The 57671-nt window shown below is 72.2% G+C and carries 51 protein-coding genes and 2 pseudogenes (2 of these 53 cut by a window edge); 26 read left to right on the top strand and 27 right to left on the bottom strand.

The window, feature by feature from the left end:
* The 4 genes in view from OG594_RS20730 to OG594_RS20715 are tightly spaced (at most 14 nt apart) and all read left to right on the top strand, a layout consistent with a single transcriptional unit that may run on beyond the window.
* On the top strand, positions 1-315 hold the final stretch of the coding sequence (locus tag OG594_RS20730) for an iron ABC transporter permease (RefSeq protein WP_266601057.1). The gene continues 735 nt to the left of window position 1, outside the view; the window shows 315 of its 1050 coding nt (coding positions 736-1050); the start codon falls outside the window, past its left edge; its stop codon occupies positions 313-315.
* Positions 316-320: 5 nt separating this feature from the next.
* Positions 321-1433 carry an iron chelate uptake ABC transporter family permease subunit gene (locus OG594_RS20725; protein ID WP_266601055.1) on the top strand — a complete coding sequence of 371 codons (1113 nt, stop codon included), beginning with the start codon at positions 321-323 and terminating at the stop codon, positions 1431-1433.
* The gene (locus OG594_RS20720) at positions 1430-2257 is read left to right on the top strand and encodes an ABC transporter ATP-binding protein (RefSeq protein ID WP_266601053.1); all 828 of its coding nucleotides are present in this window, start codon (positions 1430-1432) and stop codon (positions 2255-2257) included. The genes OG594_RS20725 and OG594_RS20720 overlap by 4 nt, the downstream gene beginning before the upstream one ends.
* Positions 2258-2271: 14 nt before the next feature.
* Positions 2272-3324: an ABC transporter substrate-binding protein gene (locus OG594_RS20715; RefSeq protein WP_266601051.1), complete on the top strand. Its 1053-nt coding sequence runs from the start codon at positions 2272-2274 to the stop codon at positions 3322-3324.
* Between the two features lie 141 nt (positions 3325-3465).
* On the opposite strand, the gene OG594_RS20710 is transcribed toward OG594_RS20715, so the two are convergent.
* The 3 genes from OG594_RS20710 to OG594_RS20700 all read right to left on the bottom strand — a co-directional run bounded on the left by OG594_RS20710 (position 3466) and on the right by OG594_RS20700 (position 4517).
* The gene (locus OG594_RS20710; RefSeq protein WP_266601048.1) at positions 3466-3621 is read right to left on the bottom strand and encodes a hypothetical protein; all 156 of its coding nucleotides are present in this window, start codon (positions 3619-3621) and stop codon (positions 3466-3468) included.
* A 110-nt stretch (positions 3622-3731) separates the two neighbouring features.
* Entirely contained in the window at positions 3732-4190 is a 459-nt protein-coding gene (locus tag OG594_RS20705; protein WP_266603099.1) for a MarR family transcriptional regulator, read from the bottom strand.
* Positions 4191-4247: 57 nt separating this feature from the next.
* Positions 4248-4517, bottom strand: coding sequence for a hypothetical protein (locus OG594_RS20700; RefSeq protein ID WP_266601046.1), 270 nt, complete (start codon positions 4515-4517; stop codon positions 4248-4250).
* 148 nt (positions 4518-4665) lie between these two features.
* On the opposite strand from OG594_RS20700, the gene OG594_RS20695 reads away from it, so the two are divergent.
* Both OG594_RS20695 and OG594_RS20690 read left to right on the top strand, forming a co-directional pair.
* Positions 4666-6510 carry a siderophore-interacting protein gene (locus OG594_RS20695; RefSeq protein ID WP_266601044.1) on the top strand — a complete coding sequence of 615 codons (1845 nt, stop codon included), beginning with the start codon at positions 4666-4668 and terminating at the stop codon, positions 6508-6510.
* Between the two features lie 68 nt (positions 6511-6578).
* Positions 6579-7463 (top strand): hypothetical protein, encoded by an 885-nt coding sequence (locus OG594_RS20690; protein ID WP_266601042.1) that lies wholly within the window; start codon positions 6579-6581, stop codon positions 7461-7463.
* Between the two features lie 19 nt (positions 7464-7482).
* On the opposite strand, the gene OG594_RS20685 is transcribed toward OG594_RS20690, so the two are convergent.
* Together OG594_RS20685 and OG594_RS20680 are read right to left on the bottom strand one after the other, a co-directional pair.
* Complete coding sequence (locus tag OG594_RS20685) at positions 7483-9234, bottom strand: methyltransferase (protein WP_266601040.1); 1752 nt, start codon at positions 9232-9234, stop codon at positions 7483-7485.
* A gap of 115 nt (positions 9235-9349) precedes the next feature.
* Positions 9350-10567: a 4-hydroxybenzoate 3-monooxygenase gene (locus OG594_RS20680; RefSeq protein WP_266601038.1), complete on the bottom strand. Its 1218-nt coding sequence runs from the start codon at positions 10565-10567 to the stop codon at positions 9350-9352.
* 556 nt (positions 10568-11123) lie between these two features.
* On the opposite strand from OG594_RS20680, the pseudogene OG594_RS20675 reads away from it, so the two are divergent.
* Positions 11124-13149: pseudogene (locus OG594_RS20675) on the top strand (ATP-binding domain-containing protein).
* Positions 13150-13168: 19 nt separating this feature from the next.
* Here OG594_RS20675 and OG594_RS20670 read toward each other — a convergent pair.
* On the bottom strand, positions 13169-15931 hold the full coding sequence (locus OG594_RS20670) for a BTAD domain-containing putative transcriptional regulator (protein WP_266603097.1): 2763 nt from the start codon (positions 15929-15931) through the stop codon (positions 13169-13171).
* 272 nt (positions 15932-16203) lie between these two features.
* Between OG594_RS20670 and OG594_RS20665 the strand changes: the two genes are divergently transcribed.
* On the top strand, positions 16204-16629 hold the full coding sequence (locus tag OG594_RS20665; RefSeq protein WP_266601036.1) for a hypothetical protein: 426 nt from the start codon (positions 16204-16206) through the stop codon (positions 16627-16629).
* Between the two features lie 255 nt (positions 16630-16884).
* Here the strand turns inward: OG594_RS20665 and OG594_RS20660 are convergent, their stop codons facing one another.
* Together OG594_RS20660 and OG594_RS20655 are read right to left on the bottom strand one after the other, a co-directional pair.
* Positions 16885-17310, bottom strand: coding sequence for an SSI family serine proteinase inhibitor (locus tag OG594_RS20660; RefSeq protein ID WP_266601034.1), 426 nt, complete (start codon positions 17308-17310; stop codon positions 16885-16887).
* 410 nt (positions 17311-17720) lie between these two features.
* On the bottom strand, positions 17721-19253 hold the full coding sequence (locus OG594_RS20655) for a hypothetical protein (protein ID WP_266601033.1): 1533 nt from the start codon (positions 19251-19253) through the stop codon (positions 17721-17723).
* A gap of 168 nt (positions 19254-19421) precedes the next feature.
* Here OG594_RS20655 and OG594_RS20650 point away from each other — a divergent pair, with 168 nt between their 5' ends.
* Complete coding sequence (locus tag OG594_RS20650) at positions 19422-19958, top strand: hypothetical protein (RefSeq protein WP_266601032.1); 537 nt, start codon at positions 19422-19424, stop codon at positions 19956-19958.
* 56 nt (positions 19959-20014) lie between these two features.
* Here OG594_RS20650 and OG594_RS20645 read toward each other — a convergent pair whose 3' ends face one another.
* From OG594_RS20645 to OG594_RS20635, 3 genes are all read right to left on the bottom strand, one after another.
* Positions 20015-20479 (bottom strand): DUF2199 domain-containing protein, encoded by a 465-nt coding sequence (locus tag OG594_RS20645; protein ID WP_266603095.1) that lies wholly within the window; start codon positions 20477-20479, stop codon positions 20015-20017.
* Positions 20480-20560: 81 nt separating this feature from the next.
* Positions 20561-21451 (bottom strand): hypothetical protein, encoded by an 891-nt coding sequence (locus OG594_RS20640; protein ID WP_266601031.1) that lies wholly within the window; start codon positions 21449-21451, stop codon positions 20561-20563.
* 89 nt (positions 21452-21540) lie between these two features.
* A complete protein-coding gene (locus OG594_RS20635; RefSeq protein WP_266601029.1) occupies positions 21541-23469 on the bottom strand; it encodes an FHA domain-containing protein in 1929 nt (642 codons plus the stop codon).
* A 252-nt stretch (positions 23470-23721) separates the two neighbouring features.
* Here OG594_RS20635 and OG594_RS20630 point away from each other — a divergent pair, with 252 nt between their 5' ends.
* Positions 23722-25068 carry a serine/threonine-protein kinase gene (locus OG594_RS20630; protein ID WP_266603093.1) on the top strand — a complete coding sequence of 449 codons (1347 nt, stop codon included), beginning with the start codon at positions 23722-23724 and terminating at the stop codon, positions 25066-25068.
* 39 nt (positions 25069-25107) lie between these two features.
* Here OG594_RS20630 and OG594_RS20625 read toward each other — a convergent pair whose 3' ends face one another.
* Entirely contained in the window at positions 25108-25608 is a 501-nt protein-coding gene (locus OG594_RS20625; protein WP_266601027.1) for a MarR family winged helix-turn-helix transcriptional regulator, read from the bottom strand.
* Positions 25609-25842: 234 nt separating this feature from the next.
* Here OG594_RS20625 and OG594_RS20620 point away from each other — a divergent pair, with 234 nt between their 5' ends.
* Positions 25843-27111, top strand: a complete 1269-nt coding sequence (locus OG594_RS20620) for a YhgE/Pip domain-containing protein (RefSeq protein WP_266601025.1) — start codon at positions 25843-25845, stop codon at positions 27109-27111.
* Positions 27112-27115: 4 nt separating this feature from the next.
* Here the strand turns inward: OG594_RS20620 and OG594_RS20615 are convergent, their stop codons facing one another.
* Positions 27116-28675, bottom strand: coding sequence for an amidohydrolase (locus tag OG594_RS20615; protein WP_266601023.1), 1560 nt, complete (start codon positions 28673-28675; stop codon positions 27116-27118).
* A 98-nt stretch (positions 28676-28773) separates the two neighbouring features.
* On the bottom strand, positions 28774-30108 hold the full coding sequence (locus OG594_RS20610; RefSeq protein WP_266601021.1) for a lysine N(6)-hydroxylase/L-ornithine N(5)-oxygenase family protein: 1335 nt from the start codon (positions 30106-30108) through the stop codon (positions 28774-28776).
* 252 nt (positions 30109-30360) lie between these two features.
* On the opposite strand from OG594_RS20610, the gene OG594_RS20605 reads away from it, so the two are divergent.
* The 3 genes from OG594_RS20605 to OG594_RS20595 all read left to right on the top strand — a co-directional run bounded on the left by OG594_RS20605 (position 30361) and on the right by OG594_RS20595 (position 32769).
* Complete coding sequence (locus OG594_RS20605) at positions 30361-31305, top strand: methionyl-tRNA formyltransferase (protein WP_266601019.1); 945 nt, start codon at positions 30361-30363, stop codon at positions 31303-31305.
* 215 nt (positions 31306-31520) lie between these two features.
* Entirely contained in the window at positions 31521-31994 is a 474-nt protein-coding gene (gene coaD, locus OG594_RS20600; RefSeq protein WP_266601017.1) for a pantetheine-phosphate adenylyltransferase, read from the top strand.
* A gap of 286 nt (positions 31995-32280) precedes the next feature.
* Positions 32281-32769, top strand: a complete 489-nt coding sequence (locus OG594_RS20595; protein WP_266603091.1) for a hypothetical protein — start codon at positions 32281-32283, stop codon at positions 32767-32769.
* A 25-nt stretch (positions 32770-32794) separates the two neighbouring features.
* On the opposite strand, the gene OG594_RS20590 is transcribed toward OG594_RS20595, so the two are convergent.
* Complete coding sequence (locus OG594_RS20590; RefSeq protein ID WP_266601015.1) at positions 32795-33730, bottom strand: LysR family transcriptional regulator; 936 nt, start codon at positions 33728-33730, stop codon at positions 32795-32797.
* Between the two features lie 144 nt (positions 33731-33874).
* Between OG594_RS20590 and OG594_RS20585 the strand changes: the two genes are divergently transcribed.
* Positions 33875-35083: an MFS transporter gene (locus OG594_RS20585; protein ID WP_266601013.1), complete on the top strand. Its 1209-nt coding sequence runs from the start codon at positions 33875-33877 to the stop codon at positions 35081-35083.
* Positions 35084-35131: 48 nt separating this feature from the next.
* Entirely contained in the window at positions 35132-35932 is an 801-nt protein-coding gene (locus OG594_RS20580; RefSeq protein ID WP_266601011.1) for an arylamine N-acetyltransferase, read from the top strand.
* A gap of 44 nt (positions 35933-35976) precedes the next feature.
* On the opposite strand, the gene OG594_RS20575 is transcribed toward OG594_RS20580, so the two are convergent.
* From OG594_RS20575 to nadE, 3 genes are all read right to left on the bottom strand, one after another.
* Entirely contained in the window at positions 35977-36738 is a 762-nt protein-coding gene (locus OG594_RS20575; protein ID WP_266601009.1) for a GNAT family N-acetyltransferase, read from the bottom strand.
* Positions 36739-36796: 58 nt separating this feature from the next.
* A complete protein-coding gene (locus OG594_RS20570) occupies positions 36797-38020 on the bottom strand; it encodes a PP2C family protein-serine/threonine phosphatase (RefSeq protein WP_266601007.1) in 1224 nt (407 codons plus the stop codon).
* A gap of 129 nt (positions 38021-38149) precedes the next feature.
* Positions 38150-38980, bottom strand: coding sequence for an ammonia-dependent NAD(+) synthetase (nadE, locus tag OG594_RS20565; RefSeq protein ID WP_323185262.1), 831 nt, complete (start codon positions 38978-38980; stop codon positions 38150-38152).
* Positions 38981-39222: 242 nt separating this feature from the next.
* On the opposite strand from nadE, the gene OG594_RS20560 reads away from it, so the two are divergent.
* Positions 39223-44004 (top strand): hypothetical protein, encoded by a 4782-nt coding sequence (locus tag OG594_RS20560; protein WP_266601005.1) that lies wholly within the window; start codon positions 39223-39225, stop codon positions 44002-44004.
* A gap of 40 nt (positions 44005-44044) precedes the next feature.
* Here OG594_RS20560 and OG594_RS20555 read toward each other — a convergent pair whose 3' ends face one another.
* A complete protein-coding gene (locus OG594_RS20555; RefSeq protein WP_266601003.1) occupies positions 44045-44500 on the bottom strand; it encodes a hypothetical protein in 456 nt (151 codons plus the stop codon).
* A gap of 211 nt (positions 44501-44711) precedes the next feature.
* On the opposite strand from OG594_RS20555, the pseudogene OG594_RS20550 reads away from it, so the two are divergent.
* The 5 genes and pseudogenes from OG594_RS20550 to OG594_RS20530 all read left to right on the top strand — a co-directional run.
* Positions 44712-44852: pseudogene (locus OG594_RS20550) on the top strand (IS5/IS1182 family transposase); the annotation flags it as partial.
* A 699-nt stretch (positions 44853-45551) separates the two neighbouring features.
* Positions 45552-45890: a hypothetical protein gene (locus OG594_RS20545; protein WP_266601001.1), complete on the top strand. Its 339-nt coding sequence runs from the start codon at positions 45552-45554 to the stop codon at positions 45888-45890.
* A gap of 2 nt (positions 45891-45892) precedes the next feature.
* Complete coding sequence (locus tag OG594_RS20540) at positions 45893-46636, top strand: 2OG-Fe(II) oxygenase (protein WP_266603076.1); 744 nt, start codon at positions 45893-45895, stop codon at positions 46634-46636.
* A 158-nt stretch (positions 46637-46794) separates the two neighbouring features.
* Positions 46795-47043: a transposase gene (locus OG594_RS20535; protein ID WP_266603070.1), complete on the top strand. Its 249-nt coding sequence runs from the start codon at positions 46795-46797 to the stop codon at positions 47041-47043.
* Positions 47044-47112: 69 nt separating this feature from the next.
* Positions 47113-47850 carry a cyclopropane-fatty-acyl-phospholipid synthase family protein gene (locus OG594_RS20530; protein ID WP_266600999.1) on the top strand — a complete coding sequence of 246 codons (738 nt, stop codon included), beginning with the start codon at positions 47113-47115 and terminating at the stop codon, positions 47848-47850.
* Between the two features lie 361 nt (positions 47851-48211).
* Here the strand turns inward: OG594_RS20530 and OG594_RS20525 are convergent, their stop codons facing one another.
* Positions 48212-48625 (bottom strand): nuclear transport factor 2 family protein, encoded by a 414-nt coding sequence (locus OG594_RS20525; RefSeq protein WP_266600997.1) that lies wholly within the window; start codon positions 48623-48625, stop codon positions 48212-48214.
* Between the two features lie 86 nt (positions 48626-48711).
* Between OG594_RS20525 and OG594_RS20520 the strand changes: the two genes are divergently transcribed.
* The 4 genes from OG594_RS20520 to OG594_RS20505 all read left to right on the top strand — a co-directional run bounded on the left by OG594_RS20520 (position 48712) and on the right by OG594_RS20505 (position 52075).
* Positions 48712-49278, top strand: coding sequence for a PadR family transcriptional regulator (locus OG594_RS20520; RefSeq protein WP_266600995.1), 567 nt, complete (start codon positions 48712-48714; stop codon positions 49276-49278).
* Positions 49265-50059 carry an SGNH/GDSL hydrolase family protein gene (locus tag OG594_RS20515; protein WP_266600993.1) on the top strand — a complete coding sequence of 265 codons (795 nt, stop codon included), beginning with the start codon at positions 49265-49267 and terminating at the stop codon, positions 50057-50059. The genes OG594_RS20520 and OG594_RS20515 overlap by 14 nt, the downstream gene beginning before the upstream one ends.
* Before the next feature lie 380 nt (positions 50060-50439).
* Positions 50440-50865, top strand: coding sequence for a transposase (locus tag OG594_RS47120; protein ID WP_323185309.1), 426 nt, complete (start codon positions 50440-50442; stop codon positions 50863-50865).
* 475 nt (positions 50866-51340) lie between these two features.
* Positions 51341-52075 (top strand): hypothetical protein, encoded by a 735-nt coding sequence (locus OG594_RS20505; RefSeq protein ID WP_266600991.1) that lies wholly within the window; start codon positions 51341-51343, stop codon positions 52073-52075.
* Positions 52076-52123: 48 nt separating this feature from the next.
* Here the strand turns inward: OG594_RS20505 and OG594_RS20500 are convergent, their stop codons facing one another.
* The 7 genes from OG594_RS20500 to OG594_RS20470 form a co-directional block, all read right to left on the bottom strand.
* Complete coding sequence (locus OG594_RS20500) at positions 52124-52711, bottom strand: GNAT family N-acetyltransferase (RefSeq protein WP_266600982.1); 588 nt, start codon at positions 52709-52711, stop codon at positions 52124-52126.
* Between the two features lie 67 nt (positions 52712-52778).
* Positions 52779-54191 (bottom strand): HAMP domain-containing sensor histidine kinase, encoded by a 1413-nt coding sequence (locus OG594_RS20495; protein ID WP_266600980.1) that lies wholly within the window; start codon positions 54189-54191, stop codon positions 52779-52781.
* Entirely contained in the window at positions 54188-54919 is a 732-nt protein-coding gene (locus OG594_RS20490) for a response regulator transcription factor (RefSeq protein WP_266600978.1), read from the bottom strand. The genes OG594_RS20495 and OG594_RS20490 overlap by 4 nt, the downstream gene beginning before the upstream one ends.
* Positions 54920-54953: 34 nt before the next feature.
* Positions 54954-55550 carry a hypothetical protein gene (locus tag OG594_RS20485; RefSeq protein ID WP_266600976.1) on the bottom strand — a complete coding sequence of 199 codons (597 nt, stop codon included), beginning with the start codon at positions 55548-55550 and terminating at the stop codon, positions 54954-54956.
* Between the two features lie 80 nt (positions 55551-55630).
* A complete protein-coding gene (locus OG594_RS20480; protein ID WP_266600974.1) occupies positions 55631-56407 on the bottom strand; it encodes a cytochrome c biogenesis CcdA family protein in 777 nt (258 codons plus the stop codon).
* The gene (locus OG594_RS20475) at positions 56404-57057 is read right to left on the bottom strand and encodes a TlpA disulfide reductase family protein (protein ID WP_266600972.1); all 654 of its coding nucleotides are present in this window, start codon (positions 57055-57057) and stop codon (positions 56404-56406) included. Before OG594_RS20475 ends, OG594_RS20480 begins: the two co-directional genes overlap by 4 nt.
* Positions 57054-57671 carry the 3' portion of a thioredoxin family protein gene (locus tag OG594_RS20470; RefSeq protein ID WP_266600970.1) on the bottom strand. 150 nt of this gene lie beyond the right edge of the window, so 618 of the gene's 768 nt are visible here — the last part of the coding sequence; its start codon lies beyond the right edge, outside the window — the gene reads right to left on this strand; it ends in the stop codon at positions 57054-57056. Before OG594_RS20470 ends, OG594_RS20475 begins: the two co-directional genes overlap by 4 nt.

The following is a 57671-nucleotide window of genomic DNA, read 5'->3' as shown; positions in this document are numbered from 1 at the left end:
ATCCGGGTGGAGCGGGCCCGGCTCGCGAGTGCGGCCGTGGCGGTGCTGCTGTGCGCCGCCGCCACCGCGGCCGTGGGACCGGTGGCCTTCGTCGGACTGGTCGCCGCACACACCGCCCGGATGCTGGTGGGCGCGGACCACCGCTGGTCGCTACCGCTGTCCATGGTGTGCGGAGCCGTCCTGCTCGTCGGCGCCGACACCGCGGGACGCCTGGTGATCGACCACGGCGAGATCCAGGTGTCGGTGATGACCGCCCTCCTCGGCACTCCCTTCTTCGTGTGGCTCGCGCGCCGCCGCGACCTGGTCCGGATGTGAGTGACATGCCACAGACACACGCGCCCCGTACGGACGGGGCCCGGGACCTCGGACAGGCCTCCCGGGACACCGCGGCCGAACTCAAGGCCGCCACCGCGGCCCGGCTGCGCGGTGCCCACCGGGCAGGGGTCCGTCGGGCCCGCCTCGTCGTCTGCGTACTCGTCCTGATGCTGCTCGCGCTGCTCGCCGCCTCGCTGCTGCTCGGCGGGGTCAAGCGGATCCCCGCGGGCGACGTCCTGCCCGCCGCCTTCGGGCTGCGCACCGGACTGGCCGACTACGTGATCTTCCGGATCCGGATGCCGCGCGCACTGGCGGCGCTGCTCGCCGGAGCCCTCTTCGGCCTCTCCGGCGCCCTGTACCAACGGCTCATCCGCAACCCGCTCGCCACCCCGGACATCGTCGGCATCTCGGCGGGCGCCGGGGCCGGTGCCACCACGATGCTGCTGTTCGCCCCGGCGGTTCCCTTCGGGACCTCCCTGGCCGGCCTCGGCGGGGCCTTCGCCCTGGTGGCGACGGTGCTCGCGCTGAGCAGGCGCGGCGGGGGCGTGGACACGTACCGCCTGGTCCTCGTGGGCATCGGCCTGAGCGCCGTGTGCACCGCGTACGTGAACTACCTGTTCACGGTGGCCGGTCAGCACGGGATCGCACAGGTGATGCGCTGGTTGGTCGGCAGCGTCAACGACGCCACTTGGGAGGGGGTGTCCACGCTGGCGGGCGCGCTCGCCGTGTGCGGGCTCTGCGCCGCGCTGCTGGGCCGTTCCCTGGGCGGCATGGCCCTCGGTGACCAGCTCGCCCTCGGGCTCGGCACCCGGGTGGGCGCCGTCCGGATCGCGACCCTGCTCGTCGGGGCCGCGGCCGCCGCGCTCGCCACCAGCGTCACGGGCCCGATCGGATTCGTCTCGCTGATCAGCGGCCCCATCGCGATCCGGCTGGTCGGGGCCGACCGGTCCGTCGCCCTGGCCGTCCCGATCGGCGCCGTCATCGTCCTCGGCGCCGATGTCCTCGCCCAGCACGGCCCCGTGATCAGCCCGGTACCGACGGGCGTCCTCACGGCACTGCTCGGCGCCCCCTACTTCGTCTGGCTGATCCTCCGGCGCAGGCAAGGAGCCACCGCATGAGCGCACGACCCGTACCCGTCTCCCCCGACGCCGGCTTCCGGCTCGAAGCCCGCGGCATCAGCGCCGGGTACGAGCGCAAGCCGATCATCGAGGAGCTGTCCCTCGGGATCGAACCGGGCAAGATCACCGCGCTGGTCGGCCCGAACGCCTGCGGCAAGTCGACCCTGTTGAAGTCCATCGCGCGGCTGCTGCCCGTCGCGGCCGGCTCGGTCCTCCTCGAAGGCCAGGACATCCACGCCCTGTCCACCCGCGAGGTGGCCCGGCGCCTGGGCATCCTGCCGCAGTCGCCGATCGCCCCGGAGTCCATCACCGTCGGCGACCTCGTCTGGCGCGGCCGCCATCCGCACCGCCGGTTCGGACAGCGGCGCACCGCCGCCGACGACGAGGTCATCGCGGACGCCCTGCTGGCGACCGGTACCGCCGAGCTGATCGACCGCCCGGTCGACCAGCTCTCCGGCGGCCAGCGCCAGCGCGTGTGGATCGCCCTCGCGCTCGCCCAGGACACGCCGACGCTGCTCCTGGACGAGCCCACCACCTACTTGGACATCGCCCACCAGATCGAGGTCATGGACCTCCTCGCCGACCTCAACGAGCAGGCCGGCAAGACGATCGTGCTGGTGTCCCACGACCTCAACCAGGCAGCCCTGTACGCCTCGACCATCGTCGCCATGCGCGACGGCCGGATCGTGCGCCAGGGCGCTCCCGAAGAGGTGCTCACCGAGGAGACCGTGGCCGAAGTGTTCGGCCTGGACTGTCTCGTCGTCCCCCATCCCCGCTCAGAGCGGCCCCAGATCTTCCCCCTGGGCCGTCGGATCCCCGCATAGGAGACACCACCATCATGTCCGTTCAGCACAGAACGCGCCGTCGCCCGGTCCGCGCCCTCGCCGCCCTCACCGCGGCCGCCGCCTGCCTCGGCCTGCTCACCGCCTGCGGCGGCGAGGACTCGAAGGCTGCCGAGGACAAGCCGGCCGCCGCCGGAGCCGACGCGTCCGCCGCCTTCCCCGTCGCCCTCACCAACGCGTGGGGCAAGACCGAGGTCAAGAAGAAGCCGGTGAAGGTCGCGACGGTCTCCGACGGCGACACCGCCATCGCGCTGGCCCTCGGCATCGTCCCGGTGATCACCCCGGACGTCGAGGACGGCGCCAAGGTGCCCGAGTACAAGCAGCGCGCCATCGACAAGCTCGGCGCCGGCAAGCTGAAGACCTACGACGACGCCGACGGCACCGCCTACGAGGCCATCGCGGCCGAGGCCCCCGACGTCATCCTCGGCATGAACACCTGGGAGATGGACGCGGACTACGCCAAGCTGCAGCCGATCGCCCCGGTCGTCACCTTCACCGACAAGGCGCAGGCCGACACCATGACCTGGCAGGACCGGCTGAAGACGGCCGCGAAGGCCCTCGGTCTGAGCGCCAAGGCGGACGAGGTCATCGCGGCGAACGAGAAGGCCACCACGGACGCCGCGGCCGCGCACCCCGAGTTCAAGGGCAAGACGTACACCTACACGGTCGTCCACCCCGAGCAGGTCAGCTTCATGTCCTACGCCGACCAGGACCCGGGCGTCTTCGAGAAGCTCGGCTTCACCAAGACCGACAAGGCGAAGAACTACGCGCCGAACAAGAACGCGGTGAGCCTGGAGAACCTGGACCAGCTCGACGCCGACGTCCTCCTCGTCACCTACCCCTTCGGTGACCGCGGTGTGATCAGCGCGACCGAGCTGGAGTCCAACAAGCTGTTCCAGTCGCTGAACGCGGTGAAGACCAAGCACTTCACGGTCATCCCGTCGGACAACTCGCTCTCCTCGGCCATCGCCTACCCGGACGCGCTGAGCGCCCCGTGGGTGGTCGAGCAGCTCACCCCGCTCCTCGCGAAGGCCGTCGCCGGCCAGTGACACCCGCTCTCGCGCGGCCTGCGGGCGGGCCCGGCTCCTCGAGGAGCCGGGCCCGCCGCGGCGGTTCCGGCCGAGCACACCGTCGTGCCGACGGGGTGGACGACGCGCTACCACCGACCACGGGAGACGCGAACGCAGCTCTCAGTGCTCCGTCCCCGGAGCCTCGCGTGCGGCCTGCTGAAGGGCGGCGAGCGGGGCCTGCTTGGCGTCGGCGGCGGACGCGCACCGCGCCCGGTGGTCGTCCACGCGGGAGACGCCGTCCCTGATCGCCGCACGCGCCCAGTCCACGACGATCATTTCGCACCTCCGCATCGCCCGGTGCAGGTCCGCCGCCGTGGCCGACGAGCTCACGGCCGTGCCTCGACTGCCCGACCGCGGAGAGCCCACCACCGGTCAGCCCGCCGGTTTCAGTGGTGCCAGGCGCGGCCTCCGGTGTTGTGGATGAACCGCTGGAGGACCTTGAGCGCGATCACGTACTCCTCGTCCGGGATTCCCCGGTGCCGCTCCTGCCACAGCTCCGCCTGCGTCGCGGCCACCCGGGCGTAGAAGTCCGTTCCCGTGGCGGTGAGTTCGAGGTGTCCGTCCGCGTCCTGCGTGACCCACCCGCGGTCGATGGTGGCGTCGACCTCTTCGTCGAGGTCGTCGATGCCCACGGCTGCGTAGCCGCTCAGCACGCCGGTCACCCCGTCGCGCCTCGGGGGCACCTCGGCCCTCGCGATCTGGTCCAGGATCCATGCCTGCGGCTGGGTGGTGCCGATTCCGGCGAGGACGGCCCTGATGCGGGTGACCACCGCGTCCGAGGCGGCCCAGCTCCAGTAACCGATGGGCTGCCGGACCAGTTCGGCATCGTCGTGCGAGTACTCCATGGCGGATCCGCTCCGTTCACTCACTTCGAGATCGTCTGCGCACGACACCGTAGGAGCTCAAGCACGCTTGAGGTCCAGCCCTCGGTGCCGGGTCGGTGCGGGGAGCCGGACGGCGAGCTCGCCGGCGGGCACCGTGAGGAGCCGGTGGCCTCGGGCGATGGTGTCCGCGCGGTGCGCGATCACGATGAGGGTCCGGTCCGCGGCCGACGGCGTACGGGTGCCCACGCGGGTGCCGAGGCCCTCGGGGAGGGAGCGGATCCGGTCCATGAGGCCCAGCCCGGCCACCGTCTCCTCGATGCGGGCACGGTCCGGGGGTACGGCGGTCATCCCGAGGTTCTCCGCAAGGGGGAACCGGGCGTCCGGATTGCGCGCGGGGTGGCAGTGCCGTGGCCCGCGGGTTGGATGCGGGGCGCGCGCAGCGCCGTAGCGTGGCCGCATGCCGGATCTGCCGGACGGATGTGAAGGAGCAAGTCGGATGTCCACCCGTAGTCCCCGCTCGGTCGTCACCTTCCCCATCGTGCTCAGGGAGCTGACGGTGCTGCGCGTCTCGGACGTCACGCCCGGGATGCGGCGGGTGACCCTGGGCGGGCCGCAGCTGCACGCCTTCGAGCACGCGGGCCTGTCCCTGCCGCCGCTGCGCACGGAGGGCTTCGACGACCACGTGAAGTTCTTCTTCGCGGAAGAGGGCCGGGAGCCGGTGCTGCCCCGGCAGAACGTCAGCAGCCTGGACTGGCCTTCGGACGGCCGGCCAATCTCCAAGGACTACACGCCGGTGCGGTTCGACCCGGTGGCCGGGGAGATCGACTTCGACTTCGTCCGGCACGACGGCGGGATCGCCTCGTCGTGGGCGCAGCAGGCCGTTCCGGGCCAGGCGACCTGGATCGCCGGGCCGAAGATGTCGCACGGCCACCCCGAGGGCGCGGACTGGCTGCTGGTGATCGGCGACGAGACGGCGCTGCCCGCGATCGGCCGCTGGCTCGCCGAGATGCCCGAAGGGACCCGGGCCCGGGTGTTCATCGAGGTCGGCGAGGAGAACCACCGCCAGGAACTGCCCACGCGCGCGGAGGCCGAGGTCACCTGGCTGGTGCGCGGTGGCACGCCGGCCGGGCGCAGCGATCTGCTGGAGCGCGCGGTGCGGGACATGGAGTGGCTGCCGGGCACGGTGTTCGTCTGGGCGGCCGGGGAGGCCGTCACCCTGAAGGGCATCCGGCGGCACCTGTCGGTGGAGCGGGGCGTTCCGCGCGAGCAGACGCACATCACCGGCTACTGGCGGCGGGCCGAGGTCGCGCCCGGCCTCGCCGTGCCCGCCGACCCCGATGTCCTGGAGGGCGAGGACGCGCACGGCCGGCTCCACGAACTGACCGACCTGGCACCGGGGCTGGCGATCCGCGTGGCCGTCACCCTGGGCCTGGTCGACCTGGTCTACCAGGGCGTACGGGAGGCCGCCGAGCTGGCGCGGCGCAGCGGGACCGAGCCGCGCTCGCTGGGCGCGCTGCTGAAGTACCTCGTGGAGATCGAGGTGTTCGAGCAGGCCGAGGACGGCTACCGGCTGACGCCGGTGGGCGAGGAACTGGTCGAGGACGACCACTCGTTGGAGGAGTACGACCTGCGCGGCGCGCAGGCCGCCTTCGACCTGTCGTTGACGGGGCTCGCCGAGCGGCTGCGCTCGGGCGCGAACGGCTGCCGGACGGCGTCCGGTGAGACCCTGGCGGAGGCGCTGCGCACCGATGCGCGCCTGGGCGGTTCGGCCCGTACCGCGATCGAGGACGAGGCGCGCTGGGTCTCGACCGGGGTGGCCGGTGCCTACGACTGGTCGGCGGTGGACGTGCTCGGTGCGTCGGGCAACGGCGCCGGCACGGTCGTGAACGCGCTCGTCAAGGAGTTCCCCGGGCTGCGGGTGCGGCTCGCCGCCCTGCCGTCGGTGCTCGACGTCGTGGGCGGGCAGATCCTCGATCCGGAGGCACTGCCCCGGGTGGAACTCGTGGCACAGACCCACCCCGTGCCCTCGGGCGCGGGGACGCTGCTGCTGTGCCGGCTGCTGGAGTGGCTGCCGGACGAGGACGCGGTACTGACGCTGGCGGAGGCCGCGGCCGCGCTGCCGACCGACGGCGTCCTGGTGCTGGTCGAACAGGTCGAGGCGGCCGACCCGGACGACATCGACGCGGCCCTGCACCACCTGCGGCTCACGGCGGCGTTCGGCTCCGGGCTGCGCTCGGTGAAGGACGTGACCGCGCTGGCGGAGCGGGCCGGGCTCGCGGTGCGCGCCTGCCGTGACGTCGGCTGGGACCACCGCCTGTGGGTGCTCGCGCCGACCGCCTGACCCCGGACGCGGCGTGCCGCCCGGCCGGACACGGTAGCGATCTATCCGGTTTGTGCCACTCTGTGCTCATGATGTCTGAGGTCACGGCCGCGGCCTGGGCCGGGCAGCAGGTCGCCGCGGTCCGCGATGACCCCGCCGGGCGGATGGCCTTGATGGAGCGTTGTTACTCCGGTCCGTTCGGCAAGGCGCCCCGGCACCTGCCGTTCCGCCGGGCGGCGATGTCGTTCATGCGCTGGCAGGTGCGGCGGGGCGTGCTGCAGCCGGGGTTCGCCGACCGGCCCGGCAGCCCGTGGTGGCGGGCGGTGAACGAACGGATCCTTCGTGACGGCTGCGAGGCGGTGGGCCTGAGCGGCGGGCTCGCCGGGCCCGCCTCCTCGCGGACGGTCGACCACTGGCTGTCCTTCGCCGACCACCCCACGGCCCGGGCCTGGTACCGGGCGCACAACGGGAGCGTGGTCGCCGCCTACCTGGAGCACCGCGAGCTCGCGGAGGCGGAGAACGAGACCGAGCGGTTCTTCATGAACGTCGTCCTCTGCCGCGTCCTCTTCGCCCACGCCCTCGTCGCTGCGCCGCGCATCGCCCTCGGCCGGCTGCGTCCGCTCGCCCCGTTCCTCGGCGATCCGAGAGTGGAGATGACCGGGATCTTCTTGCAGCTGTCCCGCGTGCTCCCCGACGAGTACCCGCTCCGCGACTCGGTGCGGGCCCACCTCGCCAGGGAGATCGGTTTCGGCCGCCTGCTCGATTTCGGCGTGATCGCGCCGAGACTGCAGCAGCTGTACGAATGGTCGGCCCACGAACTCGCGGCGCCCGGCCTGCTCGACTGCGTCCGCGACGGATCCCCGGTCTACGCCTGGTCGTTCGCCGACCGGAACGTCTGGCGGCCCCCGGATTCCTTCGCCGTCCGCGTGATCCACCGGGCGCTGCCGCCTTCCCCGCGCACCCCGTACCGATGACGGGCGTCCGGGCTCCGGTTCAGCTCCGTCCGGCGGCGGGGTCCGGTGCGCCCGCCCTGCGGGCGTGCAGCACGTGCGCATCCAGGGGCAGGGGCCTGTGGTCGACGAGCCGGAGGCCCGCGTCGGCGAACAAGCGCGCGTAGTGGTCGGCCCGGCGTTCGCGGCCGCCTACGTTGCACAGCATGTGCAGGTCCCAGGCGGTGGCCAGCGAGGGGGCACCGTCGACGGGCAAGAGGCGTTCCACGACGAGCAGGTCCGCGTGGGCGGGCATCGCGCGGACGCAGTGGCGCAGGATCTCGCGACAGCGGTCGTCGTCCCAGTCGTGCAGGACGCGGGACAGGACGTAGACGTCGCCGCCGGGCGGTACGTCGGCGAAGTCGCCCGCGCGGTAGTCGCAGCGCACGCCGCAGCCCGCGGCGTCGAGCAGCCGGCGGGCGGCCTCGACGGCGTGCGGCCGTTCGAGGAGGACCCCGCTCAGGCGCGGGTGCGCGGTGAGGATGCGGCCGAGGAGCTCCCCGGTGCCTCCGGCGACGTCCACGACGGTCGCGGCCGCGGGTGCCTGGGCCGCGGCGGTGATGACCGGGTGGTCGGGGAGCGGCTCGAACATCCGTGAGCTCGCGGCCATGGACCGGTCGAAGAGGGCGGCGAGTTCGGGGTCGCGGGCGAAGTGGTCGAAGTGGTTCTCGCCGAAGAGGTGGTCGAAGGCCGGCCGGCCGGTGCGCACGGCGTGGTCGAGGCCGCCGAAGGAGCGGTAGAACGGGCCTCCGTACATCAGGGCCAGCGGTCGCATCGACCCGGGCGCGTCCGCGCGCAACAGGGCGCCGAGTTCGGTCAGACGGAATCCGCCCTCCTCGTCGTCCGGGCCGGGGTCCTGGGCGACGGCGCCGACCATGGCGAGGTAGCGCAGGAGTACGACCAGACTCCGGGGGTGGGTGCCGGTCAGCCGGGCGAGGCCCTCGGTGCGGCAGGCGGTGCGGGGGGCCATGACGTCGGGCAGGCCCAGCCGGGCGAACGCGGCGAGTGCCTGTGTCGTCCACGCGCCGGTGAGGAGGTGGAGGAGCGTTTCGGCGGGCTGCCGGACGTCGAGGCGGGGCCGGTCCAGGTGGGCGGCGAGGGTGTCCCGGTGATCGCCCCGTGCATAGAGTTCCAGGCGCTCGTAGTCGCAGGCCGCGTCGGGGAGGGTGAAGTAGAGGACCGTGCCGTCCTCGTGCGGGTTGTAGCCGCCGCCGTCGGGCCGCGCGCCGTGCCGGGCGAGGATCGCGCACAGACCGCGCAGGGCCAGCGGCTCGGGGTGCTCGATCTCGAAGGCGAGGTGCGCCTCGTGGCGGCGGGTGCGTTCGTAGGCGGCGATCGGCTCCAGGTCGGAGTGCGGGGGCACCGCCAGGGCGAACACCTCGACCGCGCGCCGTTCGCCGGCGGAGCCGAGCACGTGCGGGCGCAGGATCTGGACGTCGAGCTCGGCGGGGTCGCGCCGGTGGCGCCGGGCGAGGCGTTCGCGGACCACCACGCTGGGGTGGGAGGGGGTGTCCACGGCCAGTCCGCAGGCGGCGAGTTGGGTCCGCAGGCCGTCCGCGTCGGGCGGGAAGAGCAGCAACCCCGCGTGGGCGAACCGGCAGTGCCCGGCCAGCGCCCGCAGGTCCGGGCCGTCGATACCGGGCAGGAGGAGGGGGAGCAGGGCGGCGCTGTCGTGCTCGCGGACGAACCGGGCTGCCGCGCGCAGGCAGGCGGTGTCGTCCAGGAGCAACGTTTCGTCGGGGAGGGTCGTCGTCATCGCGGAGGTGTCCTCGGGCCGGTACGGGGCTGGGCGGGGCAGGGCGAAGCGGTGGGCGGGCGGGCCGGTTGGTGCGGGGTGGAGCGAGCAGTACGGAAGCGGGGTGCCGCAGCGGTCACACGCCGACGTAGTTCTCGGCGAACCAGTCCTGGTGGACGCGCGAGGTGCGCAGCGAAGCGAGCCGGGACCGCCGCAGGGCGGCGTGGAAGAACGATCCGGCATCCTGGTCCCGGTCGGGGGTCGCGTGCAGGAGCCGGGTCATCCACCCGGTGAACTCCTGTGCCCGCCAGATGTGCGCCAGGCACCGGTCCGAGTACCCGTCGAGTCCTGCGGTCTCGCCCCGGGTGAGGGCGTCGACGAGGGCTTCGGCCAGGATCTCGGCCTCCAGGACCGCGAGGTTGGCGCCCTTCGCGGCGGCCGGGGCGAGCAGGCTGGCCGCGTCGCCCGCCAGGAAGAGCGGGCCGTGGCGCAGTGGTTCGACGACGTCGCACGCGAGGTCGAAGACCCCGCGTTCCAGGAGTCTGCCCCGTCGGAGCGGGCCGTGGTCCTCGGCGCGCATCCGGACGTCGAGCTCGTCCCAGATCCGCTGCTCGGGCCAGGCGTCGGCGGGCGTGCCGCGCTGCCACTGGAGGTAGTAGCGGGTGATGTCCGAGGTGCGGGCCATGTGTCCGGCGAAGCCGTGGTCGTGGACGGCGTAGCCGACGGCGTCCAGACTCGCGGGGGCCTCGGCGAGCAGGCCGAGCCAGGTCACCCCGTGGTCGTACCGGTGGTGGCGGACGGCGCCGGGCGGCAGCGAGCGGCGGGCCGCCCCGTACCGACCGTCGCAACCGGCGACGTACCGGGCGGTCCAGCGGGTGGAACGGCCGTCGGGCCCGCGCGTCGTGACGGACGGCCGGGTGCCGTCGGTGTCCTGCACGACGAGCGCCTCGGTGCGGAAGCAGATGCGTCCACCGAGGTCGAGGTAGTGGGTCAGGAGGTCCGTGACCAGGTTCTGCTGCGGGTAGACGTGGTGCTGCCCGCCCTGGCCGAGGGCTCCGTAGTCGAGGCGGAACCGGCCGTCCTCCGTGCGGAACTCGCACGTGCCGTGGCGGTGGCCGTGCCGGTGCAGGCCGTCGGCGAGGCCGTGCCGGTCCAGGATCCGCACGGTGTTCGGGGCGAGGAACCCGGCGCGGGCCCGGGTCTGGACATGGGTGCGGGAGGCACGCTCCAGGATGACGCAGTCGATCCCGGCGGTGTGCAGCAGGATTCCGAGAACGAGCCCGGCGGGTCCGGCTCCGAGGACGACCACGTCGGCTGATTCCCATAACGTGCGGGAGGTCTGACTTTCCGTCATAGCGGGTGCAGCATAAGCACGCGAAGATCCACACACCTACCTGAATCATCCCTAGGCGGGAATAGAGTGACAATCGCCCTGGGTGCTGCTGCCGGGGCGCGGCGGGGCAGCCACCCGCTTCCGCGGCGGGTCGGTGGTGCGCTCCGGGCGCGCGAAGGCGGGCGCGCTCTCCCGCACGCTCCGGCGCGTGCCAGGCCGCCGGGCCTCCGAGCCGCCGGGCCTCCGAGCCGCCAGGCCTCCGAGCCGCCAGGCCGCCAGGCCGCTTGCCACGGGATCCCGGTCTCGGAAGCGTCGGCCGCCTCGCCGGATCTCCTCCCTTTCCCGACCGTGAGAAAAGGCGGGCATCGGGAGTGCAATGGCGATATACGAAACTGCGGAATGCATGCCATACGGTCGACCGTCATGGATTCAGCCGCAGGGCCATGACTCACCAAGTAAGTCAAGACTTACCTTTGAGGGGACCTTGACCATATGGTGTGACTCGAATCGAAGGAGCCCCCTGTTGTCGAAATTGAATGATCCCGCCGCGCGTGCACTTGAATCGGAGCGGGATTATGTGTCCTCCTTATACGAGGTGCTCACCGAGCGGCTTTCCGAGGCGCGAGCACACCGAGCGAGTGTGCTGAAGGCCCCGGCGAAGCGCCGGTGAGGCATACGAGAGAGAAATCGCCGCCGAGCGCCTGGCCAAGGAAATCGGCCGGCTGGAGGGCGCCGAAAAAGGGCTGGTCTTCGGGCGCATCGACCGGACGAATGGCACGGCCCTGCGCATCGGGCGGATCGGACTGCATACGGAGGAGGATGACCTGCCTCTGCTCGTGGACTGGCGCGCGAATGCGGCGAGGCCCTTCTACGAGGCGACACCGGTCCACCCGATGGGCCTCCGGCGGCGCCGGCACCTGCGCCTCGCGGAGCGCACGGTCGTCTCGGTGAGCGACGAACTGCTGGACGGGACCGCCCCGACCGACGAGGACGTCGTGGGGGACGGCCCGTTGACCGAGGCCCTGTCGGCACGGCGTACGGGCAGGATGCACGCGGCCGTCGCGACGCTGCAGGCCGAGCAGGACGCGGTCGTCCGCTCCGCCCACCGCGGGGTGACCGTGGTGCAGGGCGGGCCCGGCACCGGCAAGACGGTCGTCGCCCTGCACCGGGCGGCCTACGTCCTCTACGCGTTCCCGCGCGCCGCACAGGAGGGTGTCCTGGTGGTGGGCCCGAACGACCGGTTCCTCGACTACATCTCCCAGGTCCTTCCCTCGCTCGGAGAGAACGACGTCGTTCTGGCGACCTGCCGGGAGCTGGCCGGAGTGTCCACGCACGCGGTGGACCCGTTCGACACGGCGCGCCTCAAGGGCAGCTCCGACCTCGCCGACGCCTTGGCCGGCCTGCTGCGCGTCCACCAGGCCCCCGCCGGTGACTTCACCGTGCGGGTCGGACGGGAGCCGGTTCACCTCTCCGGCGGGGAGGTCGCCACGGCACGCGACGCAGCCGTGGCAGCCGTACCGGGGCACAACCCCGCGCGCCAGGTGTTCAAAGAGCTCTTGGTCGACGCCGTCACCGACGCGATGCAACGGGACATGGGCGACCTCCTGGAGCAGATCGACGCCGATGCCGAAAGGATGACGGGCATCGACCTCGACCGGTTCACTGGGGCCGCCCGGCGCCGCGCCGAAGGTGCGGCCGACCCGGGTCCGGTCCACGAGCTGGACCTGGACGCCATCCGAGCCGATCTGCTCGACGACGCCGGCGTCGACCGGGCGGTCGAGGTGTTGTGGCCGCGCCTGGTACCCGGCGACCTCGTGCAGGCGCTCCTGACGAACGCCGGCGCTCTCGCCGAGGGCCTGCCCCGCCTGACCGCGCAGGAGCGGTCCCTTCTGCTGCGCGGTCCGGACGACCCGTGGACCGATGCCGATGTGCCGTTGCTCGACGAGGCGGCGAGCCTGGTCGACGGCCCTCCCGAGCGGACGTACGGGCACGTCGTCGTCGACGAGGCGCAGGAACTGACCTCCATGCAGTGGCGGATGATCGTCCGCCACTGCCCGGCAAGGGCGATGACGCTGGTGGGTGACTTCGCCCAGGCGGGCCCGGTCGCGACGGCACGCGACTGGAAGGGAGCGCTGAGCCCCCACGTCGGGCCGCGGTTCGAACTGCACGACCTGACCGTCAGCTACCGCACCACGCAGGAGATCCTGGAGAGCGTCCGGGACCTGCTCACGCGCATCGCTCCGGACCAGAGGCCCACACGGTCACTGCGGAGCGGTGCGAGCCCTCGCACCGTGAGCACCCCTCCGGACGGGCTGGTCACCGCCGTCGTCTCGGAACTCCGCGCCCAGAGCACCGCGCACCCGGGCGAGCTTCTGGGAGTGATCTGCGCGGACTCCAGGGTGGGCGAACTGACGGCCCGGGGCATCGCCCACCACGCGCGCATCGTACCGGCGTCCGAAGCACGCGGCCTGGAATTCGACGGGGTCGTCGTCGTGGACCCGGACGAAATCGACACGGCCCGCCCCGGTGGGGAAAGGGACTTGTACGTAGCCCTGACCCGGGCCACCAAGCGCCTGTGCACGATCACCGTCCAGCCCGCCTGACGGTTCGGCGCCCGCGTCGTCACCCGCCGAGGGCGGAACGCCCCTGCGTGACCACGCCCCGCGCCTGCCCCCGGTCCCGCCACCGGTCCGACAGCCCGTCCAGTGCCGACCGCGCGGCGACCTCGCCCTCCTCGTAGGCGCTGGCCCGGGCCTCCCGGATGGCCTCGTGGAGCTGTCGTACGGCCTCGCCGGTCCGTCCGACGGCGGCCAACGCCTCGCCGTGCAGGGTGCGCAGGACCACCCGCCGCGGGGCCGCCAGCAAAGGCGCGGCGAGAGCCAGCCCCCGGGCCGCGTGTTCCGCGGCTTCTGCCGCGGCGCCGACCGACAGCAGGTGTTGGGCGAGGTGTTGGTGCGCCAGGGTGACGGTCTCGGTGAGGCCTTCCCGCTCGGCCAGGGCGAGCGCGTCGGCCAACAGGCCGCCGGGCCGCTCGCGGTCCCCGTACCGCATGAGGGCGACGGCCAGGTTGATCCGGGCGACCGCCTCCCCGGCGAAGTCCCCCGCCCGGACGGCGAGTTCGGGGGCGCGCTCCAACCGCGCCAGGGCTTCCTCGGGCCTGCCCTCCTCGGACAGCACCCAGCCGAGCAGCGCCGACGCCCGGGACTGGGCCGCCGGATCACCGTCGAGTTCCGCGGATGCCAGGCCCTGTTCGAGCAGCGGCACCCAGCCGTCGCGGACCTGCCACACGACGAGCGGCCACTGGAGCAGGACGAGCCGCCAGGCCCGGTCGTGGAGGCCCGCAGCGACGGCGGCCTCGACCGCCGCCCGCAGGGTGCCGCGTTCGGCGGAGTACCAGGCGAGGGCTGCCGTTCGGTCGGTGAACCGGCGGATCTCGGCGGAGCGCCGGGCGCCGGGCGGGAGGGCGCAGCAGGGCTCGCCGCCGGGCTCCGCGGCCGCGCACGCCGCGAGCAGGGTCTGCACCCAGTGGTCGAGCAGTCGGAGCAGCCCGGCGGGTTCGTGATCGGGTGCCAGGCTGCGGGCGAAGAGGCGCACCAGATCGTGCAGCACGTAGGACCGGGGGCCCGTCTCGACGACCAGCTGGGCCGCGGCCAACTGGTCCAGCGCCCGGGCGGCCTGGAGCGGCGGACAGTCGGCGAGCGCGGCCGCGGTGCAGGTGTCGAGCGTGGCGCCGGTGTGCGGGCCGAGGTGGTGGAACAACCCTCGTGCCGGTTCGGGCAGGTGCCGCAGGCTGAGGCCGAGCGCGGCGGCGACGCCGGTGTCCTCCGCCTGGAGCAGGTCCAGCCGGTGCTGCTCGTCGGCGAGTTCACCGGCGAAGGAGGCGAGTCCCCGGTGCGGACGCGTGGCGAGCCGGGCCGCGGCGACGCGCAGCGCGAGCGGCAGTCCGTCGCACAGGCCGGCCAATCGCGCGGCGGCTTCCGGTTCGGCGGCCACCGGTTCCGGGCCCAGCACGGCGGCGAGCAGCGCCGTCGAGTCGGCGGCGGGCAACGCGCCGACCTTCACCGGGCGGGCGGCGTCGGTGGCCACCAGCCCGTCGAGCCGGTCGCGGCTGGTGACGAGGGTGACGCACTCCTCCCCGCCGGGCAGCAACGGACGGACCTGCTCGGAGTCGACGGCGTTGTCCAGTACGACCAGCAGTCGGCGCCCGGCGGTCAGTTCGCGGTAGCGGGCCCCGAGGGCGGCGGGCGACCCCGGCATCCGCTCGACCGGGACGCCGAGCGCGAGGAGGAACTCGCGGAGCACGGCGCGGGTGTCGCGGGCCGGGGTGGGGCTGAAGCCGCACAGGTCGGCGAAGAGCGTGCCGGCGGGGAAGTCGGCGCGACGTCGGTGCGACCAGTGCACGGCGAGCGCGGTCTTGCCGACGCCGGCGCTGCCCGTGAGGGTGACGATGGAGCCCGGCGCCGCGGTCGTGATGCGATCGAGGGCGGCGAGTTCGTCCTGCCGTGCGATGAAGCCCCGTGGCCGGCGGGGCAGCAGCTGGGGCCTGACGGCGGGCGGCCGGGCCGTCCCGTTGTCGGCGGCCGCGTGGGGGTGTGCGTGGGCCTCCGCGTGGGCGTGGGCCTCCGCGTCGGTGTCGGGGTGGGCCCGGGCGTGCGCGTCCGTGTGCAGGAGGGTGTGGTACGCGTCGGTGAGCACCGGTGCGGGGTCGACGCCGATCTCATCGGCGAGCAGCTTCCGCGTGCGGTGGAACCAGTCCAGCGCGTCCGCCTGCCGGCCCGCCCGGGCCAGGGACAGCATCAGTTGCGCCACGAGCGGCTCGCGCAGGGGGTGCGCGGCGGCCTCGGCACGCAGCACGGACGCGGCCGCGCCGTGGTCGCCCAGCTGCCCGTACGCGCGCGCCAACGCCTCCACTGCCGTCAGGCGCAGCTCATCCAACGCCTGCGCGGGGGCCTCCAGCGGTGCGCTGTGCACGGTCCCGGCGAACGCCGGCCCCTGCCACAGCCCCAGCGCCTCGCGGAGGACCGCCACGGCCTCCCCCGGGTCCGTGCTCCGCCGGACGAGCCGGAGCGACTCCTCGAAACGGTGGGCGTCCACGAGCGTTTCGGGCAGGCGAAGCCGGTACGCCGCGCCCTGGGTGAGGAGTTCCACGCCGTGTGCGGCAGCGTCGTACTGTGCGAAGACCGCCCGGAGTCGGGAGACGTGTCCCTGGAGCACGGTGCGCGCGTGTCGCGGCGGCTCCTCGTCCCACAGGGCTTCGGTGAGCCGCTCGACCCCGACCGGCGTGTTGGGGTGGGCCAGCAACATGGCCAGCAGGCTCCGTCGTTTGGCAGGGCCGAGCGGGAGCGGACCTCCGTTCGCCGTCGTTACGGAGACCGGCCCCAACACGCGGAACTGCACAGACCCCACCCTTGTCGATCCGTACCGCTTCGTACCGTTCTGTTCAGGTAATGACAGCCCCTGTCCGAGGATAAGTCGGATTGTTCCGGCGGCATGAGTGCGCCCTCGGCCAAACATGGAACGCACGTTCCGCTCCCGAACGCACCGGGGGTAGATGCGGCATGGGCGGAGCGTTAGCGGGCCGTTAGAGCATCGTTTGCGGCCGGTGGAAGTGTTCGGAGCGTCAAGTCGTTCCGTCGTCCCGATTGGGGAGTACCCACATGACCTTGGCCATCCTCCGCCGCTCCGCCCTCGCGGTCACCACCCTCGCGCTCTCCGGGGCCGCCCTCGCCGGCGTCACCGCCGCCCCGGCGCAGGCGGCGGCGCCCGCCGCCGCCGCCGGCTTCTGTCACGTGTCCGGGCTCGGCGGCGACTACATCTGCGAGTACGGCGAGGCCTGGATGACGTACCCGGCCGGAAACCGTCAGGTCTTCATCGTCGGCACCGACTTCGCGGTGTGGACCCGCTGGCAGTACGCCGGGGGCTCGTGGAGCGACTGGACCTCCATGGGCGGGACCGTGCGCAGCGGGGTCCGCATCGAAGGCAACAACACCTGGAACCCGACCATCTCGATCGTCGGCATGGACGGTGAGCGCTGGTCCCGCCACCGCTTGAACAGCGGCAGCTGGACCCCCTGGCAGAACTGACCCGCGCACCCCGGCGGGCCGCCACCCGCCGCGCCCAGGGAGAGAGCGGTACGCCCGTGACGGGGGTGTCCCTGGCACGGCGGCCCCACCCCGACCCGCCGTGCCCGACCTCCGGCCCGCCGGGGCCGGCCGCCACCCGAGGTGGCCGCCGGCCCCGTACCGCGCCAGCCGGTTCCGCGTTCCTCGTCGTGACGTACGGCGTCGCGGCCGCCGGCGCCCTCGCCTCGGCCGACGCGGGACGCGGACGCGGGAGCGTCAGAACGCGTAGAGGGCGTTGCCGTTCAGGGTCGCGGACATCACGCACGCGTTGCGGAAGGTGTGCTTCCATTCCACCCGGCCCCCACCCCATACGCCGTCCGCGGTGATGGTGACGGGGTCCTGGCGCCTCGAGCACGCCCGGCCCGGATCGGGAGCGGCCAGCAGGCGGTCGAGCTCGCCTTCGGTGGCGTTGAGGGCGTCGCACGCGGCCCGGGGGGCGGGGTGCGTGCCCTCGGCGGTGTAGCCACAGCTCAGGACGACCGCCCGCAGGGCCGTGCCCGTGGCGGCGTCGTCCCCCTGCATGACGGTGAGGACCATCGCGGAGGGTCCGTGCAGGCTCGCGGGGCTCGCCTCCGCCAGGCCCGCGGTGCCGGCGAGGCAGAGGAGCGTGGCGGCGGAGACGGCGGCTAAGCGGTGGCGCATGACAAGGCCCACTTTCGGATCGAAGGCTGTTGGGGGCGCTAGAACTTTCATGTAGCGCTCAAGTGAGCCTGAGCCTGCCAGGTGTGAAGGACCTCCGCACACGGGCGGTCGAATTACGGACAGTCCGTTCGGATGTCGGCGATCCGAGGGGCGTTCCCGCAGCTCCCGCCGGGTGCCCGCAGGCCCGCACCACGCACAAGCGCGGTGCGTCGACGACCGGCGTGACGCGACCTCCCGCACCTGCGGCCCAGGTGGCGGCCGCGCACGGTGCGCCGAACGGCCCACCAGGGTGACCGGATCGATACGGTGACGAGCCCGCACGCCGGCCCGGACGGTCCGCGGACCGTCCGGCTAACGGGCGAACCACCGGACGGCGAGGCGGCCTCCGCGCGCCCGGTCTGGTCACCCGGTCAACCTGCCTTCAGGCGGCGGCCGATCTCCTCGGTCATGCGGCGCTGGAGTTCGGCCAACTGCTCGTTCGTGTAACCCGTCAGGTCACCGGGGTCCCCCGGGTTCTTCGCGCCCTCCTGCTGCTGCTGTTTCTGCTGCTCCCGGCGTTTGAGCTCCTGCTCCTCGGGCGATCCCGGCACCGCGTAGGCGCACCGGATGAGCCCGCCGTCGGCGGCCTTCAGGCAGGTCGCCTCACGGCCGCCCACCTGCCCCTTCCCCTCCACCCGGTAGCGGACGTTCTGCTCGCTGCCGACGGTGGCCGTCCACGTTCCGCCCCCGGTGGGCACGACCTCGAACACCTGGTCGTCGTTGTAGCAGCAGACGTCCCGGTACTCCGCCTTGATCAGGGCGACGAGCGCCTTCGGAGACGACCACGCCGGATCGAGGCGATGGACGGTCATCGGAGCGAGCCCGCCGCCCTGGTGGCGGGTGGGCACCGTCGACACGGCCACGACCGAACTCGCCTCCCCCTGCGGGGTGAGCGGGGTGACGTACGCGCTGCGCCCGGCCTCCGTGGCGTACCGCATGGTGAACTCGGACTCGTTGCCCTCGTTGGCGCCGTCCTCGGAGGCGTCCCACCCGCTGCGCTCGAACCACCAGTCGCTGAAGCCGCCCACCGCGGCCGTTCCCTCCCGCTGGCGGGCCGCGAGGCTGATCGGATAGGACGGACCGGGAACGGCGGAGGTGTCGGTGGTGACGGTGAGCTTCCCGGTCCGCCCGTTGTAGAGCGCCACACCGGCGGGGCGCTCGGTCACCACGAGGATCCCCGTCTGCCGCTTGAGCGGGACCACCACGACCGGCGTGCCCTCCGAGCAGGTCACGTAGGCGTCGTCGGCCTCGAACCGGACCCACCGCTTCTCGGCCGAGATCTTCCTGCCGAGGTTGTGGGTGAACCAGCCGCTGATCCTCGCGTCCGCCTCGGACACGTCGAAGGGGCAGCGCTCCTGGCTGCGGCTCTCGCCGCCGAGGGGGACGTCCTGCACGAGGCCGACCTCGTACCCGGCCAGCCAGCCGCGCCGCTCGACCAGGGTCGCGAACCGGTCCGAGTCGGGCAGGTAGGTGATGTCGGAGATCTCGCCGGTGACATCGCCGAGGTGCGGGGCGGCCTGCGCCTTGCCGGCCACGTACGGCACCCGGGCCGCCAGAGCGGGTACGGGCTCGGTCACGACCTGCGCAGTGGCCATGTAGGCACGGTCCTGCAGGTACGAGCCGTAGACCAGCCAGCCGACGGTGAGGCCCAGCCCGACGACGGCGCCCAGGCACCCGAGGGTGACGGCCGCGTTCCCGGCGCCCGCCTTGTGCCCCGCACGCCGCCGCAGCCAACCGACCACCAGCGCGGCCACCGCGGTGGCCGCCGCTGCCAGCAGGGGCAGCGCGAACCAGGCGAAGAGCTTGCGCAACTCCCAGACCGCGATCGTGGTGTAGTACGAGGCGTACCAGAGCACGAACCCCACCGGCAGAACCACGATCCCCACGCGCAGTGCCCGACCCATCAGCGCCCCCGCCCCTCGGCCCCCGCCCCAGTGCGTCCGATTCTCCACCCCGGACCGGAACATGTCACCGGCTCGTGCGGACGCTCGGGATTCCGCTGACCACCCTCGCCCCGGGGGGCTACTGTACGAGCACGACGAGTTGCACACGGTCACCCGAGGAGGAATCCTGTGCCATCGCCCTGTGACTCCAAGCACGCTGCCGTCGGCGATGTGGGTGCGGCGCTCATGATGATCGACTCACGGCTCAAGGCCATCTACGCCGGCAAGGCCGGGACCGACCCCGAACAGCAGCAGCTGATCGACCAGTTCACCGCCTCACTGGGCCCCGAGGAGGCCGAAGACCTGGTGGACGGCGCGTGCACGCTCATCTACATGTTCGTGCAGTGGCTGCGGATGGCCCACGAGGACCAGGACAGCGACGTCATCGAGTACGTGGTGCCCAGCTTCGTGGCCTCGCTGCGCATGATGCCCAAGAGCGTCCGCCCCGAGGTCATCCCCACCATGGTCGGCCTGGTCGTCGCGGCCGCCACCGGCCTCAGCCCCAACCTCTGGCGCAAGCAGTACGGAGATTGGACCGGCGACGAGATGAACTCCCTGGAAGCCACGGCCTTGCTGCTCGCGGAGCACATCAACCGGCTGACCGGAGACCACGACTTCGCCACCCGCATGGTCACCGAGGCCCTGTCCCGCTCGAACCAGGACTGACCGGCACCGCCTTCGCGCGTGCCCAGCACCCCTCCGGCCCGTGGACGGCCCTCCCCTCACCGCCGCCCGCCGCCGGCGGGGTGGAGCACGGCTTCGGCGATCTCACGAACGCGGTCCACGGTGATCCCCGTCCGCTGCTCGACGGCGAGGGGATGATCGGTGGGTTCGAGCTCGACGAAGGGGCGCTCGCCGAGCGGGCGGGTGTGGAGATGCGTCTTCAGGTTGAGCGTCGTGGACGAGTAGACGGTCAGCTCGGTGTTGAGCCAGCCGAAGTACGGCGGCTCGGAATCCCGGCCCGGTGTCTCCCACAGGTCCGCGGCGCGGGCGAAGTTCTGACGGCTGAGCGACACCCAGACGGCCCAGGAGAACAGCTCGTCGGTGCCGATGACCGGTATCTCGATCAGCCCCTTGACGAAGTGGTGCTGGGCCTTGACCACGCACTGGTCCGACGAGAGCAGACAGTCGTCGGCATCGGCGAACGCCGCGTCCCACACGGCCGGGGCCCCGGCCGTGTAGTGCATGGGCAGGCTGCCGTGGTGGGCGCCGCAGCACGAGCAGGTGAATCCGTGATCGCTGGTCATGACGGGGAGACTAGCGACCGGCTACGACACTCCGGCCGTGCGGGACCGGCGGACGGGAGCGCCCTCGGGGGCTCCGGTGAGCCAGGAGCCGTCGCCGAGGGGTACTCCGTCGTACGGGTGGTTCGCGTCGAGGGAGATCTCGCCGGCGGGGGTGCCCGTGGGCACGTCGACGAGGTGGTGGCGGAACCATTCCTCCTCGTCCTCGCGTTCGCCGCCCAGTGTGACGACGGCCGTGTCCGGGGTCAGGTAGCCGCCGCTCCATTCCACGCAGGTGTCCTCCGGGTCGTACCCGAAGGCATCGACGGACAGGGTGAACAGCACCTCCCCGCCGGGGTGGTGGTGGAAGGCGACGTCCTCCTGCCCGTGGTCGACGGTCATGAACTGCTGCCCGCCCGGCGCCAGGTCGATGAGGCAGCGGTCCGGCCACGGGTAGGCCACGCACTGCGGTACGCCGTCGGCGCCGATCGCACCCCTGAGGACGACGGACCCGTCCTGACCCTCGCCGATGCTGAGGTACACGCTGCCGTCCACCGGGTGCACGGAGTGGCAGCCGCCGTGCCCGACGGTCTCCAGCTCCCGATCGGCGAGGACCTCCCCGGTGTCGGCGTCGTACACGACCCACCGGTCAGCGCGCCCGCGTCCCGCCATCACGTCCGGCCGGTAGACCCACACCGTGCGGCCGTCCAGGGAGAGCGCAACGCCGGTCCGGTGGCCGTGGCGGACGTCGCAGTGCGGCTCGAAGGCCGACGCCCACACCGGGTCTCCGGCGCGCGTGAGGCAGACGACTCCGTTCGGCGTCGCGTACACGACCCGCTCCAGATCGGGCCGTACGACGGACTCCACGACCTCGTCGCCGGCGCGCGGCCGGAAGACCGCGGCGGGCTCCAGCGCCCCGAAGGCGCCGGGGCCCACTGCATAGGCGTGGATCTCCCCTTCGCGGTGCCGCGTGATGACCTTCGGAGGCTACTCAGGAACCATCCGCCAAGATTAACTCCGCGGCTCTAGACCTTCGTCAACGGGAGGCTCCGGGGGTCGGCCGGGCGGGGTACGAAGACCGGGGAGTCCGACTGGTAGAAGAGGTCGATGTCGGCCTCCTCGCCGCCGACGATCAGGGTGTCCCAGGCGCCGCTCTCCCGCAGGGTGCGGAGGGTCGCGGGGGCGATCGGGGCGAGGTGGGAGCGGAGTTCCCCGTCCGTGGGCAGGCCGGGCAGCCGGGATCCCAGCCGGTCGCGGATACCGGCCATCCGGTCCAACAGCGCCTCCAGGTCGCTCCCGTCCGCGGCCCCGGCGCTCGCCCCCGCACGGGTACCGGCGCCGCCGGCCTCCGCGCTGCGCGCGATGATGTCCTTGATGGCGCGGGTGACGCCCTGGTCGTCGGTGGTCACCATGGCGTTCCAGGCCCGGCTCTTGTGCCGGTACTGGAGCATGGACATGGCGGCCTCGTGCCGGATGAAGTCGGCGTCCCGCAGGGGCTTGCCCTGCCAGGCGCGGCTGAGCGAACGGGCCAGCGAAGTGGCCGAGGCCAGGCCGCTGTTGAGGCCGCGGCCCGGCCAGAAGTGGATGGCGTTGGCCGCGTCGCCCAGCAGGAAGCCGAAGGTGCCGGGGCTGGTCGCGGTCGGCCGGTGCAGCTGCGCCGTGAACCGCGGGCGCTGCACCATGTCCAGCCGGAAGGAGGTGATCGCCGACAGGTCTTCCTCGGCCACGCCGAACAGGCGCAGGCCCTGCCGGATCTCCTTCCACAGCGGGGAACTGCGCAGCAGGGCGGGCAGGAAGAGGGTGCCGTGGGTGGGGCAGCGGAACTCGTTGTCCTCCTCCTGCCGGCTCATCAGGCAGGGGCGGGTGGCGATGCACTCCTCGAAGACGTGGCGCACCGGGTCGATGCCGATGACGTTCTTGGCCTCCTCCCGGGTGAGCCGCATGTTCAGGAAGCCCTCGCCGCGCAGCGAGTTGAGCAGGAAGCGGTTCTGCGACACGGTGAGCAGCACGCTCATCGGGTCCGGCAGCTTCGACGTGACCCGCAGCCCCAGCACGACGTCCTGAAGGTGTTCGCCGTCGAGGGAGTAGATCGAGGCGTCGGCCGCGCCGAAGCGGTCGGCGTAGTGCTCGCGGGTGCGGGAGCGGCCGCCCTCGCAGATCACGAGGACGTGTTCCTGGGTGAGCCGGTTCTGCTGTTCCGTCACGTCGAAGCGTCTGGGGACGAGGCGGATCGCCGGCCGCCGGTTCGCCAGGTGCAGCAGTCGGTCCTCGATGTGGGCGATCCGGATGTTGCGGGGCGGCCGGCCGTCGACCGAGTCGGGGCCGACGGGCCACATCTCGGAATAGGAGCCGCCGTCGTCGAACAGTGCGCCGAGGACCTCCTCGGACAGGGCGAGGTACTGCCGGCTCTGGACGGTCACCACCTGCTGGCGGCGGAAGTTGCCCTGGGTCTCGTCCTTCCAGACGACCGCGGATCCCTTTCTGGTCCAGCGTCCGTCGTAGAGGGTGATGGCGGTCCTGCCGGGCAGCATCTCGTCGAGCGCCAGGGCGAAGGCGAGGCCCACCGGGCCGCCGCCCGTGATGGTGACCCGTAGCGTGCCGGGGTCCGCGGCACTGATCCGGGGGACGTCCAGCAGGGAGAGGTCCATGACCGTCTCCATGGCATCCTGCGCCTCATAGAGGAACGTTTCGTCACCGATCCGGATGCAGTCGTTCGGACGCAGCACGTGCCGGGTGACGCGCTGGTCGTTGACGAACGTGCCGTTCCGGCTGTCCCGGTCGTAGAGGACGAACCCCGGCTCCTCCGTGAGGATCTCGGCGTGCAGCCGGGAGGCGCTGGGACTCACGATCACGACGCCGTTGTCGTTCTTGCGCCCGAAGCTGAGGGGCTCACTGCCCAGAACCACGCTCTGTCCGGTGAACGGACCCGTGCGCCCGACGATGACCGATGGCACTGCACACCCCTTGGAAACGACACTGCTGCTGACTCGTACGACAAGAACACGCCGTCGAGAACGTGTTCGGTTCAACCATTTCTTGGAATCTTTTGAGTCCTGCTGAACCGGGGGCCCGGCCGGTACGTGATGCTCGCGTCGGCCGGCGATAAGAGGAGAACCACCCCCATGTACAACGAGGAAACCGAGACCGTGACGGAGACCGCGCTCGCGGCCACCACCCCGGCAGCGGGTCCGGTGGGCGGGGAGCCGCTGATCGCGGGCCGCTACCGGCTGTTGTCCAGGCTGGGAGAAGGCGGTATGGGCACCGTGTGGCGGGCCCTCGACGAGACCCTGTACCGGGAGGTCGCCGTCAAGGAGGTGCGGGCCCCGGCCGGTCTCGGGAGCGATGACATCTCCCGCATGTACGGCCGGCTGCAACGGGAGGCGTGGGCGGCGGCCCGGATACCCGACCGCAATGTGGTCACGGTCCACGACGTGGTCATGGAGGACGACCGGCCCTGGATCGTGATGGAGCTGATCCGCGGGCAGTCGCTGGCCGATCTGTTGCGGGCCGAGGGGGCGCTCACCCCCCGGTACGTCGCGCACATCGGCGCGGAGGTACTGGGCGCGCTGCGTGCCGCCCATGCCGTCGGGGTGGAGCACCGGGACGTCAAGCCGGCGAACGTGCTGCTCGCCGACGACGGACGGGTGGTACTCAGCGACTTCGGCATCGCGATGGTCGAGGGCAGCACCCATCTCACCATGACCGGCGAAGTGGTCGGCTCCCCCGAGTACCTGCCGCCGGAGCGCGCGCTGGGTCGCCCCTCGGGCCCCGAGTCGGACCTGTGGTCCCTCGGCGTGATGCTGTACGCCGCCGTCGAGGGGATCTCCCCGTTCCGGCAGGACAGCGCGCTGAACACCCTGCGGTCCGTCGTGGAGGAGGAACCGCCGGCAACGACGCGCGCCGGCCCGCTCGCCCCGGTGATCGCCGGACTGCTCCGCAAGGAACCCGAGCAGCGGACCCCGGCCGCCGAAGCCGCCGAAGCCCTACGGGGCATCGCACACGAAGCGGACGCCACGACCGCCGCCGGGGCCCGCATCCTGCCGACCCCTGCGGAAGCCGCCGCGGCCGAGGCGCCCGCCGAGACCTCCACGGTCACCGCCCCGCCCCGCAAGCGCCGTACGGCGGCCTTCGTCGCGGCCGGCACGGCCGCCTGCCTACTGATCGGCGGCGGGATCGCCTACGCACTCGCCAACGACGCCTGGAACACCGCACCCGGTTCGGGCGTACGGGTGTCGGTGGTGGGCTCGAACACGGCCTACACCGGCGCATGCCCGATCCCCGGGAGCCGGGCCCCGTCGTTCACCGCGACCTTCACCGCGTCCGAGCCGACGTTGATCTCCTACCGCTGGGTGTCCGGCGACGGCTCGGTGGTGGACCCGCACTGGCGCACCCTGTCGATCGGGGCCAAGGGCGAGCCGACGGGACGCGACACCGTGAGCCTGACGACCTACGCGAAGACCGGCACCCTGGCGTCCGGCATGGCCGTGGAACTACAGAGCCCCGCCCCCTTCACCTCCGACCCGGTCCCCTTCTCGATCACCTGCACCAGCTGACCCCCGCACGGGCCCGGCCGGCGGCGGCGTTCGGGGCCGTCACGGTGCCCGGGTCTCGGCCGCCTCGACGTTGGCGACCATCCTGCGCAGCACCTTGAGGGCGGCCACGTACTCCTCGTCCGCGATGCCCTGGTGGATCACGGCGCGCTGCTCGGTCACCAACTGCCGCAGTCGCGCCCGGGCGGTCTCCCCGGCCTCGGTGAGGTGCAGGAGCTGCCGGTCGTCGGTAGCGAGCCAGCCGCGGTGGAGCAGCTGGTCCACGACCCGGGCGATCTCGTGCGGTCCTTCCGCGAGCGGCGTCAGCTGGGCGACCACTTCTTCGCGGCCGGGCGCGGGAAGTCCGCTGTTCACCCGGTTGAGCACCCAGTACTGCGGCTGGGTCACGTCGATCCTGGCCATGGCGTCCCGCAACTGCCGGGTGACCGCCGCGTGGGCCAGGCCGCTCCAGTAGCCGATGGGCTGGGTGGCCAGCATGCCGTCGCTGGCGGCCGGATCGGCCGGCGCCTGGTCGGTGGTGGTCGTACCGGTCAGCGGTTTCATGTTCACGACGCTACACACCCCCGAACGCCGACTAACGCGCGACCGCCGGCTTCCGCCGGACCCGGTGGCCGAACGCCGGGTGGGCCGTTCCGGTGGTCCCGTACCCGGGTTCGCCGCCGGAGCGCGAGGGGTACGGCGGCCTTCCCGGGTACGGAGACCATCCTGAGGGTGCCGTGCGGCCCCGCCGCTGCCACCGCCCCTCGATCCCGGCCCGCCGGGAAGCTACGGAGACCGATGTCCCCGACCGTCGCCCCCGAAGCCACTGCCGCGGCCCTGGTGCGCCGCCCCCAGCTGTGGCTGGTTCCCACGATCCTGACGGGGCTGCTCGCCCTGCTGCTGTCGCTGCTCTACATGGGCGGCATCGTCAACCCCAACGCCGAACTGCGCGACCTGCCCATCGCCCTGGTCAACGAGGACAGGGGCCAGCCGCCGCAGGGGCAGCGGCAGAACCTGGGTACGCAGATCACCGCCGCCATCGCTTCGGACCCCGCGGGCGGCAAGGCGGACTGGCGCCAACTGAGCCTCGCCCAGGCCCAGGACCAGCTCGACTCCGGCCAGCTCTACGGCGCGCTGGTGGTGCCGGCCGGCTTCACGGACTCCGTCACGGCGCTCCCCACGTCCGGCGCCACGAAGCGGCCGACCATCACGGTGCTCACCAACCCCGGCAAGGGCAGCCTCGGGTCCTCGTTGGCGAGCCAGATCACGACGCAGGCCGCCCACCGCGCGTCCGGCACCGTCGGCGAACAGCTCACGGCCGCGGCCGGCGACCAGGCGAGCGCCACCGCGAAACTGCTGCTGGCCGACCCGGTCGAGGTCGTCACCCGGGTCGGTCACCCGATCGGCACGCACAGCGGCCTGGGTCTGACGGCCTTCTACTACACCCTGCTCCTGGTGCTGGCCGGGTTCATGGGCGGCAACGTCATCAGCAACGGCGTCGACACCGCCCTCGGCTACGCCGACAACGAGATCGGCCCCTGGCACACCCGCCGCCCGACGGTGCCCATCGACCGCACCCAGACGCTGCTCCTCAAGATGCTGATGACCGCGGGCATCACGCTGGTCAGCGTTTCCCTGGTGATGCTGGCCTGCATCGGCATCCTGGGGATGGACGCGTCCCACCTGCCCCTCCTGTGGGTCTACTCGTACTGCGCGGCCCTCGCCGTCGGCCTGGGCGTACAGGCCATCAACGCCGCGTTCGGCGGGATCGGCCAGCTCGTGTCGATGTTCGTGTTCATCGTGCTGGGTCTGCCGTCCTCGGGTGCGACCGTCCCGCTGCAGGCGGTCCCCGGCTTCTACCGCTTCCTCTCCCACTTCGAACCGATGCGTCAGCTCAGCGACGGCGTGCGCGCGATCCTCTACTTCGACGCCCGCGGCGACGCGGGGCTCACCCGCTCCTGGATCATGATCGCGGTCGGCACGGTGCTGGCCCTGCTGTTCGGTTTCGCCATGACCGCGTACTACGACCGCAAGGGCCTCAAGCGGCTCACGCCGCAGCCCGCCTGACGCGTCAGGCGGGCCTGCCGTCGACGTACGTGGCGACGACCTCGACGGCTCCGATCCGCGAGGGCTCGACCCGCCTCGGGTCGTCGCCCAGTACGGCCAGGTCCGCGCGCCGGCCCGGGGCGAGGGTGCCCGCGCTGTCGTCCCAGTGCGAGGCGTAGGCGCCCGCCACGGTGTAGGCGTGCAGGGCCTCGTCCACGGTGATGCCCTCGTCTGGCCCGATGAGGGCCCCGGAGGCGGAGGCCCGTTCCACCATGAATTGGACGGCCCGCAAAGGTGATCCGTCGGTGACGGGACGGTCGGAACTGCCCACCAGGGTGACCCCGTGCTCCAGGAAACCCCGGCCCCGGTACATCCAGGGGGCCCGGTCCGGGCCCAGCACGGCCGCGTAGTCGTCGCCGAAGGAGCGCAGGAAGTGCGGCTGGACCACCGCGCTCACGCCGAGGCGGGCGAAGCGCGCCAGCTGGTCGGGCCGGACCAGGCCGGCGTGTTCGATGCGGTGCCGGGCGGTGGGGCGGGGCCGCAGCCGCTGGGCGCGTTCGATGGCGTCCAGGGCCAAGTCGGCGGCGCGGTCCCCGATGGCGTGCACGGCGAGCTGCCAGCCGGCCAGGTGACCGTCGACGATGGTGTCGGCGATCCGCTCGGGGTCGTCCTGGAACTCCCCCGTGTGGTCGCTCCCTTCGTAGGGGCGGGTGAGTGCGGCCGTACGGGCCATCATCCCGCCGTCCGTGTAGACCTTGAGCGCGCCGAGGGAGAGCCAGTCGTCGCCGAAGCCGGTGCGCAGGCCGAGGCCGAGCGCGCGGGGGATCCCGTCAGCGGCGTGCGCGGCCACGGGCCGCAGGGTGTCGGCGGCCGCCATGAGCTGGACCCGCAGCGGCAGCCGCCCCTGGTCGCGCAGGAGTTGGTAGGCGCCGAGCTCGACCGGACTGTGGCCGAGCAGGCCGCCGCCGATGCCCGCCTCGGCGCAGGCGGTGACGCCTTCGGCGAGGCAGGTGCGGCCGGCGTGTTCGATGGCGTCGGCGATCTCCTCCTGCGCGTAGGGCAGGCGCAGCCGGCGGGCGGCGGTCATGGCGCTCTCGGCGAGGAAGCCCTCGCCGTGGGCGAGTTCGCCGGGGAGCAGGTCGAGGACGGTGGTGTTGACGACGCAGCCGTGTCCCGAGTCGTGCAGCATGAACACCTTGCGGCCGTCGCTGACCTTGTCCAGTTCCGCGGCGGTGAGGTGCCGGCCGAGGGCCCGCTGGTCGTAGCCCCCGATGTCCACCCATGCGCCGCGCGGTTTCCGGGCGACCGCCTCCGCGACGACGGCGAGCACGTCATCGACGCGTGCGCAGGGCGCCACGCTGGGGGTGGTCGCTTTGAGTCCGGTCCAGGCCAGGTGCACGTGGGAGTCGATGAATCCGGGCAGCACGGTGGCGCCTTGGAGGTCGACGACCGCACGGGCGGGCAGCGAGGTGACGGCCTCGTCCAGGCCGACGATCCGGCCGTGCCAGATGCCCAGGTCGTGGGCGACGGGGTGGTCGGGGTCCATGGTGAGGAAGGTGGCGTTCGTCAGCCTGGTGCAGAGCATGGGTGCTAGGCCGTCCCTTTCGGGTCTTGTCGGATGGGCCCGGGTCGTCCGGTGCGGCGGGCTGGGCCCGGCAAGATCCGGAAGAGACGGCCTGGTCCTCAGGGGGTGGGCGCCGTACGGGAGGCCGGTACCGGTACGCGGCCGCGCGCGACGATGGACTGGAGGATCTCGCCGACCCTGACGGCGGTGTTCGACAGCAGGGAGGACGTGATGCCGTGCGTGTGCTCCGTTCCTCCCTGGAGGTAGATGCCGCAGCGCAGTTCGGGCTCGCTCTCGACACGGTAGTCGCGTGCCACGCGGACGCGGCCGAGGCCGTCGCGCCGGCAGTACTTCTCGACGTCCCCGAGCAGCCCGAGGCCGTCCGCCGAGCGGTATCCGGTCGCGTAGACCAACGCGTCGGCCGCCAGGGCCTCCTTCTCGCCCGTGACCAGCGACTCCACGGTGACGCGCACGTGGTCGGGGGTCTCGGTGACGTCCGCGAGCCGTGACACCTTCAGGAAGCGCAGCCGTTCGGTCCCGAGGACCTTCTCCTGGTACTCCTGCCGGTAGAGGTCGTCGATGAGGTCGATGTCCACCACGGAGTAGTTGGTGTTGGCGTGGTACTCGATCAGCTTGCGCTTGATCTCCTCGGGGGCGGTGAAGTACTCGTCGACCGCCGAAGGGTCGAAGATCCGGTTGGCGAAGCCGCTGTCGTCGGCGGGGCTGTAGCCGTAGCGGGAGAAGACGGCGCACACCTCGGCCCGGGGGAAGGTGCGGTGCAGGAAGGCCACGTTCTCGGCGGCGCTCTGACCGGCGCCGACGACGACGAACCGGGAGGGGTCCGCGCCGCCCAACGCGGCGACCCGCATGAGCAGTTCCGAGGTGTGCCAGATCCGTTCGGTGCGGTCCACGCCTTCCGGCATCTGCGGCCGCAGGCCGGTGCCGATCACCAGGTTGCGCGCCCGGTGGACCACGAGTTCGGAGCCGGAGCGGGCGGTCACGTCCACGTACTCGATGACCCCGTCGCGCAGGACGGGACGTACGGCGACGACCTCGGACCCGTAGGAGACCATGTCGTCGACCTTGGCCGCGGCCCACTCGAAGTAGTCGTGGAACTCCACGCGCAGGGGGAACAGGCTCTTGTGGTTGACGAAGTCGATCAGGCGGCCCCTGCTCTGGAGGTAGCAGAGGAAGCTGTACTCGCTGGCCGGATTGCGCAGTGTCACCAGGTCCTTGAGGAAGGACACCTGCATCGTGGCGTCGTCGATGAGCATGCCGCGGTGCCAGCCGAAGCGGGGCTGCTGCTCGAAGAAGTGGGCGGTGACCGCTTCCTGCGGTCCGACACCGGCGTTGTGTTCGCTGAGCGCGATCGCCATGGCCACGTTCGAGGGGCCGAAGCCGATGCCGATGAGGTCGTGGATCAGTGGCGCATCATCGGACAGATCCTGTGACATGTCACTCCCAATCGTGCGGGGGGCAGCCGATTGCCGTGCGTGGGGGAACCGGGGCGGGGCACGCCGAAGGAGCAGAGCCCGAGGAGAACTTAGGGAAGGCTAACCTGACAACACAGTGCTGTCGATGGGCAAATCAGATCGAGCCTTCATCGACGCCGAGCTGAACTCTCTGCAAAAGAGGGGGTGTTGCACAGTTAGGTAAGGCTTGCTTTACTCGTTTTGAAATCTGTCGCCGCTCTAAGGAGGAACCCCATGCGGGTCGTCATGTTCGGCTATCAGACGTGGGGGCACCGCACCCTGCAAGCCCTGCTGGAGTCCGAACACGATGTCGTTCTGGTCGTGACGCACCCGAAGAGCGAGCACGCGTACGAAAAGATCTGGAGCGACTCGGTCGCCGACCTCGCCGACGACCACGGCGTCCCGGTGCTCATCCGCAACCGCCCCGACGACGAGGAACTGTTCACCCGACTGAAGGAGGCGGAACCGGACATCATCGTGGCGAACAACTGGCGCACGTGGATCCCCCCGCGCATCTTCAACCTGCCCCGCCACGGCACCCTCAACGTGCACGACTCCCTCCTACCCAAGTACGCCGGCTTCTCGCCGCTGATCTGGGCACTGATCAACAACGAGCCCGAAGTGGGCGTCACCGCCCACCTGATGAACGACGAGCTCGACGCCGGCGACATCGTGGTCCAGCGCGCCGTACCGGTCGGCCCGACGGACACCGCCACCGACCTGTTCCACAAGACGGTCGACCTGATCGCGCCGGTCACGGTGGGCGCCCTGGGCCGGATCGCGGCCGGCGAGACCGAGTTCACCCGCCAGGACCGGTCGCAGGCCAGCTTCTTCCACAAGCGGTCGGCCGAGGACATCCGCATCGACTGGAACTGGCCGGCCGAGGACCTCGAGCGCCTCGTCCGCGCCCAGTCGGCCCCCTATCCGGCGGCCTTCACCTTCCACCGCGGCAGGCGCCTGGAGGTACTGGCCGCCGTCGTCTCCGAGGGCCGTTACGGGGGCACGCCCGGCCGCGTGTTCTACCGCGAGGGCGAAGGCGTCGTGATCGTGGCCGGAGCCGACGCCCGCACCGGCCGCAACCACGGCCTCGCCATCACCCGGGTACGGACCGAGGAGGGCGAAGAGATGCCCGCCACCGACTACTTCACGACCATGGGCGGCTACCTGACGAGCCGCTGAGCCACGGCGTCGACCCCCTCGCCCGGACGGGCGCCCGAGCCGGTACGTCCCCCTCCTCGGGAAGGGGGACGTACCGATGAACGCGCTTCGGTCGCGTACGACGTGGTCGTGCACCAGCGCGTACGGACGTGCGCCCCGCCGCTCCGTCCGCCTCCTGCGGGAAGGCATGCCGATGCGGATGGGAATACCTACGTTCGTTCGATAACATCCCCACCATGACGCGCGTAGTATATCCAGGCTCTTTCGACCCGGTTACACATGGGCACCTTGACATCATCAGGCGCATAGGCGCCCTATATGACCAAGTAGTCGTCAGCGTGATGGTCAACATAAACAAGAAGTACCGCTTCACCGCCGAAGAACGCGTAGACATGCTCCGCGAGGTGACCGCGGACCTGGACAACGTGCGCGTGGAATCGTCCGACGGCCTGCTCGTGGACTACTGCCGCAGGGAGAAGTTCACGGTGGTCGTCAGGGGACTGCGAACGATCAGGGACTTCGAGGGCGAACTGCAGATGGCGCAGATGAATTACGGTCTCGCCGGCGTGGAGACCGTATTCATGATGACGAGTGAGCAGCTCAATTTCTCATCCACCCTCGTCAAGGAGGTCATGGACTTGGGTGGTGACGTGTCCCACCTGATCGCACCGTCGGTCCTGAACAGGATGAAGGCGAAGACTGCCCCGTAAACGGCCCCTTTTCTTGTTTCCATTGCACGAGAATTCAAGCCAATCTCGTGGCGATCGGCAGCGCGAAGCCCCGGGTCCTGGCACGCGGCGGCGCGATCGACCCGCACCGCCTCACAGCGGCTCGCACCGGCTCGCACCGGCTCGCACCGGCTCGCACCATGATCAGTACCGGTAAGGTGATACGAAAGTCCCTTATGCCTTCCACCGGTTCACCGCACACGCCACACGTCACCGCCCCCACACACCGAAGCGACGCACACCTGTGAACGAGACAGACCGAGCACCCATCGAAGACACCCTCTTCGGCGCGATCACCGTCCGCCAGGACGGCCAGGACCGCCTTGAGGTCGACGGCGAGGCGATCCCCCGCGTGAGCCTGGAGCGCGACCCGGCGTCCGAGGCGGACCCGCAGATCGCCATCGGCACCCGTGACCCGGCGCACCTCACCCTGCGGGTCGACGGCGCGGTGGTCGGGCTGCTGCCGGCGAAGGGCCGCCTGAGCAGGAACTCGTACCGGGTGGACGTGACGTACGACGGAGCGGAGTACCGCCTCGTCCCGGACTCCGTCCCCAGCAGCCGCCTGACCCGCGACGGCGTGCACCTGGGCGACTTCTCCTCGGACGGCGACGAGACAGTCATCGCCGAATGGCGGGAGGACCGCGAGGTCCGGCCGGCGGACGCGGCGATCGGCTACGCCCTGGCCTCGGCGTTCGGCACGGGCGCCCAGCCCATGTGGATGATGATCGTCGACGGCGTGAGCAGCGCACTCCCCTAAGGATCGCCGTGCGGGCGGGGGCCGTTCAGCGCGGGATCACCCAGCCCGGCGCCCAGGTCCCGGCGGCAGCACGGCCGGCCGCCGTGGCGGCCAGATGGGCGCGGAGGGTGACCAGGGCCGGGTGCGGGTTGTCGCGGTGCCACAGGAACGAGTGCGGGTAGACGGGCGTCGGGTCGGTCACCGGGATGCGGCGCAGGCCGTGGTCGGCGGGCCAGATGAGGCGGGTGTGCTCGCCCATGAAGGTGGCCAGGGCCGGGGTGTCGGCGATGGTGTCCAGGAGCGCGTCGGAGCCGAAGTTGGGGCCGGTCGCCTCGATGGTGAGGCCGAACTCGGCGACGAGGTCGTCGTAGTAGGCGCCCCACTCGGTACCGGGGACGATGCCGGGCATCCAGATCCGGTGCCCGGCGAGCTGGGCGACGGTCACCGACCGGGCGCCGGCCAGCGCATGGGCGGGGCCGGTGAGCAGCTGGAGCGGCTCGTCGAGCACCCGGACGGACTCGATGTCCTCGGGAAGGGGCCGGCCCGGGGCGGCGACGGCGCGGAACGACGCGTCGATCGCACCGGACCGGATCGCGGCGAGGGCCGTCTCGATCTCGAACAGCATCACCACGTCGAGGTCGACTTCCGGGTACGCGCGGTGGAAGCCGCGCATCAGGCCGGCCTGCGCGCCGCGCGAAGCGATCACGTCGACGCGTAGCGGACGGCGGCCGGGGCGTACGGACGTGACCGCGCGCTCGGCAACGCGCAGCAGCTCCCGCGCATGGGGGAGGAACGCCTGACCGTCGATGGTGGGCTCCGCGCCACGGGGTGCGCGGGTGAACAGCCGCACGCCGAGGCTGCGTTCCAGTGCGGCGATGCGTTTGGAGACGGCCTGCGGGGTGATCGACAGGTCGACGGCGGCCTTCTGGAACTGGCCCGCTTCCGCAACGGCGACGAAGGTGCGTACTGCTTCGAGATCCACGCCGATCCACCTTAGTGAACAACGGATGGTTGTGGGCAGCTGGCCGTGCAGTTGTTTGACCTGCTGCTGTGCTGCTCGGTTAGCTCTCCCGGTCAACGTCGGTTTGTTCGGGTGGGAGCGCTGCGCAGGGTGGGCAGGAGACGGTTGGGCCGGCGGTTCGGCTGGCTGTGGACGGCGTACGCGGTGAGCGCCTACGGGTCCGGGCTGGGGTTCGGCGCATTGCCGCTGATCGCCGTGCTGGCGTTGCACGCCGGTCCCGCCGAGGTGTCCGCACTGTCCGCGGTGGGGCCCGCGGTGGGCGCGCTGATCGCGCTACCGCTCGCGCCGTGGGTGGAGTTCCGGCACAAGCGTCCGGTCATGATCGCGATGGACCTGACGCGGTTCGCGGTCATGGCGACGGTCCCGGTCGCCTACTTCTTCGGGTGGCTCGGCTTCGTCCAGCTGCTCGTGGTCTCGGCCGTGGTCGCGGCGGCCAAGATCGCTTTCAGCGCGGCCGGCGGCGCCTATCTCAAGGCCCTCGTCCCGCCGGATGACCTGCTCGTGGCCAACGCACGCTTCGAGTCCACGAACTGGAGCTCCCTGGCGGTCGGGCCGCCGCTGGGCGGGGCGGCGATCGGCTTGTTCGGGCCGGTCACCACCGTGGTGGCCGACGCGCTCAGCTACCTGTTCTCCGCGCTGTGCCTCACCGCGATCCGAGGCCGGGAAGGGGCGCCGCACGCCACCGGCAAGGGCACGGTCCGGGCCGGCGGACTGCTCGACGGCTGGCGGCACATCATGGGCCATCCCGGTCTGCGGGCGCTCTACCTCAACAACATGCTCGTCTCCGGCCTGATCATGGCCACCGAGCCACTGCTGGCCGTGCTCTTGCTGGGCCGGCTCGGCTTCCCGCCCTGGCAGTACGCCCTCGCCTTCGCCGCTCCCTGCATCGGCGGACTCATCGGGTCGCGGTTGGCCCGCCGTACCGTGGCCCGACACGGCCGGAACCGGGTCATCCGGACCGTCGGCACCCTGCGCGCCGTCTGGCTGATCGGCTTGGTCTTCGTCCGCCCCGGCGTCGTCGGCCTCCTGACGGTGATGGCGGTCCAGCTGGCGATCGTCATCAACATGAGCCTGTACACCCCGGTGCTCGCCACCTACCGGCTCGAACACACCCCCGCGCATCTCGTCGCCCGCACCCTGTCGGCCTGGTCGATCGGCCAGCAGGCGTCCGTCGCCGTCCTCACGGCGCTCGCCGGTCTGCTCGCCGACGTCACCGGCCCGCGCACCGCCCTCACGGCCGCGGGACTGCTCGTCCTGACCACCCCGCTCCTGCTTCCGGCAGCCGCCCGTGAAACGGCTGACCGATGGACCTAGGTCCAACCGCGTATGGCAGGGGCGGGGGCAGGTTGCGAGACTGCCGGGATGGAAGAGCTTCCCGCGTCACGCGTTGACGCGTACCTGCGGCGGATCGGGGCGGAGCGGCCCGGGGCGGCGAGTGCGGCTGCCCTGCGCGACCTGCACCTGCGGCACCTGCGGACCGTCCCCTTCGAGAGCCTGTCCATCCACTTGGGACAGGAGATCGTGCTGGAGGGGGAGACACTGCTCGACAAGCTGCTGCACGACGGCCGCGGCGGATTCTGTTACGAGCTGAACGGCGCGTTCGCGCTGCTGCTGCACTCCCTGGGCTACCGGGTGGAGCTGCTGCAGGCCCGGGTGCTTTCGGCCGACGGCGTGCCGGGCGTGCCCTACGACCACCTGGCGCTGCGCGTGGAGTGCGAGGACGGCTGCCCGTGGCTGGTGGACGTGGGCTTCGGCGACCACAGCCACTTCCCGCTGGCCTTCGACGAGCGGGGCGAGCAGACCGACCCGGGCGGGGTGTTCCGGATCGCGGCGTCCGGTGGCCCGGAGGGGGACCTCGACGTCCTTCAGAACGGCGTGCCCCAGTACCGGCTGGAAACGCGCCCCCGGGTCCTGTCCGACTTCGTCACCGGTGCGTGGTGGCACAGCACCTCGCCCGCGTCCGGTTTCACCCGCAAGCCGGTGTGCTCGCTGCTGACGGAGACCGGCCGGACCACCCTCAGCGACCGCGTGCTGACGGTCACGGCCGACGGGGAACGGACCGAGCGGACCCTGGCCGACGACGCCGAGGTCCTGGCGGCCTACCGCACGCACTTCGGCATCCACCTGCCGCGCGTCCCGGTCCCCCTGCACCCCCGCCCCTGAGGGCCGGTCACGGGCGGCGCACGGAGCGGACGGCGCGCACGGCGTCAGCTGCGTTCGAAGCCGTGCGAGTGGCCGATGACGGCGAAGCCGCGGCGCTCGTACCAGTGGCGCGGCCAATCCGAGGCATCGGCCGTCAGGAAGCGGAAGTCGCTGCCGTGGACGGCGGCCAGGCGCAGGGCGCCCGCCAGGACCGCGTCGGCGTAGCCGCGGCCGAGGTGGGCCTCCGAGGTGATCAGGTCCTCGATCTGGGCCGTGCCGGTCGCCCGGTCGACGTAGAGATCGGCCCAGGAGGCGACCTCGCCCGCCTCCGTACGGGCACCGATGAACCGGACGACGTCCGCCCCGCGCCGGCGGGCCTCGCGCCGGTCGACGAGCTGGCGCAGGACCTCGCCGTCGGCGTCCGGGAGGAATCCCCGCCAGCGGCGGGTCAGCGGTACGCGCAGTGCGTCGAGGTCCACCTCCTGCGCGGGTCCGGCGTCCGGCACCGGGCCCGTGTGCAGCATGACCAGGTAAGTGGAGTGGGTGTATCCGGCCCGGATCAGCGGCCCCGCGCACGCCCGGCCGGTCTCGTCGTCGAGTACGGAGATCAGCCGGTGCGGCAGGTGCCCCAGGGCTTCTTCCGCGAGAGCGGGCAGCGCCTCGGGGTCGACGGCCGCGTCGATGACGAGCTGGTTGTTCGCGTAGGACTGCGCGAACGCGTCGTCGTACACGGCGAACCCTCCGGGAAGGACCGTGGTGCGCGCGGCCTGGCGGCGGGCGAAGTCCGAAAGGAAGGCGTTGACGCGCTGGAGTGCGGGGCTCGGCATGGATCGAGCCTATGCAGCCGGGGCCGTGGACGCCTTCGAATTTGCCCGGGGGCGGCCGTCACAGGCGCAGGACGACCAGTGCGGTGTCGTCGGTGATGCCGACGGCGGGGATGAGATCGGCCAGCAGGGCGTCGGCGAGGACGTCGGGCTCGGCGGTGCGGTGCCGTACGAGGGCGTCGGCGAGCCGGCCCAGGCCGATGTCGATGTCCTCGCGGCGGCGCTCGATGAGCCCGTCGGTGTAGAGGACGAGGGTGGAGCCTTCGGCGAAGGCGAGCTGCTCCTGGGGACGGGGGGCGTGTTCGGGCCGGGCGCCGAGCGGGGGGTCGGTGGCCCGGTCGAGGAAGGTGACCGTGCCGTCGGGGTGGCAGAGCAGGGGCGGGGGGTGGCCGGCACTGCTGTAGGTGAGGGTGCGGCTGTTCCAGTCGATGAAGACGGACACGGCGGTGGTGGACTCGGCGCCGTCGACGGAGCGGGCGTACAGGCCGAGGACCTCCAGGGCCTGGGCCGGGCCCTCGGCGACGTGGGAGGCGGCCGACAGGGCGCTGCGCAGCTGGCCCATGACGCCGGCGGCCCCGAGTCCGTGGCCGACTACGTCGCCGACGGACACGGCGGTGCGACCGGGCCGGTCGACGAGGTCGTACCAGTCGCCGCACACGTTCAGGGCCATGGTGGCGGGCCGGTAGCGGACGGCGGCGTGGTGGTGGCCGAGCGGGCGCGGCGCGGGCAGCAGGGTTTCTTGGAGGTGGAGGGCCACCTCGCGCTCGTGGGCGTGGGCCCGGCGCAGGCGCTCGTTGACCTCCTGGAGCTCCCGGCCACGGGTGTAGATCTCGGCCTCCAGCACCTGGGCGTGGTCGCCGCCGCTGCGGGAGCCGGCCCGGATGAGCTCGGTGACCTCTTCCACGCGGTGCAGGAGCAGTGCCACGGTGCCGTCGGGGGCGAGGACGGGCACGTTGACGGGACTCCAGTAGCGCTCGTGCCAGACCCCGGACCGGTCGGGGTACTCGACGTCGTAGCGCTGGACGGCCATGGTGTCGGGCTCCCCGGTGGCCACGACCCGTTCCAGGGAGGCGCGCAGGTTGCGCATGCCGTTGGCCGCCGGATCGTTGGGGTTGTCGGGGAAGACGTCGAAGAGGTAGCGGCCGATGAGCTGCTCGCGGGTACGGCCGGACGTCTCCACGAACGACTCGTTGGCGTCCAGGTACACCAGGTCAGGGGTCAGCAGTGCGACCGCACCCGGAAGGGCGTGGAAGACCTCGTGATAGTCGATCCCTGATCCGTCCACATCCACCTGTCCGCACGCCACCGCCGGGTCATGAGGTCGTTTCCACGATAGGTGCGGGCGTGCGGGGCGGGCCCGTCGTCGGCCCGGCGTTGAGCCGTTCGGCTCAACGCCGGGCCGGCGCGGGGCGGCTCAGGGGGCGATCGGCAGCTGTCGCTTGTGCTCGGTGAGGCGGTAGCGGGTGACGATGGCCGCGAAGGCGGTCCCCGCGACGGGCTTGCCCTCCAGGAGGTCGTCGATGTCGTCGTAGGTGACGCCGAGCGCGTCCTCGTCGGGCTTGCCCGGGTCGAGCGTCTCCAGGTCCGCGGTCGGGGTCTTGTGCACCAGCGCGGCGGGCGCGCCGAGCTCCTCCGCGAGGGCGCGCACCCGGCGCTTGGTGAGGCCGGTGAGCGGGACGACGTCGGCCGCGCCGTCGCCGAACTTGGTGAAGAAGCCGGAGACCGCCTCGGCGGCGTGGTCGGTGCCGACCACCAGGCCCTCGTGCGCGCCCGCCACCGCGTACTGGGCGATCATGCGCTGCCGGGCCTTGATGTTGCCGTGCACGAAGTCCTGGTGGTGCGCGTCGCGGAAGACCGTGCCGCCGGTCAGCGCCGCTTCCAGGGCGGCGTCGCTCGCGGCCTTCACGTCCACGGTCAGGACCCGGTCGGCCCGGATGAAGTCCAGCGCCAGCTGCGCGTCCTTCTCGTCGGCCTGGGTCCCGTAGGGCAGTCGCATCGCGAAGAACGTCGCCTCGTGCCCGGCGGCGCGCACCCGCTCGACGGCGAGCTGGCACAGGCGGCCCGCGGTCGTGGAGTCCACGCCCCCGCTGATGCCCAGGACCAGTGCGCGCAGACCCGTGGAGGTCAGCCGCTCGGCGAGGAAGGCCACTCGGCGCTCGATCTCCTGCCGGACGTCGAAGGACGCGCTCACCTGGAGATCGCGGGCGATCTCCTGCTGCAGGGATATGGACGCCAGGTCGGTCACGGTTGCTCCTCGCTCGGGCCCGTGCGCGGGTCGGCACGCGCCGCCCGGCCGGGGTCACAGTCACGTGTACGGGACGGAAGCACTCTAGAGGAAGCCCGGAAGCCCGGAGCCCAGGGCCCGGGGCCGGAAGGCCGGGGCCGGAAGGCCGGGGCCGGAAGGCCGGGGCTGGGACCGGGGCCGGGAGGGGAGGGCCGCTCCGCTGCGGCCGGGTGGTGTCAGTGGTCCGTGCGACGATGCGAAGCATGATCGTCTCGCTCGATGCCCTGGTGCCCGCTTCGCGCCCGCACGCCTCCACCACGTACGCCGACTGGGTCGCCGCCCACGACCCGGGTGCGGCCGGGGCCGCGCGGGACCTGATCGAGGACATGTACACCGAGCTCGGCCGGTCCCACGAGAAGCCCGGCCGGTTCGTCGACACGATGACGGCGCGGGCACGGCGGCTGCCGCCGGCGCACCTGCCGTGGTTCTGGGACACGGTGGGCCATCGCCTGATCGGGTACGGCAGCCGACCCGGCGGGCGGGCCTACGCGGCGGCGCGCGCCGCCGAGGCCGAGCACGGGCTGCCGGTGGATCCCGGCTACCGCCGGGCCAACGCCCTGCTGTTCGCGGCGGGTGGAGCCATGCCGGCCAAGGAGTTCGGGGCCCATCAGCGCTTCCTCGCCGAGACCCTCGATCCGGCGGCGGCGCACACGGCACTGGAGGCGTTCCTGACCGCGTGGGCCGGCTCGCCGGCGGACCTGCCGGCGGATCTGGTGCGCCGGGTACGGGCGTCGGCCAAGGCGGCCGGGCACGGTGACGACGAGGCCGCGCGGATGGTGGGCGCGATCCTGTCGGTCACCCGCGGGAAGTCGGTGCCCGAAGCGCTACTGACCGCCGCGGAGGCCGTCCTGACGGCGCATCCGCCGGCGGACGCCGTCCTGGCCGGACTGGTCGAGGTCTTCCCGGCCGGGGTCACCGACGGCGGGGCCTGGCTGCGGATGCTGATCGGCTGCGGCGCGACGGAAGCGATGGCGGCCGGGCGGTTGGTGCCGGAGGGCGGGCTGGCGCACTGGGTCGGACAGTTCGTCCGCATGTACCAGTACGCGCTCCGGTCCGGCGGCGGGGTCTCCCGGCAGCCGCTGCCGGCGGAATTCCTCGACCTGGTCGTCCGGCTGGGCCCGCGGCTGCGGGCGGCGGGCACCCCCGTCGCGGTGCACACCACCCGCTACCACTACCAGGGCTTCGACGCGGACGTGCTGGACGCCTGCCTGGCGGCCGGGGCCGCGGTGGTCGACCCGGGCGCGGAGGTCCGGATGCGGTTCTGGGGGGAGCGGTCGCGGCGGGACCTCGTCGCGCTGGCCGCGGACCCGGTGTTCGGCCCCCGCCTGGAGGGGACGGTCCACGCCGATCTGCTTCCGGACCACTGGACCGCGCGCGGGCGCCGCACCGGGTCCGCGGTGACGCTGCTGCCGGGCAACGAGGGCATCGCCCACGAGGTGGCCGGGCGGGTCGGCAAGCTCGTCGGCACGGTCGGGGGCGGCGGCATGGCGGGGGCCGAGGAGGCCGTGGCCGAGCTGGAGACCCTGCTGGACCGGCAGACGGTGGCGGCCCTCGGCGGGATCGTCGACGCCCTCGCCGGGGCGGGCACGGCGGGCACGCTGCGGCGCTCGCTGGCGGCCGGCCTGCCGGAGGAACTCGCCTGGCCGGCGCTCGAGTCGGTGTACGCGGGGTTCGCGGAGTCGGCCGGGCCGGCCGAGTCCACCGGGTCCACCGGGTCCACCGGGTCCGCGGCGAAGCCGCCGCTGCCGGGCGTCGCCGGGGTGACCTGCACCTGGCCGGTGCTGACGGTGTTCGGGCGGGACCGGGCGGTCGCCGTCGCCCCGGACGGGGAGCGGGGCTCCTGCCGGTTCACGGTTCCCGAGGACGCGACCCTGTTCGCCGTGCACTACGTGGGCGGCTCCTTCCTCGTGAGCTGGACCCTCAAGCCGAACCCGTACTTCTGCGACACCGCAGTCTGGGCGGACCGCCCCGAGGAACCCTTCGAGCCCGCGGAGTTGGGCGGAATGGTGCCGTTCGGCGGCAGCCTGGACGGGGCGTACGGCTTCCAGTTCGAGAGCGCCGACGGGGGCGGTCGCCACAGCGGCTTGCGCGTGCTGCGTCCGGGGGACACCGAAGGCATCGACGGCGAGGAGCTGTTGCTCGGCGACGGCTCCCGGATCTGGACCAACACGATCTACGGGCGGAAGCCGTGGGAGGTGGTGGACCCGGTCACCGGGGAACGGCGGGGAGCCGTTGCGCTGCCGGAGTTCCCCGGCCGCGCACCGGGCGCCGATGCCGCCGCGGAGCCGTCCGAGGTGGGAATGAGCCTGGACTCGGAGGCGCTGCAACTGGCACCGCTGCCCGCCGGGCTGTCCGACTCCCCGCTGGGCAGCCGGGACGGATTGGTCGGGACCCGGGTGCTGTTCCGCACCCGGCACCGCGACCACGCGCCCGACCACTACCTGGTGGAGAGCGTGGACGGACGTACGGCCCGCTTCGACATCGACCGGCCGGGGCAGGAGCCGTGGGGGCTGTGGGCCGCGCCGGAGGGCGCGGTGGAGGACGTGGTCCTGGCCGAGGCGCAGACCGATACGGGTGTGCGCGCGTACACCGCGGACGGCGTCCTGCTGTGGGAGCTGGACGGGCACCACTCCCCCAAGCACCCGCGGGTGAGGCCGGCCCGGCAGGTCACGGTGTCGGCGGGCGTGGCCCTGCCGCCCGCCTTCTGGTACCTGCTGCGCACGCGTGACGCGGCCGGGTCCCGGGCGCTGCGGAGCGTGGACGGGCAGACGGCGCAGGCCCTGCTGGCGGCCGCCCTCACCGGCGAGGAGGCGCTGCGCGCGGTCGTGGCCCGGGAGTTGCCGGAGGTCACCGACCCGGTCCTGGCCGAGGCGGTCGTGGCGGTGGCCGGGCGGGCGGCCCGGGTGGAGGAGCGACGGCGGGCCCTGCACCGGCGCGTGTCCCTGATCGCAGAGGCCCCGCCGGTCGTGCTGCGCCGGTCCGCGCGGGACACCGAGCTGCTGCCCGCGCTGTTCGGGCTGGTCCCGGGCGGGGAGGAGGACGCGCACGGGCGGACCCGGGACGTGGCCCTGCCGGCGACGCTCGGCGCGCTGGCCGCCGACGGCGCCTGCCTGGCCGGGACGATCGTGGAGGAGGTGCGGCGGCTGTCGCCGCCCGCGCCGCCGCACGACTGGTCGCAGCTGCTGGGCTCGATCGACGCCGTGGCGTGGCGGGCGGCGGTGGCACCCACCCCGGACGCGGATCGGGCCGCCCTGCTCGCGCTGCTAGACACTTGGGCCGACCAGCCCTTCGCCCGTGCGGGCAGCCGATGGTGGGTGGGCCGGACGCCCGGCTCCGCGGACCTGGACGGGCTGCGGGCGGGCGGGACGGCCGTGGCGTCCGCCGCACTGCGGTCCGGCGGGTCGGCGTGCTGGTTCGTGGCGCCCGCCGTCGGAGATCCGGACGGCGACCCGGTGCCGGCGGTGCTCGCACAGGCCCGCCCGGTGCGGGTGCGGCGGGACGACGCCGCCCGGCTGCGCGCCCTGGTGGCGGCGGTCGAGGCGCACGGTCCGGTCCCGGTGCCCGAGTCGGCAGCCGCACGCTTCGCGGAACTGACCGGTGTCCGGCGGGCCGTGGCCCGGCTCGTGGTGGCCGGTCTGGTCGGCCGGGCCCACCGGGACGAGGACCGCGCCCTGGCGTGCAAGGCCCCGTACCGGGCGACCGCGCTGACGGCCGGGGCGTACGAGGAACTGCGTGCGCGGCTCGGGGGCGCCGGACAGCGCGCCGTCCTGGCCGCGGCCCTGCCCGAGGACCCGGCCGAGCTGTGGCGGCCGGGCGGGGTCGATGCGGCCGCGGAGCGGATGGCCGGGGTGTGGCGGGAGCTGCTCGGGGCGCTGCCCGCCGTGCACGACGAGGCGGCGGACGCCCTGGAGACCGACCTGGGACTCGGCGAGGTATGGGCCCGGCGGTTGGCGGGTGGCTGGGAGGCCGCCACGGAGACGACCGCGAACGCGCCCGTGGAGGCGGCCGGCTGGGAGTTGGCTGCGACCCGGTACGGCGTCGGGGTGGAGGTCCGGGCCGTGCCCCCGGCCGGACCCGAGTTGCCGTACCGCACCCCGGTGGGACTCGACCTCCTCGGAATGGCGAGCGCGCTGGTGTGGGCCTGGACGGACCGGCCCGTCGGGGATCCGGCGGTGGCCGGCGCGATGGACGTGTACGAGCGGCTGCGCGCCGAACTGGCGCGTTCGGAGCTGCTGCTGGCACTGCCCGGGGGCCGGGTCCAGGACACCTCGGCGCGGATCGCGGAGCGGTTCGGGCCCGGGCTGCTGCCGGTGGCGATGGACGGCCGCGAGGAGGAAGGCCCGGTACCGGTGGCCGCGTACGACTCCGGCTCCCTGGTGGTGTGCGCGCCCGGCGGCGCCTCGTTCCTGCGGCCCGCAGCGGTCGCCGACCCCGAGGTGTGGCGGCGGGTCCGCGAAGTCACCGACCTCGCGGAGGAGTTGGACCGGGTGGCGCCGTTGCTGGCCGGTGGCGGGCTGGAGCGGATGATGCTCCGGGCCCGCTCCGGACCGGTGCCGGCCGGTGCGTACGAGGCGGATCCGCGGCGGTCCTGCCCGGAGCTGGTCGCGCGGGTGGCGGCCGAGCTCGGCATCGGCGCGGACGCGGCGGCGCTGTACCTCCAGGTGGCGGCGCTGGCCGCCCCCACCGACCGGAACGTACGGCGGTGGAACGGCTGGACCGCCAAGCGGCACAAGGAGGTCCAAGCGGAACTCCTCGCCACCGGCGCGGTCATGGAGGCCAAGCGGGCGCGGGCGGGTCGGACCGTGTTCCTGCCCGGGGAATGGACCGAGCTGAAGGCCCCGAACCTGCCGCTGGAGACGGTGAAGCTGGCGACCCACCAGGTGCGCCCGCTGTGGAGCAACTCGGTCCGCGCCCCCTTCGGCCGGGTGCTGCCGACGGAGCCCCTGCACGAGGTGTTCGCACGGGCCTGGGAACTGACTTCCTAAGCCGGACCATCGGGCCGCTCAGCTGGGCATCGAGGAACCGTCACGCGTGGTTCGCGGCGTAGGGGGAGGCCGCGCGGTAGCAGGCGGAGTGGACGGTGAAGGCGAGCATCGGCTCCTTCCCCCCACCCTGGAGGGCGGTGGCCTGTACCGAAAAGTGCTCCGTCTCGTTCACGGCGTAGATCTCGGGGTGCTGGTCCACACTGTTGGTCTTGCCCTGCCTGATGATCTTCCAGCCATTCTCGCCAAGCGCCTGCCGCAGGGTCTCCATGCCGGTGTCGACCTGGTCGCCGGTCAGGCCGTACAGCGACCAGGAGTGGTCCATGGCGAAACGGTCGTCGGCGTACGTGTCGCATGCCGTGGCGCTCATGCCGGACTCCGTGACCCTGCCCTTGACCCCGGCCATCTCCAGCAGGCGGCTGGAGACCTCCCTCGTCTTCGTGCGCGCCGGGTCGGGATCCATCCGCACCGGCGTGTAGTTGAGTTGCGGGGTGTCCACCCCACACCCCACAGACAGCACCGACAGCGACGTGACGGCGACCGCAATAGCCAGAGCCCTCACACCCGAGACACCTCGGCGATCGACCGCGCGTCGTATGTCAACCACGTTGCACCTCGCCGCACCGCGCAGCGTCCACCCTGGCCTGATTTCGATGCTCAACGACTGATCTCTCCATTTGTCGGTGCGGCTCTCGGAGCCGCCATGAGTGGGCCGCCATCGCTGGACCATCGAATGCAGCAGGGCCTGGCTCGCCGACTGCCGCCGACTCCACCGCCGCTACGAACGCAAAGCCGAACACTTCCTCGCCTTCACCAGCATCGCCTGCACCCTAATCTGCTCCCCCAGACTCGCCAAACGAGATGACCGCTTAGTCGGCCCAGGTCAGGACACCGCACTCGACTCACTTCATTGGCAACGGACAATGACGCCAGGCGGCCTGGCTCCGCGTCAGAGCGGTGTTCGCACACCGCACGTGCGGTCACCCGGTACGGAGCGGCCCAGCGCTGCTCGGGGGACTACCGCGCATCGGTAGTCCCCCGAGCCGGTCCCCGCCCCGCCCCCCGCCCCCTTCCGCCGCGTTGGGGACGTCCTGCTTGCTTTGTGGGTTCACGCCAGTCTATTCTCGTCATCATGACGATAATCGCTCGGCGGCCCCCGCTACCTGCGGGCATTGACTCCAGGAGCCTCGATCCGCCGCCGCACGCACGGCCGTGACGTCGAGCACGAGCCCGGAGCCATGCCGGCGCGCGCACCAGCCGCCCGGCGGCCGCCTGCCGCCAGACCCCCGGACCCCCGGGCCCCCGGACCCCCGGACCCCCGGCAGAGATCGACACAAGGCTGTCCCCATTTCAACGCTGCGGCACCCCAGCGCCTGATCCCTGATGCGCGATCCCTGTTCTCCGATCCACCGCTCGTGCACTTCACACCCTCGAAGACTCCGGCGCTCGTGACGCCGCGCGCCGACGCGAAGAAGCGCGTCGATCGAAGCGTGAACTCGGATGATGCAACCCCTCCCCTCCCGGAGAAATCCACCCGCTAGGAGCGTTTCGTGCGCCACGCCAGCCCCCCTCCACCCTCCGCCACGCGGCACCCTGCCCTCCTCGATTCCGTCGCCTTCGGGACCTCGTACGACTTCGTCGAGCACTATCCGGAACGGCTCACGATCCCGTCCGGCGAGAGAGAATCACACAAAAAGAGTTGGCCGGAATTCACCCACCTCGAATTCGAGGAACTGGCAGCACGCTTGGCGAACCTCCACAGATTCAACACGCACGAGTATGTGGCCGGCAGTCCCGCCGTTCACCTCACTGTGCCGCCCGCGGCCGTTCCGGGCGCCCGGAGCCACGGCCGCTGCGGCATCGACAATGACCCCAGGACGGACAAGTGAGCATGTTCGAAATGCCGGTAAATCCCTTCGATCTCTCCGAAGAAACGCTGAACCGAATATCCGCCGATGACTCATGGGCCCCGACCGAGTCGGAGATCCCACACGTCGATGCCAGGGTGATTCGCCATTTCCTCACTCCGGCTGAAGTGGCGGTATTCACCGCCGAACTCGCTGCCCAGCGCTTCGTGCCGGTGGGCCTAGACGGCATTGCCGCCAACTACGCAGAGGGAGATCCGGTCGGCTATCTCCGTGCCACGGCTGAATCCGAAGTCTTGGCGGCAGAGTTCTACCGCAGGCTGCGGACGTTCCTGTCGTTTGAAGTAGGACCGGACGATCCGACGGATACAGACGGCAGGCACTGGAAGCCGGCGTGCGTCAATCCGCGTATGCGCTTCATCACGTACGAACGCGACGGATTTCTTGTCCCGCACTACGATTCGCCCTATTTCGCCCCCGATGGAACGCGAACTCACCTGACCGTCGTCGTCTACCTGTCGTACGAGGCAGTGGGCGGAGAAACGCGGTTCATCGCCGACAAGCAGAACGACCTTCCCTTTGCGCAACGCAACTTTTCGGACTGGCCCCGGCTCGCAGAGCCTGAGGAAATATTGAGCGCTCACCGCCCCGAACCGGGCGATGCGCTCCTCTTCTGGCATCGAACGCTTCACGACTCGGCCCCGCTTCTTGAGGGTACGAAAACAATTCTCAGAACCGACGTGCTCTACGAGCCCATAGATGTGCCTTGAGCAACAACAAGGCAAACGTCACGCAGGAGGGCCCACGTGATACCCGCCCGGGCTGGTGACACCGGGTGGGCGCCCAGGGCGGGCTTCGGATTCGGCGACGTGCATGTGGTGCTCCCCTGAAGGGATCTTGCGCGCAGGGGCAGTAACCCGCATCCCACCTGGAGCGGAACATCTTCTCGATAACAGGGCGTACGCAGCTCACAGCGGGTGGTGAGGGGGCCTTCGATGAGGAGGTCTACCGCGACCGCAACGTGGTCGAACGATGCTTCGCACGCCTCGAGCAGTTCCGCGCGATCGCGACCAGGTTCGACAAGCTCGCCGACCGCTACCGCGCCGGAGTCATCCTGGCCTCGTTGACCCTCCGGCTCCGCGAACCGATCCGTGATCATTTGTCCGACACAGCCTAGGCCGGGGCGTGTCCGGTAGCCGGACGGAAATGGGGTGCGCGCGGGCTACGGCGTTGGCAAGCTGCCCCGGTGAATCATGAACAGATCTCCAGGATCGCCCACGCCGACCACCCCATAAAGGCCCCGCTCGGCGACGAATCGGTACGCCGACTGCTCGAACACGGCGCACCGCGCGACGGCGAGCGGGTGCTCGACCTGGGGTGCGGTACCGCGGAATGGCTCCTGCGCGCCCTGGCCACGCACCCCCGTCTGCACGCCGAGGGCGTGGACACCTCGGAGGAGTCGGTGGCGCAGGCCCGCCGGTCGGCGGGCCGGCTCGGCGTTCAGGAACGTCTCGTCGTGCACCAGCAGAAGGCCGCGGACTTCGTCTCCGACCAGCCCTTCGACCTGGTACTCAGCGTCGGGGCCACCCACGCTTTCGGCGGCCTGCTGCCGACCCTCGCGGCGGCCCGGCAACACCTGGCTCCCGGCGGCCGCGTGCTGCTCGGTGAGAGCTTCTGGGACCGCGCGCCCTCCCGGGAGGCCGTCGAGATCTTCGGTGAGCTCGACGACCTCGCGACCACCGTGGACCTCATCGTCGACGACGGGTGGGCTCCCGTACACGCGCACGTCAGCACGCGCGAGGAGCTGGACGCGTACGAGTGGTCCTGCTTGGGCTCGCTGGCCTCGTGGGCCCTCGACCACCCCGCCGATCCGGACGCCGCCGAGGTACTGCGGACTGCCACCGTCCGGCGTGCGGAATGGCTGCACGGCTACCGGGACAGCTTCGGCTTCGTCACCCTGGTCCTGCGCCCGACCTCCGACTAAGCCGTCGCGGGACCGCCCCTCGGCCTGGCGTCCTGCCGTCCCGGCGTGACGGCGTGGCGGCGAGGGAGTGCGGGCGGCCACGGCCGTCCGCACTCCGGCCCGACGTGCACGGGACTGGCACCGCAAGCGGTGCCAAGACCATCTCCTCCGGATCTCGCCGGGCCCGGGCGCCCGGCACCGCACCCGATCCACCGTGCTCCGTCCGGGGGGACCCCCAGGCGGTCGGGGCGCCCGAGTACGTCCAGTACGCGGCGCGCATCTCCGCCTTGCCCTGCTCCCCCTCGGCCCTGCGGGCCCGGGGAGACCCCCTGGCACCGCACACCGCGGGCTCGGCCGACAAGACCCGAAGGAAACGGCCTAGCTAGGCGAGACCGTCGGCGACCAGGCCGCCGAGGACCGCCTGACCCAGGGCCTGCACGGCGGACTGCGGGCGGACCATCACGGTGAACTCCTTGATGCGGCCCGCCTCATCGAAGTGGAGCAGGTCGATCCCGTGGATCTCCCGGCCGTCCACCGCCGCCCGGAAGAGCAGGACCTCCGCCGGGAGCTCCTGACCGTCGACGCTGGTCTCGGCCGCGCCCTCGAAGTCGCCGACGTAGCGGAAGTCCTCGAAGACGCGCATCAGGACCCCGAAGAGGCCCAGGACCATGGGCCGGCCCTCGAAGGGCGTGAACTTCACCGGGCTGTAGAACCGGACGTCCTCGGCGAACAGGCCCTCCAACGCGGCAAGATCCCGCTTCTCCACGGCGGCGCGGAAGCGTTCGGCTGTCTCCATGACCCCTCCTCATACTCATGAATCTGACTAGTCACTTTCATGAGTATGATGCAGAGGTTGGCGAGGAAGGGGAAGGGGCGACCGCGATGGCTTTGCGACATGCCGTACTGGCGGCGCTGCTGGACGGCGAGTTCAGCGGCTACGAACTGGCGAAGTCCTTCGACATCGGCGTCGCGAACTTCTGGCACGCCCTGCCCCAGCAGCTGTACGCCGAGCTGGCCAAGCTGGAGAAGGAAGGGCTGGTCGAGGGCCGCGAGGTGGTTCAGGAGGCCCGGCCCAACAAACGCCTCTTCCGGGTCACCGCGGCCGGCCGCACCGAACTGGAGGAGTTCGCCGCAGCCCCGCTGAAGTCCTCCGTCATCCGTGACGACCTGCTCGTCAAGGTCCAGACCGCCGACCGGATCGGCATCGGACCGGTGATCGCGCAGCTCGAAGCGCGCGCGGCCGCCGCCGACGCCAAGATCGAACTGATCGGCAAGGTGCTGCGGAAGATGCGCGGCGACATGGACGAAGACGAGTTCCTGCTCCACGGCGAGCGGATCGGCGGGTACCTGACCGGTCTACGCGGCCTCGCCTTCGAGCAGGGACACCGCGACTGGTGCCGCCGGAGCGCGGCGATCCTGAAGGAGAGACTGGCCCGTGCCGAACGGTGAGTACCTGCGCTACGTCGCCCTGGGCGACAGTCAGACCGAAGGCCTCGGCGACGGGGACGACTCCGTGGGCCTGCGCGGCTTCGCCGACCGGTTCGCCGAACACCTCACCGCCGTCAATCCCGGCCTCCAGTACGCCAACCTGGCCGTCCGGGGACGTCTCGCCGGGCAGGTGCGCGCCGAACAACTGGGCCCAGCCCTGGCCCTGCGCCCCGACCTGGCCACCGTCGTCGCCGGGGTCAACGACGTCCTCCGGCCCCGGTTCGACGCCGCGGAAGTCGCCGGGCACCTGGAGGAGATGTTCGCCGCGCTCACGGCCGCAGGGGCCCACGTGGCGACGGTGACCTTCCCCGACCTCAGCGTGCTCGTGCCCCTCGCCCGACCCGCCGCACCGCGCATAGCCGACCTCAACGACCGCATCCGCGCGGCGGCCGCCCGCCACGGGGTCGCCGTCGCCGAGACGGCCCGGCCGGCCGCCGTGACCGACCCGCGGATGTGGACCGACGACCGGCTGCACGCCAGCCCCATCGGCCACGAACGGATCGCGGCGGCCCTCGCCCACGCCGTCGGCCTGCCCGGCAGCGACGACACCTGGACGCACCCGCTGCCACCGCGGCCGATCGCCCCGGGGGGCTCGACCATGGCCATGGCAGCCGAACTACGCTGGGCGGCCGCGTTCCTCGGCCCCTGGCTGGGCCGCCGCCTCCGCGGCCGCTCCTCCGGCGACGGCCGCACCGCGAAACGCCCCGCACTGCTGCCGCTGGCCTCCGCCGTCGACCCGTAGCGCTTTGTTGGCTGGTCTTCTCAGGTCGGGCGTGCGGTAGTTCGCTGGCTGCATGAGGGCTGGGGAGCTTGCGGCGGTGCGGGGCCGGTTGGAAGAGTTCGCCTCCGAGGTGTTCGCGCCGCTGGTGCGGCGGGACCGGCTGGAGAAGGGCCAGTTGTATCTGCGGGGCCTGCTGTTGGACGGCCGAGCGTCTCGGGGTGGACCATCAGCGGTTGCAGCAGTTCATGACGTCCTCGACCTGGCCGGTCGATCAGGTGCGGGCTCGGCTGGCATGGCGGGCGTTTGCGGCGGTGCGGCCGCAGGTGTGAGTGGTGGACGACACCGGTTCCCCCAAGGACCGCCGTTCCTCGCCCGGGGTGGCACGGTAGTACTCGGGCACCCTGGGCAAGGTCGGCAACTGCCAGATCGGCGTCAGTGTCCACGCCGCTTCCGATACCGCCTCGTGCCCACTGTCCTGGCGCCTGTTCCTGCCGGCCGCCTGGGACGAGCCCGAAGCCGAAGCGCGTCGGCGGGCCTGCCGGATCCCCGACACCGTCCACCACCGGCCCAAGTGGCAGCCGGCCCTGGACATGCTCGATGAACCTGCCGCTACCGGGCTGCGGCCCGCTGTCCTGGTTGCGGACACCACCGGCTACGGTGCGAACGCGGACTTCCGGCACGGTCTAGAAAGACCGCGGCCTGGCCTGGGTGCTCCAGACGAAAGGCAAGATGCCTGCCCACGGACAGGACGCCGAACCGCACCAGCCCGCATACGGCGGTCTCGGACCGTTACCGCACCCGCCCGGTCTCCTTACGTGACCACGTGATGGCCGCGGGCCGGGATCGAGGGCGGACCCTGACCTGACGCGCAAGCGCCAAGCCTGCGATGAGCGCGCACTTCGTGCTCCTGCGCGTCCGCCTCGCGGGCCGGCAGCCCAAACCTGCCGACGGCACGATCCCGTTGTCCTGGCTGATCGCGCAATGGCCAGAAGGGCACGACGAGCCCGTCAGGTATTGGATATCGAACCTGCCCGCCGACATCCCCGCCAGGACCTGGTCCGGCTGGCGAAAGCCCGCTGGCGGATCGAGCACGACTACCGCGAGCGAAAACCTGCCTGGGCCTGAACCACTTCGAGGGCCCCTCGTTCATCGGCTGGCACCGCCACGTCACCCTCGTCACCGCCGCCCGCCTGCCAACAAGCCGTCCCATGGCAGCCCCACGACACCACCTAACAAAGCACTTCTACGGCAGGTCAAGACTAGGGACGGGTGCTGTCGGTGGGGTGGCGTAGCGTCGGAGGCGTGAACTCCGAACCGACGGGCCGGGCCGCGGGCCCCTACGACGCCGCCTTCCTGCCGCGCCTGCGGATGTCCTTCCGGGCCGCGCGCGAGCCGGTCACGGAACCGGTGTCGAAGTTCGGCGGGCAGCCGGTCTGGCTGGACGGACCGGCCTGGCCGGTGCATCCGCGTACGAGCGAGCCGCTCGTGTTCGTCGGACAGTTCCGGGTGCCGGGAGACGAGGTGCGCCTCGCGTACTTGTTCCTGCACGAGGAGGACATGGACATGGGCGGCGCCGCACCGGAGGACGGTGAGGCCGTCGTCCTCGTCCAGCCCGGCGGGCGGATTCCGTCCTTCGTGTCGGTCGGGCCTCCCGGTACACGGGGGAGGACCCTGTGGCGGTGGGGTCCGGACGACACGGAGGTGCCCGTCGAATGGCTCACGGACCTGACTCCGCTGCCGCCGGAACTCGACGAGGCGGCGAACCGGGCCGCCGCCTTCGCGCGGTGGCTGCGGCGCGAGGGCCCCGAGGTCGAATTCCCGGAGGAGGAAGGACCCAAGGACTTCCAGGGCGGCGAAGCCGTCTACCCCAACCACCGGGCCTTCGGCATCGACGCCTCCTGGCGGTTCCTCTGTCAGTTCCAGGACCGGGGTGAAGACGCCGCAGACCCGTTCTTCCTCAACTTCGGCTACGGAAGCGGCTTCCTCTTCCTCAGTTCCGACCACCTCGAAGGCCGGTTCCTGTCGGATTGCAGCTGACGGCCGCACCCCTTGCCGCACCCCTTGCGGTCGCTGGCCGTCGCGGGATCAGACATCGCCCCGGACCAGGGCGTGCAGGTGCTGGTCGTGCCATCCGTCGGCGTGCAGCAGTGCGCCGCGCATGGTGCCTTCGAAGGTGTATCCGGCCTTGTCCGCCACGCGGCACGACGCCGGGTTCGCCACCGAGTGGCACAACCGCAGACGGTGCAGGCCGAGGTCGTCCAGTGCCCACCGGCTGACCCGCCGTGTCGCCTCGACGGCGACGCCCCCGCCGCGGGCCGCGGGCAGCAGCCAGTAGACGATCTCGGCGCTGCCGCCCTGGAGGTCGACGTCGTTCCAGCCGATCAGGCCCACGGCCGGACCGTCCGGCCGGGCGACGGCCCAGATCGCGCCGAGCTCGGCCCGCCACCGCCGGTGCATGCGCTCGATCCGCTGACGCGCCTCCTCCGGCGAGTTCACCAGCAGCCGGTTCCAGAGGCGAACGGTCCGGTCCTGGCCGGCGGCGCACAACGCGTCCGCGTCGTCCTGGTGCCAGAGGCGCAGCTCCCACCCACCGGTCAGCGCGAGCACGGGCTGTTCCGACCGGGCCATACGACCTGCGGGAACCACATGCGGTATCGGCGAGTTGGAGATCATCGCGGCATCCTGCCACAGCTCCGGCGGCCCATCCTCCCCATCACCGGCCCGGCGGGCCCGTGCACGGTCACCGCGTGCGCGGCCACCACCGCGCACGCCTGCGCGAGCCGCGCGGTCCGCGCTCCGGCGGCGCGGGCGGTGCCAGGGCGAAGACCACGGTGATGTGCGCGCCTCCCTGCGGGCCGTGTGCGATGCGCATCGTGCCCCCGGTGACGGCCGCGGCCCTGCGGGCGATGTCGAGGCCGAGCCCCGAGGAGCCCGTGCTGCTCCCGCGGGAGAGGGCCCGGTCCGGTTCCGGGATGCCGGGCCCGGCGTCCTCCACCACCAGTTCCACGGCCTGGGCGGTACGGGCGACGCGGACCCCGAACGCGGTGCCGGGCGGGGTGTGGCTGAAGACGTTGCCGATGAGCGCGTCCACCACCGCGGCGATGTCGTCGTCGCTGAGGCTGACGGCCGTGGGCTCCTGGGTGAGGTCCAGGGAGCAGGGGCGGTTCTGCTGCTCCGCGAGGACCGACCAGAAGGCGGTCCGGCGCCGCACGACCTCGGCGGCCTCGGACCGGGGGCACTCGGACGCCGGCCCCGTCCCGGTCGGCGTCCGGCCCGTGTTCGTTTCCGCGCTGCGCATGCCGTGGCCCATCGGGCCCACGGCGAGCGGTGTCCGTGCCGTGGTGATGATGGCCTGGAGTTCCGATTCCAGTGCGTGGACCGCCGCCTCGACCCTGGCCGACTCCGGTGTGCCGGCCATCCGCTCCGATGCCAGGTGCAGGGCGGTCAGCGGGGTGCGCAGCCGGTGGGACAGGTCGGCGACCAGTTCGCGCTCGATGGCGAGCAGTTCGGTCATGCGGTGGGCCATGGCGTTGAAGGCGACGCCGGCGTCGCGCAGTTCCTTGGGGCCCATGGGCTCCACGCGGGTATCCAGGTTGCCCTGACCGAGGGTGTGCGAGGCCTGGGCGAGCTTCTTGGAGGACCGGACGACCTTGGCTCCGAGCCGGTCGGCGACCAGCACCGAGCCGCCGACCAGGCCGACCGCGAGCAGGAGCATGACCGCCCAGGAGGCCTTGACCCCGCGGGTCAGTTCCTCGTCGGGGACGAAGTTCTCGATGACGGCGACCCGGTCGCCGGGGAGCACCACGGGCTGTAGGCAGATCCATCCGCCGGGAGTCTTCTGGGAGATGGACTCGCGTCCCTGCTGGGCCCGTTCGAGCAGTTTCACGGGAGCCTGGGAGTCGCCGAGGCTCTGCGCGTCGGGGAGATGGATGACCAGGTGCTCCGCCGCGTCGAGTCCGGCGGCGGATTCCCGCAGCGCGGACGGATCCGTGGTGAGCGTGAGGACGGGTGCGAGGGCTGCGGCGCGCTGCTCGGCCGCGGTGACGCTCTGCTCCTTGACCAGTGACATCACCAGTGCGCCCAGGGGTATGAGGAAGGAGAGGGCGACCATGGACGTCACGGCGAGCGCGACTCCCGCCAGTGAGCGTCTCACCGCGGGGCCACGAGCTTGATGCCGACGCCGCGGACCGTCAGCAGGTAGCGCGGGGCAGCCGCGCGTTCGCCGAGCTTGCGGCGCAGCGACGACAGGTGCACGTCGACGGTCTGGTCGTCGACGTACGGCTCGCGCCAGACCTCGGTCAGCAGCCGGCGCTTGGAGACGACCTGGCCGGTGTGGTGGGCGAGGAAGGCCAGCAGGTCGAACTCCCGTCGGGTGAGGTGGAGCTCCCGGCCGGCCAGGTACGCGGTACGCGCGCCGGGGTCGACCGCCAGCTCGCCGACGGTGGTGGCGCCCAGCGGGTCGGCGGCCGGCGCCGGCCGTGCCCCGGGCCCGGTGTGGCCGGCGCCCGCGGGGGGCACGTGGCTGGTGCGCCGCAGTACGGCGGAGAGGCGGGCTATGAGCTGTCCTCCGGAGAAGGGCTTGACCAGGTAGTCGTCGGCGCCGGCGTTGAGGAGCTTGATGATTTCGGTCTCGTCGTCGCGGGCGGTGGCCACCAGGACGGGGACGGAGGATATGCCCCGGATCATGCGCAGTGCGTCTCCCCCGTCCAGATCGGGCAGGCCGAGGTCGAGGACCACCGCGTCGACGGGCGTCTGGGTGACCTCGCGCAGGGCGCCGAACCCGTCGCCCACGCTGCGTACGGCATACCCGTGCTCCGCCAGGACCTCGATGAGTGACTGGCGGATGCTGGGGTCGTCTTCCACGACCAGGACGCTGGGCATGGGCACACCTTAGGGGTTCGGTCCGGGGACCCTTCTAGGGGGCGGCGAACGTCGGGCCGTCGTCGGTGAGGCGCAGGTGTACGGGGCGGTCGGCGACCGGAATGGTGCAGCCCTCCTTCGCGCTGCAGCTCGCGTATCCGAGCAGCACGGTCGCGGCCCCGTTGCCGTCGGCGCGGACGGGCAGGGTGGTGGTGACGGGGCCGTCCGGGTAGACGGGCATCGGGGCGTCGACGCCGGGCACGCTGATGGACCGTACGTCGGCTGCGGCCGTCAGCTTCCCGTCGGCCTTGAGGACCCCGGTGACGTCCATCGCGGTCGGCCGGCCCACGCCTTCCACGCCGGTGGGCGGCAGTTCGGTGCTGTAGAGGTGGAAGCCCTTCTTCTCGGGGGTGAAGACGGCGGTCAGCGTGCCCTTCGGCGCGTGCCAGTCGGACACCGAGAGGGTGACGGTGACCCCGTTCTCGGTGAAGCTGGTGGTGGGCGGCGGCGCTGCGCCGGCGGCCGCGTCGTCCTCGGCGGACTGGTCGCCGCAGGCCGTGAGCGCGGCCAGGGTGAGGAGGGCGACCACGGTCCGGGCCGTCCGGGCCGTCCGGGTACGCGTCGTGCGCCTCGTACGCGGGGAAACGTTCATCTGGGTCTCTGTGCCCCTTGTGTCAGGAAAACGGATCGGTTCTCGGGTCTTCGGGTCGGACCCGTACGACGGGCAGCCGCTCATACGGCGGTGGTGAAGTCCGCGCTCCACAACTGCAGCCGGTACACCAGGTCGTTCCACACCCCGGTGGCCAGCAGCACGCCGACGAGCACGAGCATCCCGCCGCCGATCCGCAGGACCCACGGGTAGTGGCGTTTGACCAGGCCGAAGGCGCCCAGGGCCCGTCTGAAGGCCAGCGCGGCCAGGACGAACGGCAGCCCCAGGCCGAGACAGTACGCGGCCATGAGCAGCGCCCCGCGGGCCGCGCTGGCCTCGCTCCAGGCCAGCGCCTGTACGGCGGCCAGCGTCGGGCCGATGCAGGGGGTCCAGCCGACCGCGAACACCGCGCCCAGCACGGGGGCTCCGGCCAGTCCGAGGGCGGGCCTCCGGTGGCTGCGGAACTCCCGTTGGGTGAAACCCGGCAGGAACCCCATGAAGGACAGCCCCATCAGCACGGTAAAGACACCGAGCACCTGGGTGACCACCTCCTGGTGGGCCAGCAGGGTGCGGCCGAAGTAGCCGAACAGGGCGCCCCCGGAGACGAGGACCGCGGTGAAGCCGAGGACGAAGAGCAGCGCGCCGGCCGCCATCCGGCTGCGGCGCCCGCCGCGGGCCTCGGCCAGGTCGGAGACCGACAGGCTGGTCACGTAGCTGAGGTAGCCCGGTACGAGCGGCAGCACGCACGGCGAGAGGAAGGAGACGAGTCCCGCGAGGAAGGCCACCGGGGCGGCGACGGCCAAGGTGCCGTGCAGGAGGGAGGGGGTGTCCGCGGCGGCGAGCACCAGGCCCGTCGTCATGACGCCTCCCCCATCACGCGCGAGAGCAGCGGGCCGAGTTCGTCCCCGGTGACCGCTCCGCCGATGCTGACGGCGATGCGTCCGCGGCGGTCGATCACGAGGGTCGAGGGGATCGCCTGCGGGTTGAGGAGGGCAGGGGGGAAGCGGAGCAGGAGTTCGCCGGTGGGGTCGTGGAGGCTGGGGAAGTCGATGCCGTGCGCGCGGACGAAGGACCGGGCCGCAGCGCGGTTCGGGTCGCGGGTGTTGATCCCGAGGAACCGGACGCCTTGGTCCCGGGTCTGCCGGTCGAGCCGCACCAGGTCGTCGGCCTCCGCCCGGCAGGGGCCGCACCAGGACCCCCAGACGTTGAGCACGACGACCTGCCCCCGGAAGCCGTCGAGGGCGACCCGCTTGCCGTCGAGGTCGTCGCCCGCCAGCGCGGGCGCGGCGGGCCGGTCGGCGGGGTCGATGACCGTGGCCCCGGCCGCGGTTCCGACCGCGGCCCTGACCGCGATCGGCGGTCCGGCCGCCGCCTCCGCACGGCTGCCGTCGGCGGCGACCGTGCCGACGGCGGCGAAGACGCAGCCGGCCACGGCCGCCGCGAGGGCGGCTCCGGCCAGGGCCGCGGTACGCACCCGGACCCGGACCCGGCGCGGGCCCGCTGGTCTCACGAGGCCCACTTGCGCAGGAAGGCGTTGATCCCCTCCGCCGTGAGGGAGGGGTTGCCCGTGGCGTGGGTGTCGGTGCGCACCTTGCCGGACGAGTTGACGACGACCAGCACGGGCATCGTGTAGGTGCCGCCCGAGGGGCTGTACTTGCGCAGGAGCGCGGAGTTGGCGGAGCTGTTGCCGCCGATGTCGATCTTGACCAGGTGGTACGAGGCTCCGAGGATCGCCGCCGTCTGCGGTTGGGCGAACACCTTGTCGGCGGCCTTGCAGTTGCCGCACCAGTTGGCCCCGAAGTCGAGCAGCACCGTCCTCCCGTCGGCCTTGGCCGCGGCCAGTGCGGCGTCGATCTGCTTCTGCGCGTCGGCCGAGCTGTCGTAGCCGGGTCCGGGGACCCGGGCCGGCGCGGGCGCCGCGGACGTACGGGCCGGCTTGGGGGCGGCCGAGCCGCTCTGGGTCCGGGAGGGGGTCGGCGAGGAGGAGGCCCCCGCGGTGGCGGACGCCGACGGCGAGGCCGAAGCGCTCGGGGAGGCCTCGGTGGAGGCGGAGGCGGAGGCCGACGGCGCGGCGGCGGCGAGGGCCTGGGCGGACGCACTGGCCGTGGTGGGCGCGGCGGATCC

Source organism: Streptomyces sp. NBC_01214, from assembly GCF_026340975.1.
Lineage (GTDB): Bacteria > Actinomycetota > Actinomycetes > Streptomycetales > Streptomycetaceae > Streptomyces.
This window is presented reverse-complemented; position numbering and strand designations above follow the sequence as displayed.

Coding starts and splice junctions, on each gene's coding strand:
- OG594_RS20725 (WP_266601055.1), top strand. CDS start 321: ATGCCACAGACACACGCGCCCCGTACGGACGGGGCCCGGGACCTCGGA.
- OG594_RS20720 (WP_266601053.1), top strand. CDS start 1,430: ATGAGCGCACGACCCGTACCCGTCTCCCCCGACGCCGGCTTCCGGCTC.
- OG594_RS20715 (WP_266601051.1), top strand. CDS start 2,272: ATGTCCGTTCAGCACAGAACGCGCCGTCGCCCGGTCCGCGCCCTCGCC.
- OG594_RS20710 (WP_266601048.1), bottom strand. CDS start 3,621: ATGATCGTCGTGGACTGGGCGCGTGCGGCGATCAGGGACGGCGTCTCC.
- OG594_RS20705 (WP_266603099.1), bottom strand. CDS start 4,190: ATGGAGTACTCGCACGACGATGCCGAACTGGTCCGGCAGCCCATCGGT.
- OG594_RS20700 (WP_266601046.1), bottom strand. CDS start 4,517: ATGACCGCCGTACCCCCGGACCGTGCCCGCATCGAGGAGACGGTGGCC.
- OG594_RS20695 (WP_266601044.1), top strand. CDS start 4,666: ATGTCCACCCGTAGTCCCCGCTCGGTCGTCACCTTCCCCATCGTGCTC.
- OG594_RS20690 (WP_266601042.1), top strand. CDS start 6,579: ATGATGTCTGAGGTCACGGCCGCGGCCTGGGCCGGGCAGCAGGTCGCC.
- OG594_RS20685 (WP_266601040.1), bottom strand. CDS start 9,234: ATGACGACGACCCTCCCCGACGAAACGTTGCTCCTGGACGACACCGCC.
- OG594_RS20680 (WP_266601038.1), bottom strand. CDS start 10,567: ATGACGGAAAGTCAGACCTCCCGCACGTTATGGGAATCAGCCGACGTG.
- OG594_RS20665 (WP_266601036.1), top strand. CDS start 16,204: ATGACCTTGGCCATCCTCCGCCGCTCCGCCCTCGCGGTCACCACCCTC.
- OG594_RS20660 (WP_266601034.1), bottom strand. CDS start 17,310: ATGCGCCACCGCTTAGCCGCCGTCTCCGCCGCCACGCTCCTCTGCCTC.
- OG594_RS20655 (WP_266601033.1), bottom strand. CDS start 19,253: ATGGGTCGGGCACTGCGCGTGGGGATCGTGGTTCTGCCGGTGGGGTTC.
- OG594_RS20645 (WP_266603095.1), bottom strand. CDS start 20,479: ATGCACTACACGGCCGGGGCCCCGGCCGTGTGGGACGCGGCGTTCGCC.
- OG594_RS20625 (WP_266601027.1), bottom strand. CDS start 25,608: ATGAAACCGCTGACCGGTACGACCACCACCGACCAGGCGCCGGCCGAT.
- OG594_RS20620 (WP_266601025.1), top strand. CDS start 25,843: ATGTCCCCGACCGTCGCCCCCGAAGCCACTGCCGCGGCCCTGGTGCGC.
- OG594_RS20615 (WP_266601023.1), bottom strand. CDS start 28,675: ATGCTCTGCACCAGGCTGACGAACGCCACCTTCCTCACCATGGACCCC.
- OG594_RS20610 (WP_266601021.1), bottom strand. CDS start 30,108: ATGTCACAGGATCTGTCCGATGATGCGCCACTGATCCACGACCTCATC.
- OG594_RS20605 (WP_266601019.1), top strand. CDS start 30,361: ATGCGGGTCGTCATGTTCGGCTATCAGACGTGGGGGCACCGCACCCTG.
- coaD (WP_266601017.1), top strand. CDS start 31,521: ATGACGCGCGTAGTATATCCAGGCTCTTTCGACCCGGTTACACATGGG.
- OG594_RS20580 (WP_266601011.1), top strand. CDS start 35,132: ATGGAAGAGCTTCCCGCGTCACGCGTTGACGCGTACCTGCGGCGGATC.
- OG594_RS20575 (WP_266601009.1), bottom strand. CDS start 36,738: ATGCCGAGCCCCGCACTCCAGCGCGTCAACGCCTTCCTTTCGGACTTC.
- OG594_RS20560 (WP_266601005.1), top strand. CDS start 39,223: ATGATCGTCTCGCTCGATGCCCTGGTGCCCGCTTCGCGCCCGCACGCC.
- OG594_RS20540 (WP_266603076.1), top strand. CDS start 45,893: ATGTTCGAAATGCCGGTAAATCCCTTCGATCTCTCCGAAGAAACGCTG.
- OG594_RS20525 (WP_266600997.1), bottom strand. CDS start 48,625: ATGGAGACAGCCGAACGCTTCCGCGCCGCCGTGGAGAAGCGGGATCTT.
- OG594_RS20520 (WP_266600995.1), top strand. CDS start 48,712: ATGGCTTTGCGACATGCCGTACTGGCGGCGCTGCTGGACGGCGAGTTC.
- OG594_RS20500 (WP_266600982.1), bottom strand. CDS start 52,711: ATGATCTCCAACTCGCCGATACCGCATGTGGTTCCCGCAGGTCGTATG.
- OG594_RS20490 (WP_266600978.1), bottom strand. CDS start 54,919: ATGCCCAGCGTCCTGGTCGTGGAAGACGACCCCAGCATCCGCCAGTCA.
- OG594_RS20485 (WP_266600976.1), bottom strand. CDS start 55,550: ATGAACGTTTCCCCGCGTACGAGGCGCACGACGCGTACCCGGACGGCC.
- OG594_RS20480 (WP_266600974.1), bottom strand. CDS start 56,407: ATGACGACGGGCCTGGTGCTCGCCGCCGCGGACACCCCCTCCCTCCTG.